The following is a 57,671-nucleotide window of genomic DNA, read 5'->3' as shown; positions in this document are numbered from 1 at the left end:
TCGACGGCGAACAGGTCCTGCGCTGCGTCCTGGACCTCGCCCACCGCGCGCTGGGCGGGCCGCCGCTGCCGGAAGCGGCGGGCCGCTGACCGCGCCCGGTACCCGGGCCGGCATTTCTCCGCCGACCCGGCACACCGCGAAACGGCGGCGCCCCGGCGGACTCCGAGAAGGCAGTCCGCCGGGGCGCCGCTGACGCTGCGGAGAGGGCAGGATTTGAACCTGCGTGGGTTCTGTTGAACCCGGCCTGGGTTTCCCCTGGTCCCCGATTGGCCGCTCCGGGCACCTCTCCTTGGTGTGCGGCCGGTGTGCGGCCGCTGCGGAGAGGGCAGGATTCGAACCTGCGTGGGTTCTGTTGAACCCGGCCTGGGTTTCCCCTGGTCCCCGATTGGCCGCTCCGGGCACCTCTCCTTGGTGTGCGGCCGGTGTGCGGCCGCTGCGGAGAGGGCAGGATTTGAACCTGCGTGGGTTCTGTTGAACCCGGCCTGGGTTTCCCCTGGTCCCCGATTGGCCGCTCCGGGCACCTCTCCTTGGTGTGCGGCTGGTGTGCGGCCGCTGCGGAGAGGGCAGGATTTGAACCTGCGTGGGTTCTGTTGAACCCGGCCTGGGTTTCCCCTGGTCCCCGATTGGCCGCTCCGGGCACCTCTCCTTGGTGCGCGGCTGGTGTGCGGCCGCTGCGGAGAGGGCAGGATTTGAACCTGCGTGGGTTCTGTTGAACCCGGCCCGGGTTTCCCCGGGCCCCCGATAAACCGCTCCGGGCACCTCTCCGTGTTTCCGGCCCGGTCTCCCGTGCCGTTCACAAGGACAACATTGCCAGGGGGTTCTGACACACCGCTGACGTGTTGCTGACGCCTGTTCTCCCTTCCGTTCCCTGCCGGTCGGTGCTCTAATTTCTCGTCGTAATTCCTTTCGAGAAAGGATCGACTGTGTCTGTCATATCGACCGAAGATCCAATTCTGCGAGCCATCAGCGGGCACACCCGGGCGGAGAACCCCAGTTCCTTCCTGGCGCTCAACAGCGGAAATCTCACCTTCACCGCGCCCGGCCTCGACGGCGTGATCGTCTACCGCCGCACCGGCAGGTTCGCCGTGCAGTTCGGCGGTCCCTTCGCCGACGCCGGCGACTACGACGCGCTGCTGACCCGCTTCCTCGACCACCTGCGGGAGCAGGAACTGCGGCTGGTCGGAGTCCAGTTGCAGCGCCAGGACGCGGACGCCTACGCGCGCCGCGGCTTCACCGTCAACCAGATCGGCGCGTCCTGGGCGGTCCGGGTGCCGGAACTGACGCTGCGCGGAACCCGTTTCATGCAGTTGCGCAACAAGATCTCCCGCGCGCTGCGCAACGGGCTCCAGGTGACCGAGGTCGACGCGGACTCCTGCGGCGACGCGCTGGCCGCCATCGACGGCGCGTGGCTCGGCTCCAAGGGCGGAGCGCCGCAACTGGAGTTCCTGGTGGGCCAGATCGGCGGACCGGCCCAGGCGCTGCGCCGGCTGTTCGTCGGGACGATCGACGGCGCCCCGGTCGGCTACATCTCCTACTCACCGGTGTACGGCACCCGCACCGGCTGGATGCACGACCTGAGCCGGCGGATACCCGAAGGCTCGCCCGGCCTGATGGAGGCGATCAACGCCCACGCCATCGAGGTGTTCCGCGGCGAGGGCGTGGAGTGGCTGCATTTCGGCTTCACCCCGTTCACCGGCCTGAGCGAGGAGAACGAACTCCCGTCCCACAGCCCGTCGTTCCAGTGGCTGATGCACTTTCTGTGGGCCGAGGGGGCCGCGCTGTACCCGGCGCAGACCCAGCTGGCGTACAAGCAGAAGTGGGCGCCCGATCTGCTGATCCCGGAGTACGTCGCCTTCCAGGGCGGGCCCTCACTGGCCGGCTTCGCCCACATCTTCCGTGCCTGCAAGGCGTTCTGACCTTTCCGTGCGGCCGGCCGCGAAGCGCACCTCTCGCGGCGTCCCGTATCCCCGCGCATCGAAATCCTGGATCGGAGGAGATCACTGTGAGCGAACTGAATCTCAGCACGGACGCATTGCGGCACTCGCTGGTGGAACTGCTCATGGGCATCATCGGCAGTCCCGACGACGAGGAGCTCGCGCGGACCGCGGACCGGGCGGTGCTCTCGCTCGACGAGCGGCTGGCCGGCGAGGCCCGGACCGCCACCGCCTGAATCAGTGGGATATCAGCGCCATGAAGGAAGCTGGGCCGTGCGGCCGCGTCACGACGCGTCCCGCGTACGGGATTCCGCGACCGGACCGCGCTTCGGGCGAATCCGCACCCGCCCCGCACCGCCGTGGCCGCCCACGGCCGCCGGCCCGCCCGCGACGGCCCGGCCCGGCGTCCGTCATCGCCCCTTCCGCACCGCCCCGTCAACGTCCCGATCGCGCCGAGGAGAACGCACATGCAAACCCCGCATGTCCCGCCCGTAACGCAGAAACCGGGCGCGTCCGCCACGTTCGCCGAACTGCTGAAAAGGGTCAAGGCCGAGGGGCTGCTCGACCTGGCACCGCGGTACTACGTCGGCCGGCTGACCCTGAACACGGCGCTGCTGGTGGCCGGTCTGGTGACGTTCTTCGCCCTCGGCGACAGCCGGTGGCAGCTGCTGGTGGCCCTGTGGATGGGGCTGTGCGGCGCGCAGAGCGCCTTCATGTGGCACGACGCCGGACACAAGGCGATGTTCCGCGACAAGCGACTGGCCTCCGCCGTCGGCTACTTCCACGCGAACTTCGTCAACGGTGTCAGCTTCGGGTGGTGGGTCAACCACCACAACCGGCACCACAGCAATCCCAACCACCTCGACATGGACCCCGACATCGGGCGCCGGACCGCGATCTTCGACCTCAAGCAGTACGCCGCCCGGCGCGGGGTGAAGCGGTTCATCGTCCGCTACCAGTCCACCTTGTTCTTCGTGCTGCTGGTGCTGGAATCCCTGAAGATGCACAAGACCGCGGTGAAGGCCCTCACCGGCGGGCAGGCCAAGCGGCGCGTGCTGGAGACCACCTTGCTGCTGGCGCGCGCGGTGCTCTACCTCGGCGCCGTCTTCACCGTGCTCCCGCCGCTGTTCGGCGTGGTGTTCATCCTGGTGCAACAGGCATCCCTCGGCGTCTACTTCGGCCTCATCTTCGCCCCGAACCACAAGGGGATGCAGATCCGCGACGGTGAGGAGGAGACCCTCGACTGGCTGGAGCGGCAGGTCCTCACCTCGCGCAACATCCGGCCCTCGCTGGTCATCGACTTCCTCTACGGCGGCCTGAACTACCAGGTCGAACACCACCTCTTCCCGGCGATGCCGCAGAAGAACCTGGCCAGGGCCCGGGTGCTGACCCGCGCCTACTGCGCCGAGCGCGGCATCCCCTACCACGAGGTCGGCTTCTGGGCCTCGTACCGCGAGGTCGCCCGGTACCTGCACAAGGTGAGCGCGCCGATCCGGCGCGGCGAGGTCGGCAAGCGCCCCCAGCCGGTCGGGTGACCCGTACCGGTCCCGGCCCGTCGGCCGGCGCGGCCGGGCCGCGGGCCGGCCCCGCCGGCCGGTGCGCCGCGGTCACCGCCCCGGCAGGGGCCCGAAGAGGAAGAACCGAGTCCCCATGTCCCGGACCACCGTGACCGTGCGGCCCCCGATGGCGTTCGCCGCGATCGCCGACCGGCTGGACCGGATGCCGATCACCCCGATGCACCGGCGGCTGACCGCCGTCATCGGGGTGGGGCTGCTCTTCGACACCTACGAGAACAACCTGTCCGGCACCATCTCCAAGGTCCTCCAGGGCGATTTCAGCTTCGGGGGCACCACCTTGAAGCTGGTCATCGCCTCCGCGTTCCTGGGCCAGTTCGTCGGCGCGATCGTGCTCGGCCGGCTGGCCGACCGGATCGGGCGCCGCAGGGCGTTCCTGGCCAACCTGGCGCTGTACTCCGGCTTCTCGCTGCTGGGAGCCTTCGCGCCGAACGCCGGCTGGCTGATCGCCACCCGCTTCCTGGCCGGCGTCGGTATCGGCGCCGAGCAGACGCTGTCCGACTGCTACCTGGCGGACGTCCTGCCGGCCTCGCAACGCGGCAGGTTCACCTCGTGGGCCTACACCCTGGCCTACTGCGGGGTCCCGGTGGTGGGGTTCGCGGCGCTGTGGCTGGTCCCGCTGACGCCGCTGGGGATCGCGGGCTGGCGCTGGCTGTTCGTCATCGGCTCCGCCGGGTCGGCGCTGGTGTGGATCCGGCGCCGGCGACTGATCGAATCGCCGCGCTGGCTGGCCTCCCGCGGCCGTATCGCGGAGGCGGAACGGCTGCTGGAGCGGATGGAGGGTTCGGCGGCGGACCGCGGGCGGCCCGAGCCGGCCGCTGCCGCCGCACCGGTTGCCCCTGCACCGATTGCCCCCGCACCGGCAGCGGTCACGCCAGCCGCCCTCACGCCGGCCGTCCCCGTACCGGCCGTCCCCGTACCGGCCGCCCCCGTACCGGCCACCCCCGCCCCGGATGCCGCCGCCGGCGCGGCGGCGCAGCCCCGGCCGGGGCTGCGGCTGATCTTCGAACCGGAGTACCGGCGCCGGACCGCGGTCCTGTGGGCGGTGTGCGTGCTGTCGGTGGTCGGCTACTACGGATTCGGCTCCCTGGCCCCGCTGATCCTGGCCGCCAAGGGCTACGGCATCGTCCAGGGGCTCGGGTACACCGCCTTGTCCTTCCTGGGCTATCCGGTCGGCTCCGCCCTCACCCTGCCGCTGGTCGACCGGGTCGAGCGGCGGGTCCTGATCGCGGTCTCCGCCTGCCTGATGACCGCCCTGGGGATGGGCTTCGCCCTGGTCCACTCCTCGTTGTGGCTGATCGCCTGCGGTTTCGGCTACACGCTGGTCAGCAACGTCTTCTCCAACGGCTCGCACGTGTACATGGCCGAGCAGTACCCCACCTCGATCCGCTCGACCGCCGCGGGCCTGGCCTACTCCCTGTCCAAACTGAGCGCCGGCGTCCTGCCCTTCGCGCTGCTGCCCGTCCTCACCACCTACGGCGCGGGCCCGGCGCTGGCCCTGGTCGGCGCCGCGATGGCCCTGCTGGCCCTGCTGGTCGCGACCTTGGCCCCCCGCTCCACCGGCACGCCGGTGGACGCCGCCCCCCGCTGAGGAACCCCGGCGCCGCCGCCCGCACCGCCCGGCGAACGCCGCCGGCCCGCACCGCCCGCCCACCCGGAACGCCCGCACCGCCCGCCGACCCGGAACGCCCGCACCGCGCTCGGCGGTGCGGGCGTTGCGGGTGCGCCGGCTCAGGCGGCGGCGGACGGCTCCGGTCCGTTCCCGCGCGGCATCAGCTGGACGAGGAGTGCCACGACCAGTTGCAGCCCCACCAGCACCGTGAGGCAGACGCCGAACGCGCCCGGGGTGTCGGCCGGACGCACCTGGTCGCCCACCGACTGGAAGAAGATGCCGCCGATCACCGCGGTGCCCACGGTGACGCCGATCTCCTGGGCGGTGGAGAGCACCCCGGAGGCGGCCGCGGCGTGTTCGGGGGCGATCGGCGCGAGCACGAGGGAGGACAACGGCGCCATCACCGCGCCCATGCCGAACCCGGCGACCAGCAAGGGCGCGATCAGCCAGCCGACCGAACCGTGAAGGCCGGTGCCCGGAACCACCACGGCCAGCACCGCGTACCCGGCCGCGACCAGCAGCGCGCCCACGGCCGGCGTCTGGCGTCCCCACCGGGCGACCAGCTTGCCGGCGAGGCTGCTGGCCAGGAAGAAGCCGGCGCCCATCGGCAGGTAGAGCAGGCCGGAGCCGAGCGGGCTCAGACCGCGGCCCTGCTGGAGGTAGAGGGACAGCACCAGGAAGCACGAGCCCATCGTGGCGTAGTAGCAGACCATGCCCAGCAGGCCGACGGAGAAGGCGCGTTCGCGGAAGAGCGAGGTGTGCACCAGGGGGGAGCCGCCGCGGGTGCTGCGCCGGTGCTGCTGCCGCGCGAAGACGGCCAGCAGCGGAACGGCGGCCACCAGCAGCACCACCGACCAGGCGGGCCAGCCGAGTTCGCGGCCCTCGGTCAGCGGCAGCACGATCGCCAGCAGGCCGACGGCCACCAGGAGGGTGCCGGCCAGGTCGAGCCGGGCGCGTTGCCCGCCGCGCGACTCGGGCACGACGCGGGGCACGAGGACCGCGGCGGCCAGGCCGATCGGCACGTTGACCAGGAAGATGGTGCGCCAGCCCAGGCCGGCGGGGTTGGCCACGATCAGCACGCCGCCGATGAGCTGCCCGAAGACCGCGGCCACCCCGATGGCCAGCCCGTAGACGTTGAAGGCGACCGCCCGGCGCCGACCTTCGTAGACGGTGCCGAGGATGGCCAGCACCTGCGGGGTGACCAGGGAGGCCGCCACCCCCTGGAAGACCCGGGCCGCGATGAGTTCGCCCGGGTTGTGGGCCAGGCCGGCGCAGGCCGAGGCCACGGTGAACAGCGAGATGCCGGTGACGAAGATCCGCCGGCGGCCGTAGAGGTCGCCCATCCGGCCCGAGGTGATCATGAGGGTGGCCAGCGGGAGCCCGTAGCCGGCCAGCACCAGCTGGACCGCTACGGAGTCGGCGTGCAGGCTCCCGCGGATGTCGGGGATCGCCACGTTCACGATGAAGAAGTCCAGAACGGTGATGAAGGTCCCGAGCGACACCAGGATCAGCGGGCCCCATCCCGGTCCGGCGCCCGGCGCGGTCTCCCGCGCCGCGGTCGTCCCCGCGGCGGTCGTCTCCTCAGTGGCCATGAAAACCCTCCGTTGGCGCGGAGCGACGCCGCGTCGGACATGTGTCGGAGAGGTGGATTGTTGCCGACTCCCGGCCGGTTGTCGACCGATTCGGTGAAATGGCATATTCGTTGGCGCGATATCGGCTGCGGGGGGTTTCCGTCAGTGCGGTATCAGCCCGGCGTCAGCCCGGTATCAGCGGGACGACAAGGATGGTGCCCCCCTGCACTCGCCCGTCGATACCGATCAGTTCCGGCTACCGCGAGGATGAAGAATGAGTGAGACCACCGCGCCTCCCGCAGCGTGGCCGCTTGCCCGTGCCTGTCCGATGCTGCCGCCCCCCGCCCTCGCCGAGTTCCGGGAGGGCCCGCCGCGCACGGTCTCGCTGCGCGGCGGACAGTCCGCCTGGCTGATCACCCGACACGAGGACGTCCGCCGGGCGCTGGCCGAGCCCGGCCTCAGCGTGGACGACCAGCACCCCAACTTCCCCAACCGCCTGCTGTTCCCCGTTCCCCCTCGGGCCGTTTCCTTCTGGCGGATGGACGAGCCAGAACACGGCGCCCACCGCAGGATGATCGCCCCCGAATTCACCGCCTACCGCACCCAGGAAATGCGCCCCGCCATTATGGCGGCGGCGGAGGAGCTGATCGACGCGCTGGAGGCCGGCGAGAAACCTGCCGATATGCACGCGGGTTTCACACTGGCACTGCCGTGCATCGTCATCGCACGGATCTTCGGTGTTCCCGACGAGGATATGAAGGAATTCAAGAAGAACACCGGCGCACTGCTCAACCAGGGCGAGCCGCAGGCCGCCTTCGACGCGTTCGTCGCCACGACCCGCTACCTCGACCAGCTGGCCACCGCGCGGGAACGCGAGCCCCGCGACGACCTGCTCAGCAGACTCGCCACCCGGTACGTGCGCACCGGCGAGCTGTCGCACGACGACTTCGTCGCCATGGTGCGGCTGATGCTCGTCGCGGGCCACGAGACGACGGCCAACCAGCTCGCGCTCAGCATCCTCACCCTGCTCGACCGGCCCGACGTGCTCGCCGAACTGCGCGAGGACCCCCGACTGCTCACCCCCGTCACCGACGAACTGCTGCGGTACTGGTCGATCGCGCAGGACAACGTGGTCCGGGTGGCCGCCGAGGACCTGGACATCGGCGGCGCCGCGATCGCCGCGGGAGACGCGGTCCTGCTGTCCATCCCCGCCGCCGACCACGACGAGCGGGCCTTCCCGCACCCGGCCGACTTCGACATCCACCGGGACAACACCCGCCACCTGGCGTTCGGTCACGGCCCGCACTTCTGCCCGGGCGGCCCGCTGGCCAGGACCGAGCTGGAGATCACCATCGAGACGGTCTTCCGGCGGCTGCCCGGCCTGCGGCTCGCCGTCGACCGCGACCGGCTGCCGTTCCGCACCGACTCGCTCGTGCACGGCCTCAGCGCCCTGCCGGTGACCTGGTGAGGAACCGCCCCGCCGGTTCGGCGGCCCCGCGGCGGGCGTACCGGCGCGATCGGCGCGCCCGCCGGGCGTGAACCGGCCGGGAACCCTCCCGGCCCCGCCCGGCCGTGCGGCCGGGCACCCCACGAGCAGGACGGAGGCAGGACCATCAGAATCGGAATCGCGACTGTAGGCAGCCGGGGTGACTTCGAACCCTACGTGGCGCTGGCGCACGCACTGATCGGCGCGGGCCACGAGGTCTCCCTCGCCGCCCCCACCGACGCGGTCGCGCTGGCGGCCGGCGTCGACGCCAAGTTCACCGAGATCGACCTGGAGGTGCGTGCCGTCTTCCGTTCCGAGCAGGGCCGGCGCTGGCTCGCGGCGGGCGACGTGGACGCCTACCTCCAGGGCATCGCCGCGATGATGTCGGGGGCCGCGGACAGCATCGCCCGCACGGTGCTGGCGGTGGCCGGCGAGTGCGACCTGCTGGTCACCGGCGTGAACACCGAGGACTACGGGCTCGCCGTCTCCCAGGCGCACGGCATCCCCGTCGTGCTCGGCCACCTCACCCCGTGGCTGATGACCGACGAGTTCCCGCAGCCGCTGACCCCGCAGGCGGTACCGCCGGGCGTACCGGAGCGGGAGTACCACCGCGAGACCCACCGGATGGCCGAGGAGATCTACTGGGCCGGCAAGAAGGACGACGTCAACGCCTTCCGCGCGGGCCTGGGCCTGGAGCCCGCGCCGAGCGCCGCCCTGACCTGGACGTGCGACCTGGGGCTGCCCACCCTCCAGGCGTTCAGCACCGAGGTCGTGCCGCGTCCCCGGGAATGGGGGCGGGAGAACCTCGTGACCGGCTTCTGGCGGCTGCCGGCCGAGGTGCGCCGCCGGGTCGGTGAGGCCGACGTCCCCGACGGGCTGGCCGACTGGCTCGCCGCCGGGCCGCCGCCGGTCTTCCTCGGCTTCGGCAGCATGCCGGTGCTGGACCCGGCGCGGGTGCTGGAGCTGGTGGTGGCCGCCGCCGCACGCACCGGGCTGCGGCTGCTGGTCGGCGCCGGCTGGTCGGACCTGACCGGTCTGGGGGAACTGCCCGACACCGTTCGGCTGGTGGGCGAGATCGACCACGACTGGCTCTTCCCCCAGGTGCGGGCCGTGGTCCACCACGGCGGCGCCGGCACCACGGCCGCCGGACTCACCGCCGGGCGGCCGACCTGGATCAGCACCGTCTTCAGCGACCAGCCGTTCTGGGGCGACCGCGTCACCCGGCTCGGCGTCGGCGGCTGCGGGCGCTACCTCGATCTCGACCTCGACCACCTGACGTACGCGCTGGGCGAGATCACCACGGACGCGGTGGCGGCCCGGGCCGCCGCCCTCGGCGAGCGACTGCGCCGGGAGGACGGCCTGGCGGCCGCGGTCCGCGCCCTGACCGGCCCCACCCGCTGAGACCGCGCGGTTCCCGCCCGGCCGCCGGGCGGGAACCGCGGCCCGCCCATTCCCGCAGCGCTTCGACCCGCCGGCCACCGACGCGCCCGCCGCCGGGCGCCCGCCGCGGGAGAACCGCGGACCAAGGAGCGATCCCGGCATGCGCCCTGCCCACAGCTACCTCGACACCATCCTCGACGCGGCACGCGACCGGCACCAGGACGCGGACCGGCTGCTGCTGGACCGGTACGAGCCGATCGCGATCGTCGGGATCGGGCTCAAGTTTCCCGGCGGCTGCGAATCCCTCGACGACTTCGACGCGTTCCTGCGCGAGGGCCGCTCCGGCATCCGGCCGATACCCGAGGACCGCTGGGACGTGGCGGCCTTCACACCGGACCCCGACCACCCGGACGAGCGGGGGAAGATCCGCACGAGCGGCGGGGGATTCCTCGACCGCGTCGACCTGTTCGACGCGCCGTTCTTCAAGATCTCCCCCAAGGAGGCCCAGTACATCGATCCCCAGCAGCGCATGGTGCTGGAGACGGCGTGGCAGGCCCTGGAGCACGCCAGGCTGGACCCCGCCGCGCTGCGCGGCGGGAACGGCTCGGTGTACATCGGCGCCAGTTCCATCGACTACGCCCTGGAACTGGACGCGTTGCCCTACGAGGAACTGGACGGCCACCTGGCGGCCGGCATCACCATGTTCCCGCTGTCGGGCCGGCTGTCGTACTTCCTGGGCTGGCGCGGTCCGAGCGTCAGCGTCGACACCGCCTGCTCCTCCTCGCTCGCCGCCCTCCACATGGCGGTACAGGCGCTGCGCGGCGGGGAGACGGACCTGGCCCTGTGCGGCGGGGTCAACGCGCTGCACCATCCGCGGATCCCGGTGATGTTCTCCGACGCCAACATGCTGGCGCCGGACGGCAGGTGCAAGACGTTCGACGACTCCGCCGACGGGTACGCCCGCGCCGAGGGGTGCGGTGTCATCGTCCTCAAGCGCCTGTCGGACGCCACCCGGGACGGCGACGAGGTCCTCGCCCTCGTGCGGGGCACCGCCGTCGGCCAGGACGGGCAGAGCGCCGGCCTGACCGCGCCCAACGGGCCCGCCCAGGAGCGGGTGCTGCGGGCCGCGTTGCGTGCGGCCCTGCTGGAACCCGGCGACATCCAGTACGTGGAGGCCCACGGCACCGGCACGCCGCTGGGCGACCCGATCGAACTCGGCGCCATCAACGACGTGTTCGGCGCCTCCCACACCAAGGAGGAACCGCTCGTCGTCGGTTCGGCGAAGACCAACCTCGGGCACATGGAGCCCGCCTCCGGCATCGTCGGCGTCGTCAAGTCGGTGCTGCAGATCCGCTCCTCGACGATCTACCCCCACCTCAACTTCACCACGCCGTCCGGCCGCATCCCGTGGCAGCTGTACCCGGTGCGGGTGCCCACCGCCTGCGAGCCGTGGAAGGCGCCCACCCGGCGGGCCGTCGTCAACAGCTTCGGGTTCGCCGGCACCATCGCCGCCGCCGTGCTGGAGGAACCGCCGCAGCCGCTCCCCACCCCGGCCCCGGCGCCGGGGACGGCCCCGCCCGCCGTGCTCACCCTCTCCGCGGCCAGCCCCGCGGCGCTGCGCGGGCAGATCGAACGCTACCGGGCCCACCTCGCCGCGCGTCCGCAGACCGACCCGGACGCCTTCTGCGCGACCGCGAACCTCGGCCGCAGCCACTTTCCGTACCGGATCGCCGCCCCGGTCGCCGACAGCGCGCAGCTACGGGCGTTCCTGGACCGGGAGGCGGAACGGCCGGACCGGGAGGCACCCGCCGGGGCGCGCAAGGTGGCCTTCCTGTTCAGCGGCCAGGGCGCCCAGTACCCGGGCATGGCGGCCGGTCTCTACGCGCGCTTTCCGGTCTTCCGCGAGCAGGTGGACGCCTGCGAGGCGCTCTTCGCACCGGCGCTGGGGCGTTCGGTGCGCGATCTGCTGCTGGGCACGGCCGCCGACGGTGAGGAGATCCACCGCACCCGTTGCACCCAGCCGGCGCTGTTCACCCTGGAGTACGCGCTGGCCCGGCTGTGGATGTCCTGGGGGGTGACGCCGCTGGCGCTGATCGGCCACAGCATCGGCGAGGTGGTCGCGGCCACCGTGGCCGGCGTCTTCTCCCTCCCCGACGCCGTCACCCTGGTCGCCGCCCGCGGCCGGCTGATGCAGTCGGTCACCGCCGCCGGCGGCATGGTCGCGGTGTCGGCGCCCGCCGAGGAGGTGCTGCCCCTGCTGGCCGGCCGCGCGGACCTGGCCCTGGCCGCGGTGAACGCGCCGGACCAGTGCGTCGTCTCCGGCGCCCGGGCCCCGCTGGCCGAGGTCGTCGCCGAACTGGGGGAACGCGGCGTCCGGACCGAGGCGCTGACCGTCTCGCACGCCTTCCACTCGCCACTGATGCGGGAGGTCTTCGACGACTTCCGCGCCGCCATCGAACACATCGAGTTCCACGACCCCTCGCTCACCCTGCTGTCCAACGTCACCGGCCGTCGCGTGCGGCGCGGCGAGGTGGACAACCCCGACTACTGGGTGCGCCACATCGGCGCACCGGTGCGGTTCCTGGACGCGGTTCGCACCCTGGCCGCGCGCAAACGGCACGCCTTCGTCGAGATCGGCCCCTCCTCCGCGCTCACCGCCCTCGCGCAGCGCTGCCTCGACCCCGCCGACCACGTGTGGCTGACCAGCTTGAGCCGGCGCGGCGACGGGGTGTCGACCCTGCTGCGCAACCTGGCCGCGTACTACACCGCGGGACTCACCGTGGACTGGAAGGGCTACCACGGCACGCGTCCGGCGCTCACCGACATCCCCACCTACGCCTTCCACCGCAAGCGCCACTGGCTGCCCGTCAAGGCCGCCGCCCTGCGCGGCACCGGCACCGGACCGGCGCACCACCCCGTACTCGGAACCGAGATGACGGACGGCGAACAGGCCCCGGGCGTACGCGAGTTCAGCTGTGCGCTGGTGGCGGCCGACACCCCTCCGCTGCTGGCCCACCGCACCCCGGACGGTTCCGTCCTGCCGGCGGCGGCCCTGGTCGACGCGCTCCTGGCGCTCCAGGACACGGTGCACGGCCACCCGGCGGGAGGCGTGCGCGACCTGCGACTGCACCGGCCGGTCCCGCTGCCGGAGGACGAAGCCGTGACCCTGCGCACCCGGCTCACCCCGGTGGCCGAGGGGTACGCGGTGGAGATCACCAGCGACGGGGACGGCCAGCGGGTGCGGCACGCCGACGCCGTGCTGCCGTCCCGGGCCGGCACGAAACCGGTCACCGCCGGCGGTTGGGCCGCTGCGGACGCTGCCGGTGGTTGGGCCGCTGCGGATGCCGCTGGCGGTTGGTCGGCTGCGGATGCCGCCGGCGGTTGGGCCGCTGCGGATGCCGCCGGAGGCCGGTCCGCCACCGACACCGCCGGCGGCCTTGAGCGGGTCGGCGCCGAACGGATCGGCGCCGACGACCTCTACGACGACCTCGTGGGCGCGGGGGTCGACGTGGCCGCCTCCTACCGGGTCGTGCGGGAGCTGGTGCGTCACCCGGGGGGAGCGGCGCGGGCCGAACTGAGCGGCGGCCGCCTGTCGCTGGTGGAACACCTGCCCGCGGAGATCCTGGAGGGGGCGCTCACCGCGCTCGCCGCGCACGACGCGGACGGGCCCGCCCTCACCCTCGCCTCCGCCCGCAGCGTGCGGCTGGTACGCAAGCCGCGCGGCGACCGGCTCACCGTGCTGCTGCGCCCCGGCACGCCGGACGGTACGGATCTGCTGCTGCTGGACGGCGACGCCCCGGTGGCGGAACTGCTGGGCGTGCGCCTGGCCCCGGTGCAGCCCCCGGCCGAGCGGCGCAGGCTGACGCACCGTACGCGCTGGCTGCGCCGCGCCGCCGCGCCGGCCGCCGTCGCACGGCCGCGTCACGCCCTGGTCGTGCACGGCGCGGACGACGCGTACGAGGCGCTCGCGTCGGCGGCCCGGCTCGCCGGGCACCGGGTAGGGCGGGTGACCGGCGCCGACGAGCTGGCGCAGGCCCTGCGGGACCGGTCGGTGACGGACGTCTGCTGGCTGTGGCGGCCCGCGGGCGGCGCGATGTCGGCCGGGCGGCTGCGCCGCGAGAGCGAGCTGAACTACCGTGACCTGCCGGCCCTGGTCACCGCCCTGGGCCGGGCGCCGGGCGCGCCCCGGCTGTGGCTGGTCACCTCAGGCGCCCAGTGGCTGCCCGGCGATCCCCCCGGGCCGGCCGACGCGCTCGCCGCCGCCACGCTGTGGGGCTTCGGGCCGGTGGTCCTGGCCGAGTACCCGCGCCTGCGGGCGACCGTCGTCGACCTCGGCCCCGGCGAGGGACCCGGGGGGCTGCTCGCGGAGTGGGCCGCCGACGGCGGGGACGACCACCGGATCGCCTACCGCGGCGGGGTGCGCCACGTCCAGCGGCTGCTCGCCGGTGACACCACCCCGGCCTGGGACGGCGACTTCGCGGTCCACGCGTCCGCCGACGGTACGGGGGCCGCGGTCCGTCCCGCCGGACCGGCCCCCGCCCCCGCGGGCGGCGAGGTGCGGATCGCGGTGTCCGCCGCGGCGGTCACGGCACGCGACGCCCGGCCGCCGTGCGCGGGGGAGGAGGACCCGGACGGTGCGGACGGCCCCGTGCTCGGCTCCGCTGCGGCCGGCAGCGTCACCGCGGCGGGTGCCGCCTCCGGCTTCGCGGTGGGCGACCGGGTGCTGGTGCGGGCCGGCGGCACCCTGCGGTCCACGGTGACCGTCCCCGCCGACGCCGTCTCGCCGCTCGCGGACGGCACCGATCCCGTGCGGGCGGTCGCGTCCGGTGGCGCCCCGCTCGCCGTACTCGGCCTGGACGAGGCCGACGAGGCGCTGGCCCTGCTCGCGGACGCGCCGGCGGACGCCGCGGTGGTGGTCCGCACGACGGGCGGCGCCGACCCCGAACCGGCGGCGGCGGGAACCGCGCGACGCCCGCCGGTGCGCATCCGGCCCGACCGTACGTACCTGGTCACCGGCGGCCTGGGCGGCCTGGGCCTGGCCACCGCCCAGTGGCTGGCCGACCGCGGCGCCCGGCACATCGCCCTGCTCGGCCGCACCGGCCGGGCGGCCCCCGAGTCGCGGGAGGCCCTGGCGCGGCTCTCGCGGCGGGCGCAGGTGACGATCCTGCGCGGTGACGTCGGCGACGCCGGCGACGTCGGGCGGATCACCGGGGAACTGCTCGCCGCCGACCACCCGGTCGGCGGTGTGGTGCACGCCGCCGGTGCCCTCGGGGCGGCGCTGATCCCCCAGCTGGACTGGGCGGCGATCGACGGGCAGTTCGCCGCCAAGGTCTACGGCGGCTGGCTGCTGCACGAGGCGAGCGCGGCCTTCGAGGAGCTCGACTTCTTCGTCTGCTACTCGTCGATCTCCTCGATGATGGTGGTGCCCAACGCCACCCACGCCCACTACGCGGCGTCCAGCGCCTTCCTCGACGCGCTCGCCGGCTGGCGGGCACGCCGCGGCCTGCCGGCGCTCGCCGTCAACTGGGGTGCCTGGTCGCGGGTCGGCATGTCGGCCCGGCTGGACGACCGGCTCGTCGAGGAGGTCCGGCGCGGCGGCCTGTTCCACCTCACCCCGACCCGGGCCCTGCGCGCGCTCGGTGAGCTGCTGGAACGGCCCGTGGTCCAGCGGATGGTGGGCGACGTCGACTGGGGCCGGTTCACGGCCACCACGCCGGTCCCCGACGCCCTGTACGAGCGGCTGGCCCGGGCCGGCGCCGCCACCGGTGACGCGGGAGGCCCGGCCCTGGACCTGGACGCCCTCCTCGCCGAGGAGCGGCCCCGCCGGCTCGCCCTCATCGCGGACGTGGTGGCCGACCGGGTCGCGGCCACCCTGCACATGGCGGCCGACGACGAACTCGACCGTTCCGCCGAGTTCGTCTCACTCGGGCTGGACTCGCTGATGGCGGTCACCGTGCGCGGTGCCCTGGAGGCGGTCTTCCGGGTGCCCCTGCCCGCCTCCCTGGCCTTCGACTTCCCCTCGGTCCGCCACCTCAGCGCCCACCTGGACGCTCTGCTGGTACCGGCCCCGGACCAGACCGCCTGACGATCTGTAGGAGCTACCCGGGTTCCCGGGCGCGCGAGGGCGCGCCGGGAGCCCGGGCGGCACCGCGCCCCCGTTGAGCCGTCATCCGGGCACCGCGGTCGCCGCGGCCAGCAGCACCGCCGTCAGCCGATCCGCGTCCGGCGTCCCTGCCCCATAAGCGAATTGACTGGCCGTCAGCTCCGCCGTCCCGCCAAGTGGCCTCGGCCGGAGCCGGATCGCCCCGGCGCACTCCCGCTGTCGCGCGCGATCCTGCGTACACGGCCCGGCCGGCGCTCCGGGCAACGACCCCCGCCGCCGCGACTCCGCCGGTGCCGCCACCTCGCCGGTGCCGCCACCGTCCCGTTCGCCGGTGCCGTGGACCCCGGTCGCCGCCGCCGCGATCGCCACCCGCCGGTCACCGCGAACGCGTCAACGCCGCGTCGCGGACCAGGGGCACCCCGTGCCGTGCCGTCAGCGGCGCGGCGGACCGGGCCGGGGTGCGGCACGGGCCCCACCGCCTGGCCGGGGGCGGCGGGCGGAAGACGTACCAGTGGGCGCCGTCGGTCAGGACGAACGTGCACCGGGGCCAGCGCCGGGCGTACCCGGGCGCGCGCGACGACAGTTGGGCGGCCGCCAGCGGTTCGCGCGCCGCCCGCGACACCACCCCGGCCGGCGTCAGCGTCACGTTGTTGCCGGCGACCGCCTCGGAGGAGCAGCCCGCCTCGAAGGCCAGCGGCGGCACGTCGGTGCCGACCAGCGCGCACGGCGCCCGCAGCCCCAGCGAGTTGAGCCGCACCGCCAGCCCGGTCAGCGCCTCCCGCTGCCGTGCCTCGCCGGCCGCCAGGTGCCGTACCACCGCGTACTGGCCGGCCAGTTGTGCCACCAGCAGCACCGACAGCAGGCCGGCCGCCACCAGCCGCGGCGCCCGCCCCCGCAGTGCCCCGGGCGCCCCCAGGCCGAACGCGGCCACCGGCAGCGCCAGCAGCGCGTAGGACGGCATCAGGAACCGGGTGGCCGCGTAGTCCAGCAGGAACAGGTACTGCACCGACATCACCACCGCGCACGCCGACGCCAGGACGAGCGGCCCCAGCCGGTCCCGCCACCGCCGGGCGGCCAGCGCCAGCCCCGCCAGCGCCACCACCGGCAGCAGCAGCCACCACACCGTCAGCACCGGATGCGGCCAGCCCGCCGTGCACGGCCGGCACAGCATCGGCCCGTCGACCGCCCGCAGCTCCATCCCGAACGCCAGGTGCCAGCCCATGCCGCCCTGCACCTCGCTGCCCGTCCGCAGCCGCGCCAACGGGCCCCCGAACCGCCGGAACGACTCCACCACCCACGGCACCAGCCCCACCACCGCGCCGCCCACCGCCCACAACGCCGCCCCGGCACGCCGCCATCCGGGCACCACGGCCGCCGCGACCAGCAGCACCGCCGTCAGCCACCCCGCGTCCGGCGGCCGTATGAGCGCCACGCACGCCAGGCCCGCCGCCACCCCGGTGCGCCAACGCCACGCCGGACCACGCCCGTCGACCGCCCGCAGGAACCAGCCCGCGGTGCCGACCGCGCCGAACGCCACGTAGAGGTTCGGCATGACCTCGGCCGCGTAGAACTGCACCACCCACAACCCGGCGAACAGCGCCGCCGCCAGCGCCGCGACCCCGTCGCCCACCAGCCGCCGCCACGGCCAGTAGGCGGCCACCAGGCCGGTCGCCGCCAGCAGCGACATCCAGCACCGCAACACCACCACCGACCCGGTGACCAGCACCGCCGGCGCCGCCAGCCAGCTGATGCCGCGGGCGCGCGGGGCGCTGAAGTACGCGGCCGGCGCGTGGTTGCCGAACTGGCTGGCGTACACCGCCTCGTCCCAGCCGAGCGGCATCCGCAAGGTGACCGCCGACATCTGGACCAGGGTGAAGCACACGGCCACCGCCACCAGCAGCCACGCCCCGGCCCGCGCGCTCCCGCACGCGCCGGCCGCACCGGTCCCCGGCGCCCGCCGCACCCGCCCGGCCGTCGCCTCCGCCAGTCGCTCCAGCATGCCGAGTCCCTCCGGTGGCCGTGCGGGCGTGAGCCCCTGTCGGCCGCCGCGCTGACGGGAACCCGCCCGTTCCCGGGCACCAACCCTATGCCCGCGGGCGGCAGCTGATGAGCCATCAGGTAATAGCGCGCCGGCCGGGTCGCCTCGGACCGGTGGCCGGTGGCCGGTGGCCGGTGACCGAGAGCGGTGGCGGTGGCAGGGGGCCGTGCCGTCCCGGCGCACTCCCGCTGTCGCGGGGCCTCTCGGCACGCGGGACGGCCCTCCCGGTATGCGGGACGGTGCGTGGGCCGTCCGGCGACCGGCCGCCACGGACCGAGGCGCCCGCGTCGTGCCATGCCCGTCTGCGTCGGACCCGGCACCCCGCGCGGCGTCCGCACGACCGCGGAACGCGTCGACTCGCGCCCCGGGCAGCCGCCCGAACGCGTCAACCCGCCCCCCGGACGGACTCCCGACCGCGTCAACCCGCCCCAAAACAGCCGCTCGAACCCGTCAACTCGCCCTCGGAACAGACCCCCGAACGCGTCGCCTCCCTTCCCCCGAACGCCCCCGCGATCCGCCGGAGGCAAACCTCCGTCGCCCAGCTTTACCCGGCACCCCGGCCCCCGTTCACCGACGCCCCGCCCCGCCCCGGCCGCCCCCGTCCCCGCCCCCGGCGAGGGCCGCACCCACCACCGCTGTCGCTCCCGGGCAGGGGCCTCCCGGGCAGGGCCACCCCGGCCAGGGCGCCCTGCATCAACCTGACACCGCCATCCCCGCCCCGGTGTCAGGTTGTTGACAGCCGTTCGCCATCCGATGGACGCCATGCGGAAGGCCGCCTACGTTCGACCAAGGCGTGCCGGTCGAGGAGAACCAGGAGGTCGTCGGGGTGGGGTCGAAGGCGCCGGAGGGTGATCCGGATGCGGTGCCGCTGTCCTTCGGGCAGCAGCGGCTGTGGTTCCTCCAGACGCTGGAGGAGGCCGGCCACACCTACAACGTCCCGCTGATCACCCGTGTCCGGGGCCCGCTCGACGTGGACGCGCTGCGCGCGGCCGTCGACGACGTGGTGGAGCGCCACGAGTCGCTGCGCACCGTCATCGCCGACGACGGCGGCGCGGCCGTGCAGCACGTGCGGCCGGCCGCCGGGGTCCGCGACGTGCTGCTGGTGACGGACCGCGACCCCGGCGAGGCGGACGCCGTCGTCGCCGAGTGCGCGGCCCACCGGTTCGACCTCACCCGCGACATCCCGCTGCACGCACACCTGACCCGTATCGGCCCCCAGGAGTACCTCCTCGCCCTGGTCGCCCACCACATCGCCGTCGACGGCTGGTCGATGGGCGTGCTGACCGGCGACCTGTCGCGCGCCTACGCCGCCCGGTGCGCTGGCCACCCGCCCGGCTGGGAGCCGCTGGAGGTGCAGTACGGCGACTTCGCCCTGTGGCAGCGCGCGGAACTCGGCACGACCGACGACCCCGACAGCCTGACGGGTCGTCAACTCGCTTACTGGCGCGAGACGCTGGCCGGGCTGCCGGCCGAGATCGCGCTGCCCGCCGACCGTCCGCGCCCGGGGCGGCCCAGCCGGCGCGGCGGCCGCGTCGTCGTCCAGGTCCCGCCGGCCGTCGCCGAGGCCGTCCGGCGCACCGCCAACGAGGCGCACACCACCGTCTTCATGGTCGGGCAGGCCGCGCTCGCCGCGACGCTGACCCTGCTGGGCGCCGGCCAGGACATCCCGATCGGCACCCCGGTGGCCGGCCGCGGCGACGAGTCGCTCGACGAGCTGATCGGCTTCTTCGTCAACACCCTGGTACTGCGCACCGACACCTCCGGCGACCCGGCGTTCGCCGAGCTGCTCACCCGGGTGCGCGCCACCGACCTGGCCGCCTTCGACCACCAGGACCTGCCGTTCGAGCGGCTGGTGGAGGACCTCGGCCCGGTCCGCTCGGCCGCGCGCAACCCGCTGTTCCAGGTGGCGTACGCGGTCCACGACAGCGCCCCGCCGCTGCGCGTCGGCGACCTGGAGACCACCACCGAGGTCGTCGAGGACACCCCGAAGTTCGACCTGTTCGTGGTCTACGAGGACGGCGAGGAGGCCGCCGAGGTCTGCGTGACCTACGCCGCCGACCTGTTCGACGCCGACACCGCCCGGACCCTGGCCACCCGCATGGTCCGCGTCCTGGCCCAGGCCGCCGCCCGGCCCGCGGTCCGGCTCAGCGAACTCGACATCCTCGGCGCCGCGGAACGCCGCATGCTGCTCACCGAGTGGAACGACGCCCCCGCCACCGCGGAGCGCACCTGGCCGCAGCTGTTCGCCGAGCAGGTCGCGCGCGACCCCGGCGCGGTCGCCGTCGAGGACGGTGCGACCCGGCTGACGTACCGCGAACTCGACGAACGCTCCAACCGGTTGGCCCGCCACCTCATCGCCCGCGGTGTCGGCCCGGAGATCCCGGTCGCCGTCGAGATGCGGCGCGGCGCGGGCCAGCTCACCGCCCTGCTCGCCGTCACCAAGGCGGGCGGCGTCCACGTCCCCGTCGACCCGGCCCACCCCGCCGCCCGCCGCGACTTCGTGCTCGCCGACACCGCGGCGGCCCTGGTGCTGACCGACGGCGACGGCCGGGCCGGCGACCCCCGCGTCCTGCGGCCCACCGCCGCGCAGCTGGCCGCCGAGCCGGCCGGCGAGGTGCGCGACGCCGAACGCCGCGGCCCGCTGCGCCCCGCCAACACCGCCTACGTCATCTACACCTCCGGTTCCACCGGCACCCCCAAGGGCGTCGCCGTCACCCACGCCGGCCTGACCCGGCTCACCGCCGCGCACGCCGACCTGCTCGGCGCCGGCCCCGGCAGCCGGGTGGCGCAGCTGGCCTCCGCCGGGTTCGACGCCTCCGTCGCCGAGACCGCGATGGCCCTGCTGGCCGGCGGCACCCTGTGGATCGGCGAACCGCGCGACCTCGGCCGGCACGGCACCCCGGCCGGCCTCACCCACGCGCTGCTGACCCCCTCGCTGCTCGCCGCCCTGCCCGTCGGTGCCCTGCCGGCCGGCGCGGTCGTCGCCACCGGCAGCGAGGCGTGCCCGCCGTCGCTGGTGGAGACCTGGACCGCCCGGCACCGGATGGTCAACTTCTACGGGCCGACCGAGACCACCGTCTACGCCACCGCCGGCCCGCTGGCGGCCGGTGAGCCGGTCACCATCGGCAGGCCCATCGCCGGCACCCGCGTCCACGTCCTCGACGACGCCCTGCGCCCGGTACCGCCCGGGGTGCCCGGCGAGCTGTACGTCAGCGGGCCGGGCCTGGCCCGCGGCTACCTGGGCCGCCCCGCGCTGACCGCCGGCCGCTTCGTCGCCGACCCGTACGCGGCCGGCGGGCGCATGTACCGCACCGGCGACGTCGTGCGCTGGACGGCGGACGGCCGGCTGGTCCACCTCGGCCGCTCCGACGACCAGGTCAAGATCCGCGGATTCCGCGTCGAGCCCGGCGAGATCACCGGCGCGCTGGCCGGGGCGCCCGGCGTCGGGCACGCCGCCGTCGTCGTGCGCGAGGACCGGGCCGGCGACCCCCGCCTCGTCGCCTACCTGGTACCCGCCCCCGGCGCCGCCGCCGAACCGCACGCGGTCCGCGCCCACCTCGCCGGCCGGCTGCCGGAGCACCTGGTGCCCACCGACTACGTGGTGCTGGACGCGCTGCCGCTGACCCGCAACGGCAAGCTGGACCGCGCCGCCCTGCCCGCCCCGGACCTGGCCCGGCCCACGGTGCGCACCGCGCCGCGCGACGAGGGCGAACGGCGGCTGTGCGCGGTCTTCGCCGAGGTGCTCGGGGTCGACGACGTCGGTCTTGAGGACTCCTTCTTCGAACTCGGCGGCCACTCGCTGCTGGCGATCAGACTGGCCGCCGAGGTCCGGGCCCGCGGCATCGGCACGATCGCGGTGCGCGACGTCTTCGAGTCCGCGACCGTCGGCGACCTGGCCGCCCGGCTGACCCCGCCGGTCGCCGCGGCGCCCTCCGGCCTGATGAGGATCGCCAGGGAACGGCGCGGCGTGCCCGCGCCGGCCGGCGCCGACCGGCGGGATAACGCGTGACCGGCACCGAGCGGCAGGTCGTCGAACTGCCCGCCTCCGTCGCCCAGCAGGCCCTGTGGCTGGTCGACCAGGTGGGCCGGTCCGCCGCCGCCTACAGCATCGCCTGCGTCCTGCGGATCGACGGCGCCTTCTCACTGCCCGCCGCCCGCACCGCGTTCGAGACCGTGGTGCGGCGGCACGAGAGCCTGCGGACCGCCTTCAAGGTCAGCGACGGTGAACTGCTCCAGGTCATCGACGACCCCGACGACGACGAACCGGTCCGCCTCGACCTCACCGAGCACCCGGTCGCCCCCGACGCCCTGCACGGCCGGCTCACCGAGGAGGCCGGCCGCCCCTTCGACCTGGTCGGCGGACCGCTGCTGCGGGTACGGATTCTCACCACCGCCCCGGACAGCCGCGTGCTGATGCTGCTCGTCCACCACATCGTGGTCGACGGCACCTCGATGTCGATCGTGCTCGACGAGTTCGAGGCGCTGTACAACGCCGCGGTGGCCGGCACCGCCGCCGTCCTGCCCGAAGTCGCCTTCCAGTACGCCGACTTCGCGCACTGGCAGCGCGAACGCCTCACCGCCGAGGCCGTCGACGCCCACACCGCCTTCTGGCGCGAACGGCTGGCCGGCGCACCGGTGCTCGACCTGCCGACCGACCGGCCGCGGCCCCCGGTGCAGTCCCACCACGGCCTCGCGCACCGCTTCCGGCTGCCCACCGCGGTCAGCGCCCGGCTGCGCGAGCTGGCCCGCGACGAACGCGCCACGCTGTTCGCCACCCTCTTCGCCGTCCACCAGGTCCTCGTCAGCCGCTACGCCCGCACCCACGACGTGTGCGTCGGCGTGCCGCTGAGCACCCGCAGCCTGCCCGAAGTGGCCGGCGTGGTGGGCCTGTTCGTCAACCTCACCGTCTTCCGGGTCGCCGCCGGCGACAACCCCACGTTCCGCGAACTCATCGGCCGGGTCCGCGACGAGACCCTCGACGCCGTCGAGCACGCCGAACTGCCCTTCCCCTGGCTGGTGGAACGGCTCGGCGGCGAACGCGACCTGAGCCGCAACCCGCTGTTCCAGACCACCTTCTCGGTGGAGCCGCTGCTGTCGGCCGGCATGCGGCTGACCGGCGCCGAGGTGACGCCGGTCCAGCTGTACCCGGGGGTGGCGAAGTTCGACCTGGGCCTGGCGGTGGAGGACGACGGCACCGACCTGTTCTGCGTGCTGGACCACGACGCCACCTTGTTCGACTTCGAGACCGTCGAGCGGATGGGCGCGCAGTACGTCCGGCTCGCCGAGCAGGCCGCGGCCGATCCCGACACCCGGATCGACGCCCTCGACCAGCTGCCGCCCGCCGAACGCCGCGAACTGCTCACCGGCTGGAACGGCACCGCCGGCCCGCCCTGCGCGACCACCGCCGCCGAAGCGTTCGCGGCCCGGGCCGACGCCACCCCCGACGCCCCGGCCGTGCTCGCCGACGACGCCACCGTGACGTACCGCGAACTCGACGAGCGCGCCAACCGGCTGGCGCACCTGCTGCGGGAGGCCGGCGTCGGCCCGGAGGACGTGGTGGGCGTCTGCGTCGACCGGTCGCCCGCGATGATCACCACGCTGCTCGCGGTGCTCAAGGCCGGCGGCGCCTACCTGCCGCTCGTCTCCTCCCACCCGGTCGACCGCCTGCGGCACGTCGCCCGCGAGGCCGGCGCCCGCGTCGTCGTCACCACCTCCCGGTACGCCGACCGGTTCGCCGCCGGCCACCACGTCGTCAGCCTCGACGGCGACGCCGCCGCCATCGCCGCCCGGCCCGCGCACCGCCCGCGCTCCACCGTCCGCGCCGAGAACCTGGCGTACGTCATCTACACCTCCGGCTCCACCGGCACCCCCAAGGGCATCGCCATCACCCACCGGGCGCTGGCCTCCTTGCTGCTGGACACCGGCCGCCCCGGCCCGGGCCCCGGCGACGTGCGGCTCCAGCTCGCCCAGCTGTCGTTCGACGCCTCCGTCTGGGAGATCTTCGGCCCGCTGTTCACCGGCGGCGCGATCGCCCTGCCGCGCGAGGGACTGCCCTTCCCCAGCGACCTCATCGACGCGCTGGCCCGCCACCCGGTCACCACCTTGATGCTCATCGCCCCCCAACTGCACCTGGCCGCCGAGGAGTTCCCCGAAGCGCTGGACGGCGTCCGCGAGCTGCTGGTCGGCGGCGACGTGCTCTCCCCGCACCACGCCGCGACCATGCTGCGGCACCGGCCCGGCCGCCCCCTCGTGCAGATCTACGGCCCCACCGAGAGCACCGTCGTCGCCACCAGCCTGCCGCTGACCGACGTCGACGACAGCCGCCGCAGCGTGCCGATCGGCCTGCCCATCGCACACCGCACCGCCTACGTCGTCGACGACCGCGGCGCCCTGGCGGCGGTCGGGGTGCCCGGTGAACTGTGGCTCGGCGGCCAGGGGCTGGCCCGCGGCTACGCCGGCGCCCCCGGCCCGACCGCCCGGCAGTTCGTCGCCGACCCCTTCGGCCCGCCCGGCGGCCGGCTGTACCGCACCGGCGACCTGGTACGGCGGCTGCCGTCCGGACAGCTGGACTTCCTCGGCCGCCTCGACGGACAGGTGAAGGTGCGCGGCTTCCGCATCGAGACCGGCGAGATCGAGTCCGTACTGCTGCGGCACCCCGCGGTACGCGCCGCCGCGGTGATCGCCCGCGACGACCTGCCCGGCGGCCGCGGCCTGGTCGCCTACGTCGTCCCCGACGGCCCGCCGCCCTCCGACGCCGCCCTGCGCGCCGCGCTGCGCACCGCCCTGCCGGAGTACATGGTGCCCGCCGCCTTCGTCCCGCTCGACGCGCTGCCGCTCACCGCCAACGGCAAGGCCGACCACCGTGCCCTGCCCGCCCCCGTCTTCGGCGACCCGGACCCCGCCGCCGCGGGCACCGCGCCGCGCACCCCCACCGAGACGGCCGTACGGGACGCCTGGTTCGCGGTGCTGGGGGTGCCGGGGATCGCCCGCGACCAGAAGTTCTTCGAGGCCGGCGGCAACTCGCTGCTGCTGGCCGCGCTGCACGACCGGATCACCACCGCCTTCCCGGACGTGCCGTTCTCCCTGGTGGAGATGTTCGAGTTCACCACCGTCGCCGAGATCGCCGCCGTCCTGGACGACCGCCGGCTGCGGCAGACCGCGGAACCGGCCGACTTCGACGTCTGACCCCCCGCCGCGCCCCGGCCCCCACCGCCCACCCCTCCGACGCGAAGCCCCCGCCGACGCGAAGCCCCCGCCGACCAGCCGCCAACGTAGAGCCCCCGCCGCAACGCCCCCGCCGACCAGCCGCCCGACGTACCGGCCCCGAAGCGAAGCCCCAGACGCGAAGCCCCCGACGACCGGCCCCGGACGCGGGACCCCAGCCGCTCAGCCCCCCGCCGACCGGCCCCAGCCGTACAACCTCCCGGCGACCACCCCCGACGACGAACCAGCCCCCCCGACGAGCGCCACCGCCCACCGCGAGCAGAAAGACGCCGACATGCCGACCTCCGCGCACTCCGGGCCTCCCGCCGGCACCGCCGCCCCGGCCTTCGAGCCGATCGCCGTCGTCGGCATGGCGGTCCGCATGCCGGGCGCCGAAACGGCCGCGGAACTGCACGCCCTGCTGAGCGAGGGGCGCGACCTGGTCGGTCCGCCGCCGGCCGGCCGCCTCGCCCTGAGCGGGCTCGACCCGGCCTCCGGCGGCCACGGGCGGATGTCCATGGTGCGCGGCGTCGAGGAGTTCGACCGCGAGTACTTCGGCATCACCCCCGCCGAGGCCGAGGCGATGGACCCCCACCAGCGCCTGACGCTCCAACTGGCCTGTGCCGCCGTGGAGAACGCCGGCTACCGCCTGTCCGCGCTGAGCGGCAGCGCCTGCGGCGTCTTCCTCGCCGCCCCCAACCGCGACTACCAGCGACTGGTCGGCGACAGCGACGTGCTGACCCTGCTGGGCACCCAGCCGTCCGCGCTGGCCGGCCGGGTCTCCTACCTGCTGGGCCTGCACGGGCCCGCCGTCGTGCTGGACACCGGCTGCTCCAGCTCGCTGATCGCCCTGCACTACGCGTGCCGCGAACTCGCCCTGGGATCGGTCGACACCGCGCTGGCCGGCGGCCTGAGCCTCACCCCGGTGCTGGCCGCCGGCGATCAGAGCGAGGGCTTCTCCGAGGTCGTCTCCGACGACGGCGTCTGCCGCGCCTTCGACGCCGACGCGGCCGGCACCGCACCCGGCGAGGGCGGCGGCGTCCTGCTGCTCAAGCGCCTGGACCGGGCGGTCGCCGACGGCGACACCGTGCACGCCGTGGTCCGCGCGGTCGCCGTCAACCACAACGGCCACCGCTCCAACGGGTTCTCCGCCCCCGGCCTGACCGCCCAGGTCGAGGTCGTCGAACAGGCCTGGCGCGAGGCCGGCATCGGGCTGGACCGCCTCACCCTGCTGGAGGCGCACGGCTCGGGCACCCGGCTCGGCGACATGATCGAGATCGAGGCGGCCCAGCGCGTCCTGACCGCGGCCGGCGCCGGCCGGCACGCCTGCGCGATCGGCTCGGTCAAGACCAACCTCGGCCACCTCGGCAACGCGGCCGGCGCCGCCGGGCTCATCAAGGCGATCCTCCAGGTCCGGCACGCCACCCGCTACCGCTCCCTGCACTTCGAACGCCCCAACCCGCAACTCGCCGCGCACGGTGAACCCGTCCGGGTCAGCACCGAGACCGCGCCGTGGACCACCGACGGCCCCCGGGTGGCCGGCGTCAGCTCCTTCACCCTCATCGGTACCAACGCCCACGCCGTCGTCGAGCAGGCCCCGCCCGCCGCCCGCCCGCCGGCCGGCGTCCCGGCCCGCCCCGACCTCGCCACCGTCTCCGCCCGCACCCCGGCCGCGCTGGAGCGGCTGCTGGCCGCGCTGCGCGACTGGGCCCCCGGCCTGGACCCGCGCGACCTGCCCGACGCGCTGTTCGTCCTCAACGCCGGCCGCGACGACCACGCCTGCCGCGTCGCCTTCCCGGTCACCGACGCCGCCTCGCTCACCGCCGCCCTGCGCGACGCCCGCGCCCCGGGGAGGGCGGCACCGCGGCGCCGGTACGTCCTGGTCATCGGCGAACCCGGCGACGCGCCCGCCGACCCGGCCGCCTGGAGCGTCTTCCCCGCCTACCGGCATGCCTACGACGCGGGCGGCGACGCGGTACCGGCCGCCGTCCGCCACCAGTACGCCGCCGCCACCGCCCTCGGCGCCCTCGGCGTGCGGCCCGCCGTCGTGCTGGGCACCGGGCGCGGCCGCGCCGTCGCCCGCGCGCTGCGCGGCGAACTGCCGCTGGCCGACGCCTGGGCCGAGCCCTTCACCCCGCCGCGCGACGCCGCCGCCAGGACCCGCGACGTCGTCGCCCGCCTCGCCGCCGGCGAACCGTCCGCGTTCCGGGTGCTCGGCCAGGTCGACCCCGCCTTCGACGCGCTCGCCGCCGCACCCCACGACCTCGCCGCCTGGCAGCTCCCGCACGCCGCGGCGCTGCCCGCCGCCGTCGCCGCGCTCTACTGCGCCGGCGCCGTCCTCGACTGGGACGCCTGGTACGCCGGACGGCCGCACCGGCGCCTGGAACTGCCCACCTACCCCTTCGAGCCCACCCGCTGCTGGCCCGAGGCCACCCCCGCCGGCGCCCGGCCCGCCCCGGCCGCCGCCACCGCCGCGACCGGGACGCGGACCGGCGAACCCGGCACGCCGCAGGACGCCGAGACCGCCGTGGCCGGCATCTTCGCCGACGCCCTGAAGATCGACGGCGTCGACCGCGAGTCCGACTACTTCGACCTCGGCGGCAACTCCGTGCTGGGCCTGTCCGTGCTGGAACGCGTCAGCAAGCGCTTCGGCGTCAAACTCACCCTGCCGGCCCTGTACGAGTCCAGCACCGTCTCCGCCCTGGCCGCGCTGATCGCCTCCCGGGCCGCCCGCACCGCGACCGCGCCCGCCCCGGCCGGCATCCCGCGCATCGCCGCCGGCGGCCCCTACCGGCCCAGCCACGGGCAGGAGGCCCTGTGGTTCCTCGACCGCTTCCAGCCCGGCACCGCCGTCTACAACGTCCCGCACGACCTGCACCTGGACGGCCCCCTCGACATCGCCGCGCTGCGCACCGCACTGACCGCCCTGGAGACACGGCACATCTCGCTGCGCACCCGCTTCGTCGAGGTCGACGGCGCCCCCCGCGTCGTCCTGCGCCCGGCCGGCGCCGACGACCTGCTCGTCCACGACCTGACGGCGCTGACCGACCCCGCCGAGCGCACCGACCGGGCCCGCGAACTGCTGCGGGCGGCCGCCGCGGCCCCGATGGACCTGGCCACCGGCCCGCTCTACCACAAGACCCTGGTGCGCCTCGCCGCCGACGACCACGTCCTGCTGCTCGTCGCCCACCACAGCGTCTACGACGGCTGGACCCCGCAGATCCTCGACCGCGACCTGTGGGAGTTCTACGACGCCGCACTGCACGGGCGCCGCCCCGAACTGCCCGAACTACCGGTCAGTTACCTCGACTTCGCCGCCTGGCAACGCGAACGGCTGGCCGGGGGGCGCCGCGAGGAACTGCTGCGCTACTGGCGTGCCGCCCTCGACGGGGTCCGCCCCTCCGCCCTGCCCACCCCGCTGCCGCGCCCCGCCCAGCTGTCCGGCCGCGGCGACGGCCACCGGTTCACCATCCCCGCGCCCGTCATGCGCCGGCTGAAGGAGCTGAGCCAGGCGCAGCGCGGCTCGCTGTTCATGACCATGCTCACCGCCCTGAAGACGCTGCTGGTGCGGTACGGCGGCGAGGACGACGTCGTCGTGGGCACCACCACCGCCGGCCGTTCGCACAGCGACGTGCTCGACCTGATCGGCTACTTCAACAACGCCGTCCCGCTGCGCACCGACCTCGGCGGCGACCCGACGTTCCGCGAGGCGCTGGCCCGGGTGCGCCGGACCGTCATCGACGGCATCGACCACGACGAGCTGCCGTTCGCCATGACCGTCGCCGACCTTCAGCCCGAACGCGACGCCTCCCGGCACCCGCTGTTCCAGATCGCCTACATCCACCAGAACAACGCCAACGACGCCCGCGAGCTGAGCGCGGGCCTGCGCTACCGCGCCGACCGCGCGCTGTTCGGCGGGCTGCCGCCGGGCACCGCCAAGTGGGACCTGAGCCTGGCCGTCGTCGAGATGGCCGGCACCGACGAGATGGACGCCACCTTCGAGTTCAGCGTCGACCTGTTCGACCGGGCCACCATCGTGCGTCTCACCGACTCCTACCTCACGCTGCTCGCCGGCATCGCCGCCGACCCCGACACCCGGCTGTCCGCCCTGCCGCTGCTGCCCGACGACGCCCGCGGCGCACTGCTGGCGGCCGGGCGCGGCCCCACCGCCACCGGCCCCGGCGTGCTGTCCGCCGCCGCCCGCCCGGACGCCGCCGCCCGCGCCCTCGCCGCCCGGCTGCGGGCCCGCGGCGTGCGCCCCGGCGACCCGGTCGCCGGGCCCGCCACCGGTGCCGGGGCGGTCACCGCGTTCCTCGGCACGCTCGCCGCCGGCGCGGTCCACGTGCCGTACGACCCGGACGCCCCGTTCGTGCGGCAGGCCGCCGTCCTGGCCGCCGCCGCGCCGAAGCTGCTGATCACCACCGCCGGCACCGGCCACGCCGTGCCGTGGCCGGGCGAGACCCTCGCCCTCGACGGCCCGGCACCGGCCGGTGCGGCCCAGGGCGCCGACCCCGCGCCGGCGCCCGCCGCCGCCGCCGTCGTGCTGTACGCCGCCGACGGCCGGGCGCTCGACGGCCTGGTCCTGGACCACCGGGCGCTCGCCGCCGCCTGGGGCGACCCGGTCGCCGCCGACCTGCCCGATCTGCTGGCCGCGCTGCTCCGCGGCCACGAACCGGCCGGCCCCGGACCGCTGTTCGCCCCCTCGACCCCGACCGGCGACCCGCGCTGGTCGGCCCTGGGCACCCCGGCGCCCGGCGTCCGGCTGCGCGTCCTGGGTCCGGACCTGCTCCCCGTACCGCACGGCGTCGTCGGCGACCTGTACGCCGCCGGCACCGCCACCGGTGGCGGATACCGCCTGCCCGGCCGGGAGGCCCCCGCCGGCCTGCTGCCCGACCCGGACCCCGAGCGGGCCGGCGCCCGCATGCGCGCCACCGGACGCCGCGCCCGGATCACCGCCGCCGGCGTCGTCGAGGTACGCGACCCGGCCGCCGCCACCGCGCCCGCCCCGGCGTCGGCCGCCCCCGCCGCCGCGCCGCGCGCCGAGGCCCCCGAGGGGCCGATGGAGAAGTCGCTGGCCGGCATCTGGGCCGAACTGCTGGGCTGCGAACCCGGCCGGCACGACGACTTCTTCGCCCTCGGCGGCCACTCGCTGATGGCCATGGCGGTCCTGAGCCGCATCAGCGTCGAGCACGGCGTGCGCGTCCCGGTCAGCGCCTTCTTCGACCACCCCACCCCGCACCTGCTGGCCGGCGTCGTCGAGGCGGCCGGCGGCCGGGTGACCCGCTCCCCGGCGGTGGCGCTCCAGCCGCGCGGCACCTCCACCGCGCTGTTCTGCCTGCACCCGGCGGGCGACAACACGCTGTCCTTCCACGCCTTCGCCCGCCACTTCGCCCCCGACGTACCGCTGTTCGGCGTCCGCGCCGAACCGCCCGGCGCCGGCGCCACCGCCGAACAGCGCGTCGCCGCCTGCGTCGCGTCGATCCGCGCCACCCGCCCGCACGGCCCGTACCGCCTGCTGGGCTGGGAGTACGGCACCGTGCTGGCCCGCGAGGCCGCCGACCTGCTGGCCGCCGCCGGCGAACGCGTCGACTTCGTCGGCCTGGTCGAGACCGGCGGCACCGCCGCTCCCGCCTCCACCGCCTGGCGCGGCCGCGTCCACCGCTTCCGCAACCCCGCCGCCGCGCCGCAGGACCCGGTGCCGGCCACCGGGGCGGCGGACACCGTCGTCGAGGTGAGCGAGGACCTGACCGCGCCGCTGCGCCGGTACGCGCGCGAACTGGCCGCCGCCGTACGGTCGGTGCTGCCCGCCGACCCACCGGCACCGCCGGCCGCCGCGCCCCGGCTGGAGCTGTACCCGGACCGGCCCGGCGCGGCGGCCGGCGGCTCCGCCACGGTGCGGCCGTTCCGGCTGACCGAGGCGGTGGCCGGCGCGCTCGGCGCCCTGCCGGGCCGACCGCCGTCCGCGGCCGGCGTGCTCGCCGCCGTCGCCGCCCTGATGACCGGCCTGACCGGCGAACACGACGTCGTCGTGGGCCTGCGCGACGCCGGCACCGGCGAGTGCCTGCCGGTGCGCGTCGACACCGGCGGCGACCCGGACCTGGGCACCCTGGTCAAACGCGCCGAGGCCGCGCTGGCCGCCGCGGCCGACCAGGACCTGCCGCCCGCCGCGCCCGGTGGGCGCCACCCGCTGGTCGCGGTCGCCGTCGAGATCGGCGACGGCGCGGCGGGCCTGGAGACCCCGCACGGCGCCCTGGACCTGCTGTGGCGGGTGCGCGCCGGTGAACAGGGCGTCTCCGGCGCGCTGTTGTGCGACGCGGGCCGCTTCACCCCGCGCACCGCCAAGCGCCTGGTGGAACGCTGGCGCCGGCTGCTGACCGCGCTGACCGCGCCGGGCACCACCGTGGACGCCGTCCCGCTGCTCGACGCTGCCGAGGAACGCTCCTTGCTGCACGACGGCAACGACACCGCGCGCGACCGCGAACCGGGCGCCACCGTGCCGTCGCTGATCCGCCGCCAGGCCGCGGCCACCCCGCGGCGCACCGCGGTCTCGCTGGGCGCCGAGCGGCTGACCTACCGCGAACTCGACGACCTGGCCGGCCGGCTCGCCGACCGGCTGCGGGCCGCCGGCGCCGGACCGGAGAGCGTGGTCGCGGTGTGCGCGGAACGCTCCGTCGAACTCGTCGTCGCGCTGCTGGGCACGCTGTACGCCGGTGCCGCCTACCTGCCGCTCGACCCGCACTACCCGCCCGACCGCCTCGCCCACATGCTGCGCGACTCCGGCGCCGCCCTGCTGCTGACCGGCCCCGGCGCCGTGCCGGCGATCGAGGACACCGGCGCCGAACGCCTGCCGGTCGACCTCGCCGCCCTGCGCGCCGCACCCGCCCCGGCCGCCGCCCCCGGGGGCGCACCGCTGCCGGACCACCCGGCCTACGTCATCTACACCTCCGGCTCCACCGGCCGGCCCAAGGGCGTCGCCGTCCCGCACCGCGGCGCCGTCAACCGGCTGCTGTGGGCGCAGGAGCACACCCCGCTCGACGCGCACGACCGGGTGCTGCAGAAGACCCCGATGAGCTTCGACGTGTCGGTGTGGGAGTTCTTCTGGCCGCTGATCGCCGGCGCCGCCGTGGTGCTCGCCGAACCCGGTGCGCAGCGCGACGCGTTCGCCCTGGGCGACCTCATCGCACGCGAGCGGATCACCACCGTCCACTTCGTGCCGTCGATGCTGCGGCTCTTCCTCGACGTCGCCCTGCCCGGGCAGCTCGACGGCCTGCGCCGGGTGGTGTGCAGCGGCGAGGTGCTGCCGCCGGACGTGCGCGACCGGCTGCTCGCCGCCTGCCCGGCCGACCTGTTCAACCTCTACGGCCCCACCGAGGCGTCGGTCGACGTCAGCGTGTGGGACTGCCGGCACGACAGCGCCCTCGCCACCGTGCCGATCGGCCGGCCCGTCGCCAACACCCGGCTGTACGTGCTCGACGCGCGGCTGCGGCCGGCGCCGCTCGGCGTGCCGGGCGAGCTGTTCGTCGGCGGTGCCGGGCTGGCCCGCGGCTACCTGGGCCGGCCCGGACAGACCGCCGCCCGGTTCGTCGCCGACCCGTTCGGCGGCCCGGGGGAGCGGCTCTACCGCACCGGCGACCGCTGCCGGGTGACCGATGGCGGCGTCATCGAGTTCCTCGGCCGGCTCGACGACCAGGTCAAGCTGCGCGGCCTGCGCGTCGAACCCGGCGAGATCGAGGCGCTGCTCACCGCACACCCGGCGGTGACCGCCGCCGTCGTCGTGGTGGCCGAAGTCCGCCCCGGCACCCAGCGGTTGGAGGCCCACCTCACCGGCACCCGCGGCGACCGCACGCAGGAGGAACTGCGGGCCGCGCTCGCCGCCCGGCTGCCCGCGCACATGCTGCCCGACCGGTACGTGTGGCGCGAGGACTTCCCGCTGGAGGCCAGCGGGAAGCTCTCGCGGCGCGCGCTGGCCGCCGAGGCGGGGGAGGGCCGGTGACGACCGACCACGGCTCGGCGGCCGGCGTCTCCGCCGGCGGCCCGGTGACGACCGCGGCTCAGGCGGCCGGCATCTCCGGCAGCGGCCCGGTGACCTCGATCAGCATGCTGCTCCAGGCCGCCACCGGCGCGCTGTTCATCACCAGCACCAGATCGCCCGGCTGGAACTCCCCGTCGTCCATGCCCGCCCGCAGGTTCAGCCCGATGTCGGAGGACCCCACGTGACCGTACTCGCGCAGGTTGCGCCGGCAGGCCCGCGCGATGGAGATGTCGAAGTTCTGCTCGTAGAAGTCGAACGAACCCGATGAGAGGTTCTGGGTGACGAAATGGTCGACGTCCTCGATCGCCAGACCCTGCCGCGCGAGCATGTCGTCATTCATCCGCCCGAATCGCTTACGGGTCTCCACGGCCAATGAGAAGGAGTAGCGCCGGGTGTCCCGGCATACCTCGGTCCACGCGTCGAAGGACTGCCCGAGATAGTCGACCTGGAACAGGTCCCAGTATTCGCCGTTGGTCTCCAGCGTCATGTCGAGAATGCGCAGCGGCCCGTCCTGAGAGAGGTGCAGCGCCATGGCCCCGTCCCCGTTGAGCGTCACCGGACGCCGGTACCGCCGCGGTCCCGGCGGTGTGCAGCCGTGCGCCACCACCACCCCCGGCAGCGCGGCGTCCGCGGCCAGCAGCCCCCGGCCGGTCAGCAGCGCCGCCGAGACCGACACGCACCCCAACTCCGACACACCGAGGGCGAAAGCGCTGGTCAGGCCGGAGTCGCGCTGGGCCCGGGTCGCCTCGGAGGCCATCAGCGCCTGCGGGTACCGGCCGCCGACGAGCAGGAAGGCGCCCGCCCGGGCCGCGTCGCCGTCCGCCAGCAGCAACCGGGTCGCCTCGACCGCCAGGTCGGTGGCCGACCGGCCGTCCGCGTCGCGCACCGCCGCCACCCCGAGCTGTTCCACCACCGCCAGATCGGGACCGGAAAGCCGCTCGCGCTCGGCGACGGCCGCCACCTCCAGCCGTTTTTCCGGGAGCACCGTGACGATGTTCGATATCGCAGCCATATCGCTCTCCTTCGATCGGGCATCCGGCAGCGGACCCGGGAACGCCCGGCATTCTCGCACAGCGGTCCGTGAAAGCAACGGATGCGCCCGATGAAATCCCAGGACAGCACCGGGAATACCGCGCTGCGAACGAAGCGGGCGAATCCGTGGATCGTCGGCCGCTTTCCCGCGGCCGGGTCCGGCCTTCGCCTGCTGTGCTTTCCGCAGGCCGGCGGCGCGGCCGGCGCGTTCTCCTCCTGGCGCGGCCGGCTGCCCGCCGGCGTCGAACTGCTGCCCGTCGAACTGCCCGGCCGCGGCACCCGGGCCGCCGAACCGCCGCCCGGCACCCTCCAGGAGCTGGCCGCCGCCGCGCTGGACGCCCTGCGCGGTGAACTGCGCGCCCCCTACGCCCTGTTCGGCCACAGCTTCGGCGCGCTCGTCGCCCACGAACTCGCCCGCCGGATCCACCGCGCCGCCCTGCCCGCCCCGCGCGCCCTGCTGCTGTCCGCCGCCCGTCCGCCGCACCTGCCCGCCCCCGACACCCGGCGCGGCCGCGTCCACCGGGCCGGCGACGCCGAACTGCTGGCCTGGCTGCGCGAGACCGGCGGCATCCCCGACGCCCTGACCCGGCACCCCGACCACCTGCGCGCCGTGCTCGCCGCGGTGCGCTGCGACATCCGCCTGACCGACTCCTACCGCCTGGAGCGACCCGAACCGCTGCCCTGCCCGCTGCACGTCTTCGGCGGCCTGTCCGACCCGGTGGTCCCCCCGCGGGACCTGGAGGAGTGGGACGCCTACGAAGGACCCGACTTCAGCCTCACCCTCCACCCCGGGGACCACTTCTACCTCTACGCGGCCCCGGACGCCCTGCTGCGCGACATCGCGCGCCTGACGCGTACCGCGGCCCGACCCGAAGGGAGCAACACGCCATGACGATCTCGCCGGTCGCGGTGATCGGCGCCGGGACCATCGGTCGCGGCGTCGCCCACAGCCTCGCCGCCACGGGCCACGACGTGATCCTGGCCGACATCGGCCAGGACGTGCTCGACGAAGCCCTCGGCCACATCCGCCGCGAACTGCGCTTCGCCCGCTTCCTGGGCCGCCCGTGCGGCGAGGACGACGACGCCACCCTCGCCCGCATCACCACCACCACCGAGCTGGCCGACGTCGCCCGGGCCGCGTTCGTGGTGGAGAACACCACCGAGGACTGGGAGATCAAGCGCGAGGTCTACCGGCGCCTCGACGAGATCTGCCCGCCGGCGACCGTGCTGGCCGCCAACACCTCCTGCGTGCCGGTCACCCGCATCGCCGGGCAGGTCCGCGCGCCCGAACGCGTCATCGGCATGCACTTCATGAACCCGGTGCCGCACAAACCGGTCGTGGAGATGATCCGCGGCGTCCACACCAGTGAGGCGACCATCGCCCGCGCCCGCGAACTGCTCGCCGGCATGGACAAGACCGGCATCCTGGTCAACGACTCGCCCGGCTTCGTCGCCAACCGGGTGCTGATGCTCTCCATCAACGAGGCCGCCTACCTGGTGCAGGAACGCGTCGCCGAACCCGCCGAGATCGACCAGATCTTCAAATCCTGCCTCGGCCACAAGATGGGGATGCTGGAGACGGCCGACCTCATCGGCATCGACACCATCCTCAAGAGCATCGAGATGCTCCACGACAGCTTCAGCGACAGCAAGTACCGGCCGTGTCCGCTGCTGCGCCGGATGGTCGACGCCGGCCGCCTCGGCAAGAAGACCAACCACGGCTTCTACACCTACCACTGAGCCCGCCGCCCGGAGAGGAAACGACCATGAGCACGCCGGAACCGCACGAGGTGCGCGAGCAGACCAGGCAGTACCTGACGTCCTCGCTGTCGAGGCAGATCGGCGACGACGAGGACATCTTCGCCGCCGGATTCGTCAACTCGCTGTTCGCCGCCCAGCTGGTGATGTTCGTCGAGAGCCGCTTCGGCATCGAGGTGGAGAACAACGAGCTGGAGCTGGCCTACTTCAGCTCCGTCAACGCGCTGACCGACTTCGTGACCTACAAGGCCGGCAAGGGCCGGGCGGCGCAGCCGTGCGACTGACGCCCACCCCGGAACTGGCCGCGCTGCGCGACCGGTTCCGGGACTTCGCCGACAAGGAAGTGGCCCCGCACGCGGCCCGCCACGACGCCGAGGAACGCGTCGACCGCGCGATCGTCGGCCGGCTCGCCGCCGAGGGACTGCTCGCCCCGCTGCTGCCCGCCGGCCTCGGCGGGCGCGGGCTCGACCCGATCGCCTACGGCCTGCTGCACGAGGAGATCGGCCGGGCCTGCTCGTCGGTGCGCAGCCTGCTGACCGTGCACGACATGGTCGCCGACAGCGTCCGGCGCTGGGGCACCCCGGCGCTGCGCGAGCGGTGGCTGCCGCGGCTGGTCAGCGGCGAGGCGCTGGGCGCCTTCGCCCTCAGCGAGCCGGACGCCGGCAGCGACGCCGCGGCCGTGGCCACCGTCGCGCGACCCGGCCGCGACGGCGGGCACCACCTGCTCACCGGCACCAAGCGCTGGATCACCTTCGGTCAGCTCGCCGACGTCTTCCTGGTCTTCGCCCGCACCCCGGACGAGGGACCCACCGCGTTCCTCGTCGCACGCGACCGGCCCGGCCTGAGCGTCGAACCGCTGCCCGGCATGCTCGGCACCCGCGGCTCGATGCTGGCTGAACTGCGCTTCGACGACTGCCCGGTGCCGCGCGACCACCTGCTGGGCGCCCCCGGCCGGGCCCACCCGTTCATCACCACCTCCGCGCTCACCCTGGGCCGCTACAGCGTCGCGGCCGGCAGCGTCGGCATCGTGCGCGCCTGCCTGGAGGCGTCGGCCGGCTACGCGGCCGGGCGCGGCGTGCTGCAGCACCAGCTGGTGCAGCGGATGGTCGCCGACATGGTGGTCTCCGCCGAGGCCGGCCGCCTGCTGGCGCTGCGGGCCGGTGAACTCATCGGCGCCGGCAGCCCGCACGCGCCGATGGCGGCCACCGAGGCGAAGTACTTCGCCGGCCGGGCGGCCGCCGACGCCGCGCGCGACGCGGTGCAGATCCACGGCGCCGCCGGCTGCTCGCCCGACCACCCGGTCGCGCGTTACTACCGCGACGCGAAGGTCATGGAGATCATCGAGGGCGGCAACGAGGTCAGCCAGACCATGATCGGCCGCTTCGGCCACACCGCCGGACACTGAGGGGAACACCGGTATGAGTACGCAGTCCGCCGACGCGCCGGCCGCCGGGACCCCGGCCGCCCCACCGGTCAAGTGCGTGGTGTGGGACCTGGACAACACCCTGTGGAGCGGGGTGCTGCTGGAGGACGCCGAGGTGACCGTGCGCCCCGGCATGGCCGAGGCGGTCCGCGAACTGGACGCCCGCGGTGTCCTTCAGTCCGTCGCCAGCCGCAACGACCCGGCCACCGCGACCGCCCGGCTGGAACGGGCCGGGCTGGCCGGCTACTTCCTGGTGCCGCGGATCGGCTGGGGCGCCAAGTCGGAGTCGGTGCGCCGCATCGCCGCCGACCTCAACCTGGGCCTGGACGCCTTCTTGTTCGTCGACGACGACCCCTTCGAACGCGAGGAGGTCAGCGGCGCGCTGCCCGCGGTGCGCACCGCCGAGATCACCGGCCCGCACGACGTCGCCGCGCTGCTGGCCCGCGCCGACCTCACCCCGGCGGTGGTCACCGGCGACGGCGCCCGGCGGCGGCTGATGTACCAGGCGGAGCAACGCCGTTCGGCCGCCGAGGAGGACTTCGCCGGCACCCCGCAGGAGTTCCTGGCCGGCCTCGGCATGCGGCTGGCGGTACGCCGGGCCGGCCCGGGCGACCTGGCACGCGCCGAGGAACTGACGGTACGCACGCACCAGTTGAACGCCACCGGCTACACCTACTCCCACGACGAGCTGGACGCGCTGCGCTCCTCGGACCGGCACGTGCTGCTGGTGGTCGACCTGGCCGACCGGTTCGGCGACTACGGCACCGTCGGCCTGGTGCTGCTGGAGGGCGACGCGCCGGCCGGCCGGGAGACCTGCTGGACGCTGAAGCTGCTGCTGGTCTCCTGCCGGGTGATGGCCCGCGGGATCGGCGCCGTGCTGCTCGGCCACGTCATCGCCCGCTCGCGGGAGCGGGGCGTGCGGCTGCGGGGGGAGTTCGTGCCCACCGACCGCAACCGGATGATGCTGGTGTCCTACCGCTTCGCCGGCTTCGCGCTCGCCGAGGAGCGGGCGGACGGCGTCGCGGTCTACGAGTACCGCGCGGCACCCGGCGCCGCGGCGGTCCCCGCGGTGCCCGACCACCTGACCATGACGTCGCACCTGTGACGGTCAGCAAGTGGACAACGCTTGTCACCATGTGGACAGCGCGGGCCGGGCGGGAACGCTTGCCTCCCGATTCGCGGGCTCGACATCATTGACGCACACGTGAACGTGGCTGCAACGGCGCGCGGTTCGGGCGCCGGCCGACGGCTCGAAGGGGCACGCGATGGCACAGGTCGAGGTCGGCGGCGCACCGCCGCAGGACGGCGCCGGGCAGGCCCTGGTCCCGCTGCGGCGCAACTGGCGGTTCCAGGCGCTGTGGGCAGGCTCGGCCGCCTCGATGCTCGGCGCCCGGATGGCCGACACCGCCTACCCGTTGCTGCTGCTGGCCATGACCGGCTCCTCGGCGATGGCCGGCGCCTTCGGCGGTGTGCAGATGACCGCCTCCCTGGTCTTCGGCGTGCACGGCGGCTCGACAGCCGACCGCCACGACCGCCGCACGGTGCTCATCATCGCCGACGGGGTCCGCTGCCTGGTCACCTGCAGCATCCCGGTGGCCCTGTGGCTGCACTGCCTGACCGTCGTGCAGACCCTGCTGGTGGCCGTCGTCATCGGCGCGGCGACCGCCTACACCGGTCCGACCCGGCTGCTGGCGGTGCGCTCGGTGGTGCCCAAGGCGCAGTTGCGGCAGGCGCTGAGCCAGGACGAGGCGCGGGCCAACGGCTCCAGCCTGCTGGGGCCGCCGATCGCCGGGTTCCTGTTCGGCGTGGGGCGTCAGGCGCCGTTCCTGGGCACCGCGTTCGGATCGCTGGTGGCCTTCGCCGCCGCCTGCGTGGTCAGGTTCGACACCGCGGGGGCCGGCGGCGGCCGGCCGCGCGGCAGCGCACTGGAGGGCTTCCGGTACCTGGTGCACAGCCGGGACCTGCGGCCCACCCTCGCGGTGGCCTGCGTGCTGAACCTGTGCAGCACCGCGCTGGTGCTGCCGGTGATCGTGCTGCTGCGCTCGCACGGCACGCATACGGGCGGGATCGGCCTGGCGCTGTCCGGCGAGGCGGTCGGCGGCATCCTCGGCGCCCTGCTCATCGGCCGGCTGCACCGGCTGATGGGCCCGGGCAAGCTGCTGCTGGCCAGCACCTGGATCTGCGTGCCGCTGTTCTTCGCGCCGCTGCTGCCGGGCGGCGCGGTGACCGTCTTCCTCGCCCTGGTCGTCACCATGCTGAGCATGCCCGCGCTGCGCGTCATGGTCGACGTGCTGATCTTCCAGCAGGTCGAGGACGAACTGCGCGGGCGGGTCGTCGCCGCCACCATGATGCTCTTCATGCTCGGCGTGCCGGCCGGGATGTTCGGCAGCGGCCTGCTGCTCGACTGGTTCTCGCCCGGCGCGACCCTGGCGTTCTTCGCCGCGCTGCTGGCCGCCGCCCTGGTGCCGGCCACCTTGTCGCGCCGGCTACGCGGCGCCGTCTGGCCGGCCTGACCGCACCAGGCCCAGCAGGCCGAGTTCGGCGACTTTGAGCCCGGCCTCGAAACGTGAGCTGACGTCCAGCCGCTTCAAGATGCTCGCCACATGCCTGCGGTAGGTGCGTACCGACACATTCATCTGGCGTGCGGCGGTCTCGTCCTTCATACCAGCACATAGTTTGTGCAGGACCTGCGACTGCGTGCAGTCCAGCGACAGCGGCGGGATTTCGGCGTTTTGGTTATGTGTCAAGTCCAACCCCTGCTCCCACAGCAGGAGTTGGAATCGGCGCAGAATGCCGACGACATCGCCGCCGCGCAGCAGCAGCGCCTCGGCCGTTCCGCCGCCCGCCCCGCGCGGCGATCGCAATACCGCCAGTTCCGGCCCGAACGTGATCATCGCGGGCAAGTCGCCGGCCAGGGTGCGGACCCGGGCACCCCGCGCCATCAGGTCGGCGAGCCGGTGGTGGCCGGCCCGGTCCAGCGGTGCGTCGCGGTGCCGCAGCAACTCCAGGAAATGCCCGCCGCCCACCACGTCGCGCCGCACGAAATCGGCCACTTCCTCCGCCGCCGGGGCCGGCAGCCCGGCGAGCGGATCACCGGTGACCCGCAACGTCATCCGGGGGTGTTCCGCGTTCACCGCCACGGTCGCCCGCAATACCCTGGCGATGGCCGGCGGGTCAATGGCGGTGATCAGGCCGGAGGATTGTCTGCGGTACGCGTCGAGCGCGTCGGTGATAATGCTCCGGGCGCTGTTGATTGCCTCTTCCGAAATTGCTTCGCTGTCCGAACCGTATTCAAGTGCCGACGCGGGATGGAAATCCCGGGAGGCGATGTGGGAACCGTCCACTGCCTGCTGCACGAGGACCCTCTCCAGAAACAGCCGAGCCGGGTCCACCAACGCGTCCCGGCGCCCACGGAGGCCCTGACCGTCCTCAAGCCCCCGTGCCGCTTACGGTAGGCAAGGACCGCGCCCGCGTCGAGTGCCGAGTACGACCGACCGGTTCCGGAGAGCCTGGGAAAACGTTTGCTCGGCCGACTTCCTTGATCCAGCGGATACGAGCCTTGCGGGCCGGGATGGGTCCTGGCAGCATCACGGCGACGATGAACACGGGGGCCGGCGGCTGGCGCGGGCATCAGGGAATGGGTCAGGAGCGAACCAGTAATGGTGCTTGAGCCTATGACATTCAATTTCTTAACGACCGGCGAATCCCACCGGTCGCCCACCACCCGCCGCGGCGGCCGGACGGTGGGGGAGTCGCGGTCATGACCAGCGCGAGTTCCGAACCCGTCGTCGGCCTCGCCCTGCCGGTCGCGGGCGCGGCCGACCTGGAGGACGCCGCCGGCGACGAGACCTTGATCTGCGCGGTCGGCGACGCCGTGGAGACCGTCGCGCTCAGCGCCCTGCGCTCCACCGCCACCCCCCGGATCGAGGGCGAGGACCACGGCCACGTCCTCGGCCTGGCCGACTGCGACCTGCCGCTGCCGCCGATCGTCGTGCACCGGCCGACCATGCAGGTCATCGACGGCGTCCACCGGCTGCGGGCCGCCCAGCTCAAGGGCGACACCACCATCGGCGCGCGCTTCTTCGACGGCAGCCCCGCCGACGCCTTCGTGCTCGCCGTCCGGCTCAACTCCGGCCACGGCCTGCCGCTGTCGCGGGCGGCCCGGTCGGCGGCGGCCCGCCGCATCATGATCAGCCACCCGCACTGGTCGGACCGGCGGATCGCGGCGGCCGTGGGACTGTCCGCCAAGACCGTCGGCGGCGTCAGGCGTTCGACGTGGGAAGTTCCGCAGTTGAACACCCGGCTGGGCCGCGACGGGCGCACCCGCCCCCTGGACGCCACCGACGGCCGGCGCCGCGCCGCCGCCGTGGTGACGGCCACGCCCACCGCCTCACTGCGCGCCATCGCCAGAGCGGCCGGCGTCTCGGTGGCCACCGCCCGGGACGTCAGGGAACGCCTGCGGCTCGGCCGCGGACCGCTGCCCGGCGACCACGGACCGGACGGGGTCGTGCCGCCGCCGCAGCCCTGCCGGCCGGCCGCCCCGCTCGCCGAACCGCGGCCGGCCGCCCCGGTGCGGCCCAACCGGGACGCCGAACCGGCCATCCTCGTGCTCCGCAGGGACCCCAGCCTGCGGTTCACCGAGGTCGGCCGGCTCTTCCTGCGGCTGCTGGGCGCCCACCCGATGGGGCCCGAGGTCTGGGACCGGTTCGTGGAGGGCATCCCCGCCCACTGCGCCGACTCCGTCAGCCAGCTCGCCCGCCGCAACGCCGAGGACTGGCTGTACTTCGCCGACGCCATCGACGAGGCCCGCCGCACCGGCGCGGGGGGCGACGGCGACGGCGACGGGCCGGGCAGGAGCTGAACGCGGCCCCGCGGGGCGACCCGCGGGACCGCCGGCACACCCCCCGCCCCGGACCGCCGCGGGGCACGGAAGGCCGCCCGCACCCCGGCGGCCGCGCGCAACCCCACCAACCATCGCGCAGGAAAGCGGAGGCGTCGCCGTGGTCCCGTTGTCGTTCGCACAGCAGCGACTGTGGCTCATCGACCGGCTGGAAGGCCCCAACGCGGTCTACAACATCCCGATGGTCCTGCGGCTGACCGGCCCGCTGGACGCCACCGCGCTGCGCGCCGCGCTCGACGACCTGCTGGAGCGGCACGAGAGCCTGCGCACCGTCTTCCCCGCCACCGACGGCGTACCCCGGCAGGAGATCCTCGAAGGGCCCGCCGCCCGCACCCCGTTCGGCCACCGCCCGCTGCGCGAGGCCGACCTGGCCGCCGAACTCACCGCCTGCGCCCGCCACCCCTTCGACCTGGCCGCCGAACTGCCGGTGCGCGCCGACCTGTTCACCCTGGCGCCCGAGGTGAGCGTGCTGTCGCTGGTCATCCACCACATCGCCAACGACGGCTGGTCGACCGGACCGCTCTTCCGCGACCTGCGCGCCGCCTACACCGCCCGGCTGGCCGGCACCGCCCCCGACTGGGAGCCGCTGCCGGTGCAGTACGCCGACTACGCGCTGTGGCAGCGCGAGGTGCTCGGCGAGGAGGACGACCCGCACAGCGAGCTGTCGCTGCAGTCCGCCTACTGGCGCGACCGGCTCGCCGGCCTGCCCGACCAGCTGGCGCTGCCCTTCGACCGCCCCCGGCCCGCCAGCAGCAGCCACCGCGGCGACGCCGTCGACCTGGAGGTGCCCCGCGCACTGTGGAACGCGGTGGCCGCCGTCGGGCGCGCGGCCGGCGCCAGCTCCTTCATGGTGCTCCAGGCCGCGTTCGCCCTGCTGCTGACCCGGCTCGGCGCCGGCACCGACATCCCGCTCGGCACCGTCACCGCCGGCCGCGGCGACGAGGCGCTGGAAGACCTGGTCGGCTTCTTCGTCAACACCCTCGTGCTGCGCACCGACACCTCCGGCAACCCCGGCTTCCGCACCCTGCTCGACCGGGTCCGGCAGACCGCGCTGGGCGCCTACACCCACCAGGACCTGCCCTTCGAACGCATCGTGGAGATCCTCAACCCGCCGCGCTCGCTGGCCCGCCACCCGGTCTTCCAGGTCATGCTGGTCTTCCACCAGAACGCCGGCGACTCCGACTTCGAACTGCCCGGCCTCACCGTCGACTTCGAACCCGGAACCGGCGGCGCCGCCAAGTTCGACCTCACCTTGACCCTCGCCGAGACCCTCGGGCCCGACGGCGCCCCCGGCGGACTCGTCGGCCACATCCACTACGCCACCGACCTGTTCGAGCGCGCCACCGTCGAACGCATGGGCCGCCAACTGCTGCGGGTGCTGGAGGCCGTCGCCGCCGATCCGTCCGTGCCCCTCGACAGCGTCGCGCTGCTGTCCGGCGACGAGCGCCACCGGCTGCTGGTGGCGTGGAACGGCCAGGACACCGCACCGCCCGGCGGCACCGTGCCGCAGCTGTTCGCCGGCCACGCCGCCGCCACCCCCGGCGCCCCCGCCGTCATCGACGGCGCCAGCGTGCTGACCTACCGGGAACTCGACGAACGCGCCAACCGCCTCGCCCACCTGCTCACCGACCGCGGTGTCGGCCCCGAGACCCTCGTCGCCGTCGCCCTGCCGCGCTGCGCCGACGCGGTCGTCGCCCTGCTCGCCGTCTGGAAGGCCGGCGGCGGCTACGTACCGCTGGACCCCGCCTACCCGGCCGACCGGCTGGCGGTCATGCTCGCCGACGCCCGCCCCCTGCTGCTGCTCACCACCACCGGCGTCACCGTCCCGCCCGGCTGCGGCGTGCCGGACCTGCGGCTCGACAGCCCCCGCACCACCGAAGCGCTCGCCACCGCGCCCGCCACCGCACCGCGGCCGCGCGCCCGGCCCGGCAACCCGGCCTACGTCATCTTCACCTCCGGCTCCACCGGCCGCCCCAAGGGCGTCGTCGTCGCGCACTCCGCGCTGGCCGACTACGTGACCTGGTGCGCGCGCACCTACCCGTCGATCACCGGCACCGCGCTGCTGCACACCTCACTGTCGTTCGACCTGACCGTCACCGGCCTGTGGGGACCGCTGGCCGCCGGAGGCTGCGTCCTGCTCGCCTCGCTGACCGAACGCGACCCCGCCGAGGCGGTCCACCTGTCCGCCCACCCGGTCACCTTCCTCAAGGCCACCCCCAGCCACCTGCCGCTCCTCGCCGAGGCCCCCGCCGCCTACTCACCCAGCGGCGAACTCCTGCTCGGCGGCGAGATCCTCACCGGCGAGGCCCTGCGCCCGTGGCGGACCGCCCACCCCGCCACCGTCGTGCGCAACGTCTACGGCCCCACCGAGATCACCGTCAACTGCGCCGAGTACCGCCTGCTACCCGGAAGCGAACCGCCGCCCGGCATCGTGCCCGTCGGCCGCCCGCAGGCCAACATCCGCCTGTACGTGCTCGACGCCGCGCTCAACCCGGTCCCGCAGGGCGTGGCCGGCGAACTGTACGCGGCCGGCACCGGACTGGCCCGCGGCTACCTCGACCGCCCGGCGGCGACCGCGCAACGCTTCACCGCCTGCCCGTTCGGACCGCCCGGCGCCCGGATGTACCGCACCGGCGACCTCGCGCGGTGGAACGCCGACGCGCAGCTGGAAGTGCTCGGCCGCGCCGACCAGCAGGTCAAGGTACGCGGTTTCCGCATCGAGCCCGGCGAGATCGAGGCCGTCCTGGCCGCCGACCCCCGCGTCGCCCAGGTGGCCGTCGTGGTGCGCGAGGACACCCCCGGCGACCGCCGGCTGGTCGCCTACGCCGTCCCCACCGACCCGGACGCCACCGTGGAGAGCGCCGCGCTGCGCGCGCTGGCCGCCCGCGCGCTGCCCGACTACATGGTGCCGGCCACCGTCGTGACGCTGCCCGCCCTGCCGCTGACCGCCAACGGCAAGCTCGACCGGTCCGCGCTGCCCGCCCCCGGATTCACCGCCGGCCCGCGGCACCGCGCGCCGGCCACCGCCGTCCAGGCGGCGCTGTGCGACCTGTTCGCCCGGGTCCTGGGCCGCGACCGCGACCAGGTCGGCACCGACGACGGCTTCTTCGACCTCGGCGGCCACTCCCTGCTCGCCGCCCGGCTGATCGGCCTGATCGACTCCTCCTTCGGCGCCCGCCTGCGGATGCGCGACCTGTTCGAGACCCCCACCGTCGCCGGCCTCGCCGCCCGCCTGGAGACCGGGGAACGGCCCGCCGACGGCGACGAACCGTTCGGCGCCCTGCTGCCGGTGCGGGCCCGCGGCAGCGGCCGGCCGCTGTTCTGCCTCCACCCCGGCAGCGGCATCGGCTGGTCCTACACCGGCCTGCTGCCCCACCTCGACCCCGAAACCCCGGTCTACGCCCTCCAGTCGCCCGCCCTGTCCCGCGACACCGCCCCGCCCGCCGACCTGCCCGCCCTGGCCCGCGGCTACGCCGAGCGGATCCGCGCCGTCCAGCCGCACGGCCCCTACCAGCTGCTCGGCTGGTCCTTCGGCGGCCTGGCCGCCTACGCCGTCGCCGCCCAGCTGGAGGCCGAGGGCGAGCGCGTCGCCCTGCTGGCCCTGCTGGACGGCTACCCGGTCCTCGACCCGGCCGGCCGGCCCCTGCTGCCGCCCGGCGGCGAACACGACGAGGACTTCGACGCCGACCTGCCCGACTGGGAGGACGACGGCGCGCTGGACTTCCTGCACGAGGCCATCGGCGGCGTCGACGGCCTCGCCCCCGACGAACTGCCCCTGGTCCTGCGGGCGATGACCTACCACCGCGAACTGCGGCACACCTACCGGCCACCGCGCTACCACGGCGACATCCTGTTCTTCACCGCCGCCGCCGACCGCCCGGCCGGCGCGCCCACCGCCGAGGTCTGGACGTCCTTCACCGACGCGACGGTGGACAACGTGCCCGTCGACTGCCGGCACGCCCGGATGCTCGACGCCGAACCCCTCGCCGTCATCGGCAAGACCGTCGGCGAGGCGCTGCGCACCGCCGCCGCCCTCCCCGCCGGAGCCGGCGATGTCCGCTGACCCGGGCGCCGCCGCACCGGGCGCCCCGGCCGCCGGCATGCGCTGGTTCCGCTTCCTGGTGGCCGGCAACGCCGTCTCCTCCTACGGCAGTTACCTCAACATGGTGGCGCTCAACCTGTTCGCCCTCCAGGTGACCGGCAGCGCCCTGCAGACCGGTCTGATCATGGCCGCCCGGCTGGCGGTCGGCTTCTGCACCGGGTTCGTCAGCGGCGGTGTCGTCTCGCGCCACTCCCGCAAGATCGTCATGATGGCCGGCGACAGCTCGCAGGCCCTCGCCCTGGTCGCATTGCTGTGCGCCCCCGGCGGCAGCCGCACGGTGGCGCTGTACACGGTCGCGGTGGTCGCCGGCGCCGGCGGCACCCTGTCGCAGGTGGCACTGCGCAGCGCGGTCCCCGAGATGGTCGGCGCCGCCCTGCGGGTCCGCGCCAACGCGCTGCTCGCCACCGGACGCGCCTTCGCCATGGTGCTGGGCTTCGCCTCGGCCGGCGTCGTGGTCTCCGCCCTCGGCTACCGGGCCGCCTTCGTGCTGGACGCCGTCACCTTCGCGGTGTCGGTCGCCACCATGGCGTGGCTGCCGATCCGCACCCGCCGCGCCGGCCCGCCGCCGCCCGGCGCGCCCGGCGCCGGTCTCGCCGCCCTGCGCAAGGGCCTGGGCGTGCTGCGCCCGACCCCGGTACTGCTGGCGATGATCGCCATCCGGGCCGTCGACGGCTTCGGCTCCGCCTCGCACAACGTCGGCCTGCCGGTGTACTCCACCGCGCTCGACGCCGGCCACCCGGCCGCGTTCGTCAGCCGGTTCTGGGCCACCTGGGCGATCGGCAACATCGTCGTGCAGCGCCTGGTGGTCCGCTGGGCCGCCCGCACCGGACGCGGCATCGGCGAGGCGGCGTTCGCCCTGGGCACCTGCGCGATGTCGGCCGGCTTCATCCTGGTCTTCACCGGCCCGCCGCTGGTACTCGGCGTCGCGTTCGCCCTGCTGGCCGGCATGGCCGACGGGTTCACCGAGAACGCCTACCTCTCGCGCCTGCAGACCGTGCCCGACGACGACCGCGGCTACGTCTTCGGCTGCTCGTCGATGGCGGAGAACCTCGGCTTCGGCTCCGGCACCGTGCTCACCGCGCTGCTGCTGGAGCACCACACCCCGCTGTCGGTCGTCGCCGTCTCGCACGGCACCGCCATCGGCTGCGGCGCCGTCTTCCTCGCCGCCCTCGCCCTGCGCAGGCTGCGCGCCGGCCCCGGCACCCCCGAGCCGGCGGTGCCCGAACCGGCCGCCCCGATGAAGGAAGTGAGCTCATGACAGCCGCCGGCGAACGGGCCATCGCGGTCATCGGCATGTCCTTCCGGTTCCCCGGCGCCGACACCCCCGACGCCTTCTGGCGCGTCATCGAGGGCGGCGTCAACCACGTGCGGCGCTTCACCCGCGACGAACTCGCCCGGGCCGGCGTCCCCGCCGAGCAGTACCTCGACCCCGCGTTCGTCGGCGCCAGCGGCGTCTTCCCCGGCATCACCGACTTCGACGCCGGCTTCTTCGGCATGAGCGGCAACACCGCCCGCGTCACCGATCCGCAGCAGCGGCTGTTCATCGAGACCTGCTACCACGCCCTGGAGGACGGCGGCTACGCCGACACCGCGCCCGGCACCCGCGTCGGCGTCTTCGCCGCCACCGGCTACCACCTGTACTCCATGCGCAACTACCTGGTCAGCAACCTGCTCGCGCACGGCTGGGAGGACTGGGTGGCCGGCGCGCAGATCACCAACGGCAACCACGCCGACTTCATCGCCACCCGCCCCGCCTACCAGATCGGCCTGACCGGCCCGGCCGTCGGCGTGCAGTCCGGCTGCTCCTCGTCGCTGTCCGCCGTCCACCTCGCCGGCCGGTCGCTGCTCGACGGCGAGAGCGACCTCGCGCTGGCCGGCGCCGCCGCGATCCACGTGCCGCAGATCCTCGGCTACGGCTACGTCAAGGGCTCCATCCTGTCGCGCACCGGCGTCTGCCGGGCCTTCGACGCCGCCGCCGACGGCACCGTCGGCGGCAACGGGGTGGCCGCCGTCCTGCTCAAACGGCTGCCCGACGCGCTGCGCGACGGCGACACCGTGCACGCCGTCCTGCTCGGCGCCGGCCTGAACAACGACGGCAACGACCAGGGGCGCAAGACCAGCTTCGCCGCCCCCAGCGCCACCGGCCAGCAGGCCGCCGTCTCCCGGGCACTGGCCGCCGCCGGGGTGGCCGCCGACACCATCGGCTACGTCGAGGCCCACGGCACCGGCACCCTCAAGGGCGACCCCATCGAGTTCGCCGGCCTGACCGCCGCCCACCGCGAATCGACCGACCGCCGCGGCTACTGCGCCATCGGCTCGGTCAAGCCCAACATCGGCCACCTCGACTCCTGCGCCGGGATGGCCGCGCTCATCAAGACCATCCTGGTGCTGCGGCACGGTGTCATCCCGCCGCTGGCCAACTTCACCACCCCCAACCCCCGGCTCGACCTGGAATCCAGCCCGTTCTGGATCCCCACCGGGCCGACCGCCTGGCCGCGCGGCGCCCACCCGCGCCGGGCCGGCGTCACCGCGCTCGGCGTCGGCGGCACCAACGTGCACCTCATCGTCGAGGAGGCACCGCCCGCCCGGCCGCGCCCCGCCGTCCGCCCCCTGCCGCAGCTGCCCCTGCCGGTGTCCGCCCGCAGCGCGGCGGCCCTCGGCGAGGCCGTCCACCGCCACGCCGCCCACCTCGCCGCCCACCCCGGCCTCGCGCCGCAGGACATCGCGCTCACCGCGGGCGCCGGACGGCGGCACTTCCGGCACCGCGCGGTCGTCCTGGGCGCCGACACCACCGGCCTGGCCGCCGCGCTCGCCCGCCCCGCCCGCTTCACCGGCACCGTGCCCGAGCGGCCCGGGACGACCGCCTTCGTCTTCTCCGGCCAGGGCAGCACCTACCCCGGCATGTCCCGGGCCGCCCACGACCGCCACCCGGTCTTCCGCGCGGCGCTCCGCGAGTGCGACGCGACCTACCACGCGCTCACCGGCCGCTCGCTGCTGCCGGACCTCACCGGCCCCGGCGACGACCGCGTCTGGGAGACCGACCTGGCCCAACCAGCCCTGTACGCACACCAGTTGGCGACACTGCGGCTGTGGCGGGAGCTGGGGGTGACGCCCGGCGCTGTCGCCGGGCACAGCGTGGGCGAGCTCGCCGCCCTCACGGCCGCGGGCGCGCTGTCCCCGGCCGACGGCATGCGGCTGGCGGTCGGCCGCGGCGAGGCGATGCGCCGGCTCAGCCCCGAGGGCGGCATGCTCGCGGTCGCGGCCGGCCGGCCGCAGACCGACGCGCTGCTCGCCGCCGTACCCGGGCTGGACCTCGCGGTGGTCAACGGCGAGCACGACCACGTACTGGCCGGACCGCCGGACGCCCTGCGCCGCGCCGCCGCCCTGTGCGACGGGCACGGCACCCGCAGCCACCTGCTCGCGGTCAACCGCGCCTTCCACTCCCGGCTGCTCGCACCGGCGCTGCGGGCCTGGGGCGAACTGGCGGCCACCGTGCCGTTCGCCCCGCTGACCACCGCCTTCGTCAGCGGCCTGGACGGCGTGGTGCGCGAACCCGGCTGGCGCCCCGACGCCGGCCACCTGGTACGGCAGGCGGCCGAACCGGTGCGCTACGACCTCGTCCTGGCCCGGCTCGCCGCGGGCGGCCACACCGCGGTCGTGGAGGCCGGACCCACCGGCACGCTCACCGCCATCGCCCGCCGCGCCGCGCCCGGCGTCCCGGCGGTCGCCACCCAGCGCCGCGGCCGCGAGGAGGCCACCCTCGTCGAGGCGGCCGCCGAAATGTACTGCCGCGGCGCGGACATCGCCTGGTCCGCGCTGCTGGCGGGCACCGGGGCCGGCCGGGTCCCGCTGCCCGGCTACCCGTTCGAGCGCAGGACGTACTGGGTCGGCCCGATGCCGCTCCCGCAGTTCACCGAGCCCGGCCAAGCCCCCGACCGGGACGCGGCCCACGAAAGGACGCACGCCATGCGCCACGAAGACCGCACCGCCGACCGGATCACCCGCACCGTCACCGAGATGACCGTGCGGCACACCGGCTGCGAACCCGCGGACGTCGCCCCGGACCGCCCCTTCGTCGACCTCGGCGCCGACTCCCTCCAGATGATCAACATGCTGCGCGAGGTGGAGAAGGAGTTCGAGGTCAGGGTCTCGATGCGCGAGCTGTTCGAGGAGGCCGGCACGCCCGCACTGCTCGCCGCGCTGGTCGCCGGCCGCGTCACGACCGCCCCCGCCCCCGCGGCCGCCCCGGCCCCGGCGCCGTTCGCCCCGGCATCGTTCGCCCCGGCCCCCGCGCCCGGGTGGGCCCCGCCCGCGCCGCAGCCCCCGGCGTACGCCCAGGCGCCCGCCCCGGCCTACGCCCCGCCGCAGCCGCCGGCTCCCGTCCCGGCCCCCGCCCCGGCGCCGTTCGCCCCCGCCTGGGCCCCGCCGCAGCCGCCGGCCCCGGCGCCCGGGTACGCGCAACTCCCGCCGCAGCCGCCGGTGTACGCCCCCGCGCCGCCGCAGGCCCCGCAGTACACGCCGTACGCTCCCGCCGCGCCGCAGGCCCCGGCCCCGGTGACGGCCGACGCGCCCACGCTGGAGTCGCTGGCGCAGCAGATCCAGGTCCTGGCACAGGTGCAGGCGCAGATGATGAACCAGCTCTCGCACCTGCTCACCACCTTCGCCGCCGCCGGACGCTGACCAGAGAGCGAGACGAACGCCATGAGCACCGTGGACGATCAACTCCAGGAAATGCTGCGGCTGTCGGACCGGATAACCCAGCAGGTCGCCACCGTGACCGGAACCGCCCCGGCCTCCGCGCCCGCCTCGGCCCTCGCCCCCGCCCCCGCACCCGCGCCCGTGACCCCGACCCCGCCCGCGCCCGCCGCGCCCGCGCCCGCCGCGCTCACCGTGCCGCGGGCGCACGGGCCGCGGGTGTCGGTGCCGGTGGACTCCGGGATGGCCGCCTCCTCCGACACCGGCGCCCAACGCGCCCACGTCGACGACCTGGTCGCCCGGTACACCGCCAGGACCCGCACCTCCAAGCAGCTCGCGCAGCGCTTCCGCCCGGTGCTCGCCGACAGCCGCGCGGTCGTCGGGTTCCGCCGGGCCACCAAGGAGATGCAGTACCCGATCGCCGCCCGCCGCGCCGCCGGCTCGTGGCTCGAGGACGTCGACGGCAACGGGTACACCGACATCACCATGGGCTTCGGCATCCTGCTCTTCGGCCACGAGCCGCCGTTCGTGACCGAGGCGGTCAACGAGCACCTGTCGCACGGCATCCGGCTCGGCCCGCGCAACGCCGAGACCGGTGAGGCCGCCGAACTGCTGGCCGAACTGACCGGCATGGAACGGGTCGCCTTCGCCAACTCCGGCACCGAGGCCAACAGCGCGGCGATCCGGCTGGCCCGCAACGCCACCGGCCGCGACAAGATCGTCATGTTCCACAGCGCCTACCACGGGCACGCCGACAACGTCCTCGGCCGCTCCGTGCGGTCCGCCGACGGCCACGTCACCGTCCCGGTCTCCGCCGGCATCCCGGCCGGCGCGGTCGGCGACCTCGTCGTCCTCGACTACGGAACGCCCGAGGCCCTGGCGGCCGTCGACGCGCTCGGCCCGACCCTGGCCGCGGTGCTCGTCGAACCGGTGCAGAGCCGCAATCCCGCCCTGCGGCCCGGTGAGTTCCTGCGCCGGCTGCGGGAGATCACCCGGCGGCACGGCACCGTGCTGTTCTTCGACGAGATGCTCACCGGCTTCCGTCCCCATCTCGGCGGCGCCCAGGCCTACTTCGGGGTCACCGCCGACCTGGCCACCTACGGCAAGGCGCTCGGCGGCGGCTTCCCGATCGGCGCCATCGCCGGCCGCGCCGACATCATGGACGGCATCGACGGCGGCATGTGGCAGTACGGTGACGCCAGTTACCCGCCGCGCGACACCACGTTCTTCGGCGGTACGTACATCCAGCACCCGGTGTCCATGGTGGCCGCGCGCGCCGTCCTGGACCACCTCAAACGCAGCGGCCCCGGGCTCCAGGAACGGCTCAACGCCCGCACCGACGCGTTCGCCGCCGGGCTGAACCGGTTCCTCACCGAGGAGGACTACCCGCTGCGGGTCAACCACTTCGGGTCGATGTTCCGCTTCGAGCACCGGGCGGACATGGAGCTGCTCTACCACCACCTCATGCTCAAGGGCGTCTTCGTCTGGGAGTGGCGCAACTTCTTCCTGTCCACCGCCCACACCGACGACGACCTCGCCCGCGTCACCGACGCCGTCACCGGTTCGCTGCGCGAACTGCGCGCCGCCGGCTTCCTGCGCCCGTCCGCGCGGTCCCGTCCGGCCCGGCCGGCTCCGGAGGCGGTGACACCGGGCACAACCGCACCGGCGACGCCCGCACCGGCCCCGGCGGCCACCGCACCGGCGACGTCCGCACCGGAGGCCACGGCACCGACCGCCCCCGCACCGACCGCCCCGGCACCGCCCGCCCCCGCACCGGCGATGCCCGCACCGGCCCCGGCGGCCACCGCACCGGCGACGTCCGCACCGGAGGCCACGGCACCGACCGCCCCCGCACCGACCGCCCCCGCACCGACCGCCCCGGCACCGACCGCCCCGGCGCGGCCGGTCCCCGTGACGGCCGTCGCGCGGACCGTGCCGGTGTCCGGGTCGCCGGTGCCCGGGCCGGCGGTGCCCGCCACCGGGCGTACCGACTTCAGCGTCTACTTCTTCGGCGACTACCCGCTGGACACCCCCGAGTCCGAGCGGTACCACCTGGTGGTGGAGACGGCGCGGTTCGCCGACCGGCACGGGTTCCACACGCTGTGGATGCCGGAGCGGCACTTCCACTCGTTCGGCGGCATCTCGCCCAACCCGGCGGTGCTGGCCGCCGCGCTGGCCCGGGAGACCGAGCGGATCCGGCTGCACGCCGGGTCGGTCGTCCTGCCGCTGCACGACCCGGTGCGGGTGGCCGAGGAATGGGCCATGGTCGACGCGCTGTCCGGCGGCCGGGCGGGCATCGGGTGCGCCCCGGGCTGGCGGCCGGACGACTTCGTCTTCCACCCCGACCGGTTCGGCCGGCACCGCGAGGTGATGTACGAGCAGCTGGACGAGGTCCGCCGGCTCTGGCGCGGTGAGGCGGTGCGCCGGGCCGCGGGGAGCGGGAAGACCGTCGACGTGCGGCTGTTCCCGCGGCCGGTGCAGGCCGCGCCGCCGATGTTCGCGGCGACCGTCGGCCGGCCGGAGTCGTACCGGCGGGCTGCCCGGCACGACCTCGGCATCGTCACCAACCTGATGACGCAGGACCCGGCCCAGCTCGCGAGCAACATCGCCCTGTACCGCGCCACCCGCCAGGAGGCCGGCCTCGACCCGCGGGCCGGCCGGGTCGTCGTCCTGCTGCACACCTACCTCGCCGCCGACCACGACCGGGCCCGCGGCGAGGCCCTGGCCCCGCTGAGCCGCTACATGCGCTCGTCGCTGTCGATGTTCGGCGACGTGACCAACAGCCTCGGGCTGACCGTCGACCTGGACTCCATGGCCGACGAGGACCTCGACTTCGTCTTCGAGCGCGCCTACGGCCGGTACTGCGACCAGCGGTCCCTGATCGGCACCCCCGAGACCTGCGCCCCGGTCGTCGACGCGCTGCGCGAGGCCGGCGCCGACGAGGTCGCCGCCCTGGTCGACTTCGGCGTCCCCGCGGCCCGGCTGCGCGACAGCATGACCCAGCTCGACCGCCTGCGGCAGCGCTACGCCGCCCCCGAGACCGCACCCCCCGCCCCGGCACCGGCCCCCCGCGAACGCGTCGAGGTCACCACGGGTCGCGACGGTACGGGGGAGAACGGCGCGGGTGAGGGCGGCGCGGAGGAGGACGCCGCGCCGCGGGAGCGTACGACGGAGAACGGCGGGACGGAGAACGGCGGGACGAGTGACCGTACGCCAGGTGACTCGCCGGGCGACCGTGCGGCGGACGACCGGGCGGCGTGGGATCCCGCCGGTGAGCGGGTCGCTCCGCTCACGCCGGGGCAGCAGCGCGTCTGGTTCCACGAACGGCTGCGGCCGGGCAGCGGCGCGTACAACGAGGTCCAGGCGATCCGGCTGGAGGGGCCGCTGGACGTGGCCGCGCTGCGTTCCGCGCTGGACTCGGTGGTGGCACGGCACGGCGCGCTGCGGACCGTCTTCCGCGACGTCGGCGGCGAGCCCGGCCAGGTCGTGCGCCGCACCGCGGTGCCGGACTTCCGGGTGGTGGACTGCACCGGGCTGCTGGAGGAGGACGCGCTGCGCGACGCCGTCGACCTCGAAAGCCGCCGGTCCTTCGACCTCGGGCAGGGGCCGCTGTTCCTGGCCCGGCTGCTGAGGCTGTCGCCGGTCCGGCACGTGCTGGTGATGTCGACCCACCACATCGTCACCGACGCCCGGTCGGCCGGCGTCATCGGCCGGGACCTGTCCGCCTTCTACCGCGCCGCCGTCACCGGCGAGCCCGACGCACTGCCCGCCGTCCCGGCCGACTACGCCGAGCTCGCCACCCGACGCGCCGACGCGCCCCGGCCGGCCCGCGCCGCCGAGGACCTGGCGTACTGGACCGAACGTCTCGGCGGTGACCTGCCCGATGTCACCCTGCCGCCGGACCACCCGCGCCCGGCGGTGCTGAGCTGCGAGGGCCGAGCCGTCTTCGACGCACTCGGCCCCGAACTGACCGCCGCCGTCTCCGCGTTGAGCCGCCGGCACGGCACGACGCTGTACACCGCGCTGCTGGCCGGGCTCGCCGCCACGCTGCACCGGTTCACCGGCGCCGAGGACCTGGTGATCGGCACGCCGGTCTCCGACCGCCCGGCCGGTACCGAGGACGTCGTCGGGTTCTTCCTCAACACCCTCGCGCTGCGCTTCGACCTGTCCGGCGACCCGGCGTTCAGCGAACTGCTGGGCCGGGTACGGTCGGTGACCCTCGACGCCTACGACCACGCCGCGGTGCCGTTCGAGGAGGTGGTGCCCACGCTGAGGCTGCGCCGGTCCGCCGACCGCAGCCCGGTCTTCCAGGTGCTGGCCGAGTTCGAGACCTCGCCGGCCGCCCCGCTCGACCTGCCCGGCGTCACCGCCGAACCGCTGGACGCCGCCGCCCACAAGGCCCTGGTCGACCTCACCGTCTACCTCACCCTGCGGGCCGGCGACGTCGGGGTGCACGTCGACTACAACACCGACCTGTACGACCCCGCGACGATCGACGCCTTCCTCGCCGCCTACCGCGAGGTGCTCACCGCCGCCACCGCCGACCCGGCCGTCCCGCTGTCCCGGCACGCCGCCACCCGGTGGCGGACCCCGCTGGCCGAGGCGGCGGCCGAACCGGCGGCCGAACCGGCGTCCCTTGACGAGGCGTTCACCCTGCGGGCCGCCGCCGACCCGGAGGCCGTCGCCGTCGTGGCCGCCGACGGTACGCAGGTGACGTACCGTCAAGTGGCCGACCGCGCGGCCCGGTTGGCGTCCGTCCTGCGGTCCCGCGGTGCCGGCCCCGGCCAGGTGGTCGCGCTCCGGCTGCCGCGCTCCCCGGAACTCGTCACCGCCATGGTCGCCACCCTGCGCACCGGTGCCGCCTACCTGCCCCTGGACCCGGTCGACTCCCGGCAGCGGCTGCACGCGGTCCTGCGGGAGAGCGGCGCCGCGATCCTGGTCGCCGCCGACCCCGCCGGCCCGGCCGACCCCACCCATGCCGACCCCGCCCATCCGGCCGTCACCGCCGGTACCGCCGACATCGGGGCCGTCCCCGCCGGCACGGTCGTGCTCGGTCCCGACGGCTCCCCGGCGCCGCGCGACACCCCGCCGCCCGCCGCCGTGCCCGCCGGCGACACCTCGGCCCGCCGCCCGGCCCGGCCCGGCGACCCCGCCTTCGTCATCTACACCTCCGGTTCGACCGGCCGGCCCAAGGGCGTGGCGCTGACGCACGGTTCGATGCTCGACCTGTGCCAGTGGCAGCGCACCCGCTTCGGCTTCACCCCGGCCGACCGCGTCGCGATGGTGTGCAGCCAGAGCTTCGACGCCGCCGCGCTGGAGGTGTGGTCCGCGCTGACCACCGGCGCCTCGCTCGCCGTGGTCCCCCCGCCGGTACGCCAGGACCTGTCGGCGCTGGCCCGCTGGTACGCCGACGCCGGCGTCACCTTCTCCCTGCTGCCGACCGCGATGGGCACCGAGTTCCTCGCCCTCCCGGTCGACCGGCAGCCGCCGCTGCGGGCCCTGCTGCTCGGCGGCGACACACTGCGCCGCCGGCCCCGGCCCGGGACGCCGTACGAGGTCGTCAACATCTACGGGCCGACCGAGACCACCGTCCTGGCCACCGTCCGCACGGTCCCGCCCGGCGACCCGGCCGACCGCACGCCGCAGCCGGTCGGCTCCGCGATCGACGGCGTGACGCCGCACGTCCTGGACGACCGGCTGCGCCCGGTGCCGCCCGGCGAACCCGGCGAGCTGTACCTCGGCGGGACCGGCGTGGCGCTGGGGTACCTCGGCCGGCCCGGCCTGACCGCGGAACGCTTCCTGCCCGATCCGGCCGGCGGCGGCGCCCGCCTGTACCGCACCGGCGACCGGGTCCGCCAACTGCCGGACGGCGAGCTGGAGTTCATCGGCCGCGCCGACGACCAGGTGAAGATCCGCGGCTTCCGCGTCGAACCCGGCGAGGTCACCCACGCCCTGCTGTCCCTGCCCGGCGTACGCGACGCCGCCGTCCTGGGCCGCCGCGACGCGGACGGCGACGCACGGCTCGTGGCCTACCTGGTCCCGGCCGAGCCGCCGGACGCGGACATGGAAACGGACGCGATCCCGCGCGCCGTGGCGGGCGCCGGTGCGGTGGGCGCCGCAGCGGCAGGGGGCCGGATGGCGAACGCCGAAGCGACGCGTGCCCGCCTGGCGGACGCCGCCGTGGCAGGCGTCCGGATCGCGAACGCCGAAGCGGTGGACGCCGCAGTGGCGGGCGCCGAAGCGACCGCTGCCCCCGACCCGCTCGACCCGCCGCAGCGCCGACGACCGCACGGTGCCCCCCGCACCCCCGCGCCGCACGACCGGGACGCCTTCGTGAGCGGAGTGCGCGGACGCCTGGCCGCCCTCGTGCCCGACTACCTGGTGCCCGCCGCCTGGGTGGTGCTGGACCGCCTGCCGCTCGGCGTCAACGGCAAGCTGGACCGCGCCGCGCTGCCCGACCCGGCGGTCAGGGCCCCGGCGCCGGCCACGGCCCCCACCTCGTCCGCGGCCCGGACCGCGGCCTCGGCCACGAACACGCCCGCGACCACGGTCCCAACCGCGCCATCGGCCACGAACACGCCCTCGTCCGCGACCCCGGCCCCGGACACCGCCCCCGCCCTCGCCCGGGACCTCGCGGTCACCGAGGCGGCGGTGCGCGAGCTGTGGGCCGCCGAGCTGAGGACCGACCCGGCCGCCGTGCGGACCGACTCCTCGTTCTTCGAGCTCGGCGGCCACTCGATCACCGCGATGCGGCTGATGACCCGGGTGCGCGACACCTTCGGCCACGACTACCCGATGCTCGACTTCTTCCTGGAGCCCACCCCGGGC

25 protein-coding genes, 5 tRNA genes and 1 pseudogene (1 of these 31 running past the window's edge) are annotated in these 57,671 nt (G+C 75.2%); 22 read left to right on the top strand and 9 right to left on the bottom strand.

What is annotated here, in order from left to right:
• Positions 1–89, top strand: partial view of a TetR/AcrR family transcriptional regulator gene (locus tag POF43_RS27235; RefSeq protein WP_271315841.1) — the 3' end only. The gene continues 535 nt to the left of window position 1, outside the view; the window shows 89 of its 624 coding nt (coding positions 536–624); its start codon lies beyond the left edge, outside the window; its stop codon occupies positions 87–89.
• A gap of 109 nt (positions 90–198) precedes the next feature.
• Here POF43_RS27235 and POF43_RS27230 read toward each other — a convergent pair.
• The 5 genes from POF43_RS27230 to POF43_RS27210 form a co-directional block, all read right to left on the bottom strand.
• A tRNA-OTHER gene (locus tag POF43_RS27230) sits at positions 199–289 on the bottom strand.
• Positions 290–317: 28 nt separating this feature from the next.
• Positions 318–408 (bottom strand) — tRNA-OTHER (locus POF43_RS27225).
• A 28-nt stretch (positions 409–436) separates the two neighbouring features.
• Positions 437–527: transfer RNA gene (locus POF43_RS27220), tRNA-OTHER, on the bottom strand.
• A gap of 28 nt (positions 528–555) precedes the next feature.
• Positions 556–646: transfer RNA gene (locus POF43_RS27215), tRNA-OTHER, on the bottom strand.
• Positions 647–674: 28 nt separating this feature from the next.
• Positions 675–765, bottom strand: a tRNA-Phe gene (locus POF43_RS27210).
• 158 nt (positions 766–923) lie between these two features.
• Between POF43_RS27210 and POF43_RS27205 the strand changes: the two genes are divergently transcribed.
• The 4 genes from POF43_RS27205 to POF43_RS27190 all read left to right on the top strand — a co-directional run bounded on the left by POF43_RS27205 (position 924) and on the right by POF43_RS27190 (position 5,099).
• Positions 924–1,916, top strand: coding sequence for a DUF2156 domain-containing protein (locus POF43_RS27205; RefSeq protein WP_271315840.1), 993 nt, complete (start codon positions 924–926; stop codon positions 1,914–1,916).
• Positions 1,917–2,002: 86 nt separating this feature from the next.
• A complete protein-coding gene (locus POF43_RS27200; RefSeq protein WP_271315839.1) occupies positions 2,003–2,170 on the top strand; it encodes a hypothetical protein in 168 nt (55 codons plus the stop codon).
• A 231-nt stretch (positions 2,171–2,401) separates the two neighbouring features.
• The gene (locus POF43_RS27195; RefSeq protein WP_271315838.1) at positions 2,402–3,469 is read left to right on the top strand and encodes a fatty acid desaturase family protein; all 1,068 of its coding nucleotides are present in this window, start codon (positions 2,402–2,404) and stop codon (positions 3,467–3,469) included.
• 115 nt (positions 3,470–3,584) lie between these two features.
• Positions 3,585–5,099 (top strand): MFS transporter, encoded by a 1,515-nt coding sequence (locus POF43_RS27190; protein WP_282704804.1) that lies wholly within the window; start codon positions 3,585–3,587, stop codon positions 5,097–5,099.
• A 140-nt stretch (positions 5,100–5,239) separates the two neighbouring features.
• Here POF43_RS27190 and POF43_RS27185 read toward each other — a convergent pair whose 3' ends face one another.
• Complete coding sequence (locus tag POF43_RS27185) at positions 5,240–6,712, bottom strand: MFS transporter (protein WP_271323674.1); 1,473 nt, start codon at positions 6,710–6,712, stop codon at positions 5,240–5,242.
• 253 nt (positions 6,713–6,965) lie between these two features.
• Here POF43_RS27185 and POF43_RS27180 point away from each other — a divergent pair, with 253 nt between their 5' ends.
• The 3 genes from POF43_RS27180 (at position 6,966) to POF43_RS27170 (ending at position 15,642) form a co-directional block, all read left to right on the top strand.
• The gene (locus tag POF43_RS27180; protein WP_271323673.1) at positions 6,966–8,159 is read left to right on the top strand and encodes a cytochrome P450; all 1,194 of its coding nucleotides are present in this window, start codon (positions 6,966–6,968) and stop codon (positions 8,157–8,159) included.
• Positions 8,160–8,207: 48 nt separating this feature from the next.
• On the top strand, positions 8,208–9,578 hold the full coding sequence (locus tag POF43_RS27175) for a glycosyltransferase (protein WP_308217771.1): 1,371 nt from the start codon (positions 8,208–8,210) through the stop codon (positions 9,576–9,578).
• Between the two features lie 139 nt (positions 9,579–9,717).
• Complete coding sequence (locus tag POF43_RS27170; RefSeq protein ID WP_271323672.1) at positions 9,718–15,642, top strand: type I polyketide synthase; 5,925 nt, start codon at positions 9,718–9,720, stop codon at positions 15,640–15,642.
• 394 nt (positions 15,643–16,036) lie between these two features.
• Here POF43_RS27170 and POF43_RS27165 read toward each other — a convergent pair whose 3' ends face one another.
• Positions 16,037–17,659 (bottom strand): glycosyltransferase family protein, encoded by a 1,623-nt coding sequence (locus POF43_RS27165; RefSeq protein ID WP_282704803.1) that lies wholly within the window; start codon positions 17,657–17,659, stop codon positions 16,037–16,039.
• Between the two features lie 832 nt (positions 17,660–18,491).
• Between POF43_RS27165 and POF43_RS27160 the strand changes: the two genes are divergently transcribed.
• The 3 genes from POF43_RS27160 (at position 18,492) to POF43_RS27150 (ending at position 32,894) form a co-directional block, all read left to right on the top strand.
• Entirely contained in the window at positions 18,492–21,707 is a 3,216-nt protein-coding gene (locus POF43_RS27160) for a non-ribosomal peptide synthetase (RefSeq protein WP_271324690.1), read from the top strand.
• Complete coding sequence (locus POF43_RS27155) at positions 21,704–24,883, top strand: non-ribosomal peptide synthetase (RefSeq protein WP_271324689.1); 3,180 nt, start codon at positions 21,704–21,706, stop codon at positions 24,881–24,883. The genes POF43_RS27160 and POF43_RS27155 overlap by 4 nt, the downstream gene beginning before the upstream one ends.
• Before the next feature lie 313 nt (positions 24,884–25,196).
• A complete protein-coding gene (locus POF43_RS27150) occupies positions 25,197–32,894 on the top strand; it encodes a non-ribosomal peptide synthetase (RefSeq protein ID WP_282704802.1) in 7,698 nt (2,565 codons plus the stop codon).
• A gap of 58 nt (positions 32,895–32,952) precedes the next feature.
• Here the strand turns inward: POF43_RS27150 and POF43_RS27145 are convergent, their stop codons facing one another.
• Positions 32,953–33,945: a 3-oxoacyl-[acyl-carrier-protein] synthase III C-terminal domain-containing protein gene (locus tag POF43_RS27145; RefSeq protein ID WP_271325188.1), complete on the bottom strand. Its 993-nt coding sequence runs from the start codon at positions 33,943–33,945 to the stop codon at positions 32,953–32,955.
• Positions 33,946–34,035: 90 nt separating this feature from the next.
• Between POF43_RS27145 and POF43_RS27140 the strand changes: the two genes are divergently transcribed.
• From POF43_RS27140 to POF43_RS27115, 6 genes are all read left to right on the top strand, one after another.
• Positions 34,036–34,857 (top strand): thioesterase II family protein, encoded by an 822-nt coding sequence (locus POF43_RS27140; RefSeq protein ID WP_282699180.1) that lies wholly within the window; start codon positions 34,036–34,038, stop codon positions 34,855–34,857.
• Positions 34,854–35,705: a 3-hydroxyacyl-CoA dehydrogenase family protein gene (locus tag POF43_RS27135; RefSeq protein WP_271315503.1), complete on the top strand. Its 852-nt coding sequence runs from the start codon at positions 34,854–34,856 to the stop codon at positions 35,703–35,705. Before POF43_RS27140 ends, POF43_RS27135 begins: the two co-directional genes overlap by 4 nt.
• A 26-nt stretch (positions 35,706–35,731) precedes the next feature.
• Positions 35,732–36,007: an acyl carrier protein gene (locus tag POF43_RS27130; protein ID WP_271315504.1), complete on the top strand. Its 276-nt coding sequence runs from the start codon at positions 35,732–35,734 to the stop codon at positions 36,005–36,007.
• Entirely contained in the window at positions 35,998–37,128 is a 1,131-nt protein-coding gene (locus POF43_RS27125; protein WP_271315505.1) for an acyl-CoA dehydrogenase family protein, read from the top strand. Before POF43_RS27130 ends, POF43_RS27125 begins: the two co-directional genes overlap by 10 nt.
• A gap of 13 nt (positions 37,129–37,141) precedes the next feature.
• Positions 37,142–38,251, top strand: coding sequence for an HAD-IIIC family phosphatase (locus POF43_RS27120; protein ID WP_271323289.1), 1,110 nt, complete (start codon positions 37,142–37,144; stop codon positions 38,249–38,251).
• Positions 38,252–38,411: 160 nt separating this feature from the next.
• Positions 38,412–39,659: an MFS transporter gene (locus POF43_RS27115; protein WP_271315507.1), complete on the top strand. Its 1,248-nt coding sequence runs from the start codon at positions 38,412–38,414 to the stop codon at positions 39,657–39,659.
• Here POF43_RS27115 and POF43_RS35015 read toward each other — a convergent pair.
• Positions 39,633–40,502 carry a helix-turn-helix transcriptional regulator gene (locus POF43_RS35015; protein WP_271315508.1) on the bottom strand — a complete coding sequence of 290 codons (870 nt, stop codon included), beginning with the start codon at positions 40,500–40,502 and terminating at the stop codon, positions 39,633–39,635. The genes POF43_RS27115 and POF43_RS35015 overlap by 27 nt on opposite strands.
• A 404-nt stretch (positions 40,503–40,906) precedes the next feature.
• Here POF43_RS35015 and POF43_RS27105 point away from each other — a divergent pair, with 404 nt between their 5' ends.
• The 5 genes and pseudogenes from POF43_RS27105 to POF43_RS27085 form a co-directional block, all read left to right on the top strand.
• Positions 40,907–42,007 (top strand): ParB/RepB/Spo0J family partition protein, encoded by a 1,101-nt coding sequence (locus POF43_RS27105; RefSeq protein ID WP_271315509.1) that lies wholly within the window; start codon positions 40,907–40,909, stop codon positions 42,005–42,007.
• Between the two features lie 142 nt (positions 42,008–42,149).
• A pseudogene (locus POF43_RS27100) lies at positions 42,150–46,109 on the top strand (non-ribosomal peptide synthetase); the annotation flags it as partial.
• Positions 46,099–47,406, top strand: a complete 1,308-nt coding sequence (locus POF43_RS27095) for an MFS transporter (protein ID WP_271323291.1) — start codon at positions 46,099–46,101, stop codon at positions 47,404–47,406. The pseudogene POF43_RS27100 and the gene POF43_RS27095, both read left to right, overlap by 11 nt.
• The gene (locus POF43_RS27090; RefSeq protein WP_282704801.1) at positions 47,403–50,828 is read left to right on the top strand and encodes a type I polyketide synthase; all 3,426 of its coding nucleotides are present in this window, start codon (positions 47,403–47,405) and stop codon (positions 50,826–50,828) included. Before POF43_RS27095 ends, POF43_RS27090 begins: the two co-directional genes overlap by 4 nt.
• Positions 50,829–50,849: 21 nt before the next feature.
• A partial coding sequence (locus POF43_RS27085) for a non-ribosomal peptide synthetase (RefSeq protein WP_282704800.1) occupies positions 50,850–57,671 on the top strand: 6,822 nt, incomplete at its 3' end.

It is taken from the genome of Streptantibioticus silvisoli (assembly GCF_027947535.2).
Lineage (GTDB): Bacteria > Actinomycetota > Actinomycetes > Streptomycetales > Streptomycetaceae > Streptantibioticus_C > Streptantibioticus_C silvisoli.
Note: the sequence above shows the minus strand (reverse complement) of the source record. Positions and strands in the feature narration are given on the sequence as shown.

Bases quoted from the DNA above. Each gene is read 5' to 3' on its own strand.
- POF43_RS27195 (WP_271315838.1), top strand. From the start codon at position 2,402: ATGCAAACCCCGCATGTCCCGCCCGTAACGCAGAAACCGGGCGCGTCC.
- POF43_RS27190 (WP_282704804.1), top strand. From the start codon at position 3,585: ATGTCCCGGACCACCGTGACCGTGCGGCCCCCGATGGCGTTCGCCGCG.
- POF43_RS27185 (WP_271323674.1), bottom strand. From the start codon at position 6,712: ATGGCCACTGAGGAGACGACCGCCGCGGGGACGACCGCGGCGCGGGAG.
- POF43_RS27180 (WP_271323673.1), top strand. From the start codon at position 6,966: ATGAGTGAGACCACCGCGCCTCCCGCAGCGTGGCCGCTTGCCCGTGCC.
- POF43_RS27170 (WP_271323672.1), top strand. From the start codon at position 9,718: ATGCGCCCTGCCCACAGCTACCTCGACACCATCCTCGACGCGGCACGC.
- POF43_RS27165 (WP_282704803.1), bottom strand. From the start codon at position 17,659: ATGCTGGAGCGACTGGCGGAGGCGACGGCCGGGCGGGTGCGGCGGGCG.
- POF43_RS27150 (WP_282704802.1), top strand. From the start codon at position 25,197: ATGCCGACCTCCGCGCACTCCGGGCCTCCCGCCGGCACCGCCGCCCCG.
- POF43_RS27145 (WP_271325188.1), bottom strand. From the start codon at position 33,945: ATGGCTGCGATATCGAACATCGTCACGGTGCTCCCGGAAAAACGGCTG.
- POF43_RS27140 (WP_282699180.1), top strand. From the start codon at position 34,036: ATGAAATCCCAGGACAGCACCGGGAATACCGCGCTGCGAACGAAGCGG.
- POF43_RS27135 (WP_271315503.1), top strand. From the start codon at position 34,854: ATGACGATCTCGCCGGTCGCGGTGATCGGCGCCGGGACCATCGGTCGC.
- POF43_RS27130 (WP_271315504.1), top strand. From the start codon at position 35,732: ATGAGCACGCCGGAACCGCACGAGGTGCGCGAGCAGACCAGGCAGTAC.
- POF43_RS27120 (WP_271323289.1), top strand. From the start codon at position 37,142: ATGAGTACGCAGTCCGCCGACGCGCCGGCCGCCGGGACCCCGGCCGCC.
- POF43_RS27115 (WP_271315507.1), top strand. From the start codon at position 38,412: ATGGCACAGGTCGAGGTCGGCGGCGCACCGCCGCAGGACGGCGCCGGG.
- POF43_RS27105 (WP_271315509.1), top strand. From the start codon at position 40,907: ATGACCAGCGCGAGTTCCGAACCCGTCGTCGGCCTCGCCCTGCCGGTC.
- POF43_RS27095 (WP_271323291.1), top strand. From the start codon at position 46,099: ATGTCCGCTGACCCGGGCGCCGCCGCACCGGGCGCCCCGGCCGCCGGC.
- POF43_RS27090 (WP_282704801.1), top strand. From the start codon at position 47,403: ATGACAGCCGCCGGCGAACGGGCCATCGCGGTCATCGGCATGTCCTTC.